Source organism: Micromonospora sp. NPDC049801 (assembly GCF_040656575.1).
Taxonomy (GTDB): Bacteria; Actinomycetota; Actinomycetes; order Mycobacteriales; family Micromonosporaceae; genus Micromonospora.
This window is the reverse complement of sequence record NZ_JBFAMS010000003.1, coordinates 1-57319: the sequence shown is the minus strand read 5'-3', so window position 1 is coordinate 57319 and position 57319 is coordinate 1. Positions and strand designations below refer to the sequence as shown.

At 72.5% G+C, this 57319-nt stretch carries 53 protein-coding genes, 1 tRNA gene, 1 rRNA gene and 2 pseudogenes; 18 read left to right on the top strand and 39 right to left on the bottom strand.

The features are described 5' to 3' along the window. Positions 1-100: 100 nt before the first annotated feature. Together AB0I89_RS06080 and AB0I89_RS06075 are read right to left on the bottom strand one after the other, a co-directional pair. Complete coding sequence (locus tag AB0I89_RS06080; protein WP_357120961.1) at positions 101-1183, bottom strand: hypothetical protein; 1083 nt, start codon at positions 1181-1183, stop codon at positions 101-103. A gap of 82 nt (positions 1184-1265) precedes the next feature. Then, on the bottom strand, positions 1266-2531 hold the full coding sequence (locus AB0I89_RS06075; protein WP_357120958.1) for a tetratricopeptide repeat protein: 1266 nt from the start codon (positions 2529-2531) through the stop codon (positions 1266-1268). Positions 2532-2869: 338 nt separating this feature from the next. Between AB0I89_RS06075 and AB0I89_RS06070 the strand changes: the two genes are divergently transcribed. From AB0I89_RS06070 to AB0I89_RS06060, 3 genes and pseudogenes are all read left to right on the top strand, one after another. Continuing rightward, positions 2870-3814, top strand: coding sequence for a hypothetical protein (locus AB0I89_RS06070; RefSeq protein WP_357120955.1), 945 nt, complete (start codon positions 2870-2872; stop codon positions 3812-3814). 58 nt (positions 3815-3872) lie between these two features. Continuing rightward, on the top strand, positions 3873-4235 hold the full coding sequence (locus AB0I89_RS06065; RefSeq protein WP_357120952.1) for a hypothetical protein: 363 nt from the start codon (positions 3873-3875) through the stop codon (positions 4233-4235). 16 nt (positions 4236-4251) lie between these two features. After that, a pseudogene (locus tag AB0I89_RS06060) lies at positions 4252-4568 on the top strand (transposase); the annotation flags it as partial. Positions 4569-4574: 6 nt separating this feature from the next. Here AB0I89_RS06060 and AB0I89_RS06055 read toward each other — a convergent pair. The 3 genes from AB0I89_RS06055 to AB0I89_RS06045 are packed head-to-tail and all read right to left on the bottom strand — an operon-like array spanning position 4575 to position 6771. Then, positions 4575-5072, bottom strand: a complete 498-nt coding sequence (locus AB0I89_RS06055; RefSeq protein WP_357120949.1) for a DUF3237 domain-containing protein — start codon at positions 5070-5072, stop codon at positions 4575-4577. Further along, positions 5069-5536, bottom strand: coding sequence for a MarR family transcriptional regulator (locus AB0I89_RS06050; protein ID WP_357120946.1), 468 nt, complete (start codon positions 5534-5536; stop codon positions 5069-5071). Before AB0I89_RS06050 ends, AB0I89_RS06055 begins: the two co-directional genes overlap by 4 nt. Beyond that, a complete protein-coding gene (locus AB0I89_RS06045) occupies positions 5533-6771 on the bottom strand; it encodes a flavin-dependent oxidoreductase (RefSeq protein ID WP_357120942.1) in 1239 nt (412 codons plus the stop codon). The genes AB0I89_RS06050 and AB0I89_RS06045 overlap by 4 nt, the downstream gene beginning before the upstream one ends. 238 nt (positions 6772-7009) lie before the next feature. Here AB0I89_RS06045 and AB0I89_RS06040 point away from each other — a divergent pair, with 238 nt between their 5' ends. The 7 genes from AB0I89_RS06040 (at position 7010) to AB0I89_RS06010 (ending at position 12009) form a co-directional block, all read left to right on the top strand. Beyond that, a complete protein-coding gene (locus AB0I89_RS06040; protein WP_357120939.1) occupies positions 7010-7984 on the top strand; it encodes an ABC transporter substrate-binding protein in 975 nt (324 codons plus the stop codon). A gap of 7 nt (positions 7985-7991) precedes the next feature. Continuing rightward, positions 7992-8762, top strand: a complete 771-nt coding sequence (locus AB0I89_RS06035) for an ABC transporter permease (RefSeq protein ID WP_357120936.1) — start codon at positions 7992-7994, stop codon at positions 8760-8762. Further along, positions 8759-9574 carry an ABC transporter permease gene (locus AB0I89_RS06030; RefSeq protein ID WP_357120933.1) on the top strand — a complete coding sequence of 272 codons (816 nt, stop codon included), beginning with the start codon at positions 8759-8761 and terminating at the stop codon, positions 9572-9574. The genes AB0I89_RS06035 and AB0I89_RS06030 overlap by 4 nt, the downstream gene beginning before the upstream one ends. After that, on the top strand, positions 9567-10367 hold the full coding sequence (locus AB0I89_RS06025; protein WP_357120930.1) for an ABC transporter ATP-binding protein: 801 nt from the start codon (positions 9567-9569) through the stop codon (positions 10365-10367). The genes AB0I89_RS06030 and AB0I89_RS06025 overlap by 8 nt, the downstream gene beginning before the upstream one ends. 177 nt (positions 10368-10544) lie before the next feature. Continuing rightward, positions 10545-11270, top strand: coding sequence for a sulfite exporter TauE/SafE family protein (locus AB0I89_RS06020; protein WP_357120927.1), 726 nt, complete (start codon positions 10545-10547; stop codon positions 11268-11270). 10 nt (positions 11271-11280) lie between these two features. Further along, complete coding sequence (locus tag AB0I89_RS06015; protein WP_357120924.1) at positions 11281-11844, top strand: hypothetical protein; 564 nt, start codon at positions 11281-11283, stop codon at positions 11842-11844. 24 nt (positions 11845-11868) lie between these two features. Further along, positions 11869-12009, top strand: a complete 141-nt coding sequence (locus AB0I89_RS06010; RefSeq protein ID WP_357120921.1) for a hypothetical protein — start codon at positions 11869-11871, stop codon at positions 12007-12009. Positions 12010-12017: 8 nt separating this feature from the next. On the opposite strand, the gene AB0I89_RS06005 is transcribed toward AB0I89_RS06010, so the two are convergent. Further along, on the bottom strand, positions 12018-12398 hold the full coding sequence (locus AB0I89_RS06005) for a hypothetical protein (RefSeq protein ID WP_357120918.1): 381 nt from the start codon (positions 12396-12398) through the stop codon (positions 12018-12020). A 206-nt stretch (positions 12399-12604) separates the two neighbouring features. Then, positions 12605-13057 (bottom strand): hypothetical protein, encoded by a 453-nt coding sequence (locus AB0I89_RS06000; protein ID WP_357120915.1) that lies wholly within the window; start codon positions 13055-13057, stop codon positions 12605-12607. Positions 13058-13443: 386 nt separating this feature from the next. Here AB0I89_RS06000 and cutA point away from each other — a divergent pair, with 386 nt between their 5' ends. Beyond that, positions 13444-13686 carry a divalent cation tolerance protein CutA gene (gene cutA / locus AB0I89_RS05995; RefSeq protein ID WP_357122148.1) on the top strand — a complete coding sequence of 81 codons (243 nt, stop codon included), beginning with the start codon at positions 13444-13446 and terminating at the stop codon, positions 13684-13686. On the opposite strand, the gene AB0I89_RS05990 is transcribed toward cutA, so the two are convergent. The 3 genes from AB0I89_RS05990 to AB0I89_RS05980 all read right to left on the bottom strand — a co-directional run bounded on the left by AB0I89_RS05990 (position 13664) and on the right by AB0I89_RS05980 (position 18187). Further along, positions 13664-14293, bottom strand: coding sequence for a hypothetical protein (locus tag AB0I89_RS05990; protein ID WP_357120912.1), 630 nt, complete (start codon positions 14291-14293; stop codon positions 13664-13666). The two genes, cutA and AB0I89_RS05990, sit on opposite strands and share 23 nt — an antisense overlap. Positions 14294-14827: 534 nt before the next feature. After that, a complete protein-coding gene (locus AB0I89_RS05985; RefSeq protein ID WP_357120909.1) occupies positions 14828-15193 on the bottom strand; it encodes a hypothetical protein in 366 nt (121 codons plus the stop codon). 378 nt (positions 15194-15571) lie between these two features. Next, positions 15572-18187 carry a CHAT domain-containing protein gene (locus tag AB0I89_RS05980; protein ID WP_357120906.1) on the bottom strand — a complete coding sequence of 872 codons (2616 nt, stop codon included), beginning with the start codon at positions 18185-18187 and terminating at the stop codon, positions 15572-15574. A gap of 179 nt (positions 18188-18366) precedes the next feature. Between AB0I89_RS05980 and AB0I89_RS05975 the strand changes: the two genes are divergently transcribed. The 3 genes from AB0I89_RS05975 (at position 18367) to AB0I89_RS05965 (ending at position 20882) form a co-directional block, all read left to right on the top strand. Continuing rightward, complete coding sequence (locus AB0I89_RS05975; RefSeq protein ID WP_357120903.1) at positions 18367-19677, top strand: S8/S53 family peptidase; 1311 nt, start codon at positions 18367-18369, stop codon at positions 19675-19677. Between the two features lie 103 nt (positions 19678-19780). After that, positions 19781-20446 carry a sigma-70 family RNA polymerase sigma factor gene (locus tag AB0I89_RS05970; RefSeq protein ID WP_357120900.1) on the top strand — a complete coding sequence of 222 codons (666 nt, stop codon included), beginning with the start codon at positions 19781-19783 and terminating at the stop codon, positions 20444-20446. Continuing rightward, positions 20421-20882 carry a hypothetical protein gene (locus AB0I89_RS05965; protein WP_357120897.1) on the top strand — a complete coding sequence of 154 codons (462 nt, stop codon included), beginning with the start codon at positions 20421-20423 and terminating at the stop codon, positions 20880-20882. Before AB0I89_RS05970 ends, AB0I89_RS05965 begins: the two co-directional genes overlap by 26 nt. Positions 20883-20998: 116 nt before the next feature. On the opposite strand, the gene AB0I89_RS05960 is transcribed toward AB0I89_RS05965, so the two are convergent. From AB0I89_RS05960 to ald, 12 genes and pseudogenes are all read right to left on the bottom strand, one after another. Next, complete coding sequence (locus AB0I89_RS05960) at positions 20999-22027, bottom strand: hypothetical protein (protein ID WP_357120894.1); 1029 nt, start codon at positions 22025-22027, stop codon at positions 20999-21001. 223 nt (positions 22028-22250) lie between these two features. Next, positions 22251-22481: pseudogene (locus AB0I89_RS05955) on the bottom strand (site-specific DNA-methyltransferase); the annotation flags it as partial. Between the two features lie 327 nt (positions 22482-22808). Beyond that, positions 22809-23048: a hypothetical protein gene (locus AB0I89_RS05950; protein ID WP_357120891.1), complete on the bottom strand. Its 240-nt coding sequence runs from the start codon at positions 23046-23048 to the stop codon at positions 22809-22811. 225 nt (positions 23049-23273) lie between these two features. After that, positions 23274-23347: transfer RNA gene (locus AB0I89_RS05945), tRNA-Pro, on the bottom strand. A gap of 172 nt (positions 23348-23519) precedes the next feature. Next, complete coding sequence (gene der / locus AB0I89_RS05940) at positions 23520-24923, bottom strand: ribosome biogenesis GTPase Der (RefSeq protein ID WP_357120887.1); 1404 nt, start codon at positions 24921-24923, stop codon at positions 23520-23522. Continuing rightward, positions 24920-25600: a (d)CMP kinase gene (gene cmk, locus AB0I89_RS05935; RefSeq protein ID WP_357122145.1), complete on the bottom strand. Its 681-nt coding sequence runs from the start codon at positions 25598-25600 to the stop codon at positions 24920-24922. Before cmk ends, der begins: the two co-directional genes overlap by 4 nt. 195 nt (positions 25601-25795) lie before the next feature. After that, positions 25796-26566, bottom strand: coding sequence for a pseudouridine synthase (locus AB0I89_RS05930; protein ID WP_357120884.1), 771 nt, complete (start codon positions 26564-26566; stop codon positions 25796-25798). Then, positions 26553-27353, bottom strand: coding sequence for an SMC-Scp complex subunit ScpB (gene scpB / locus AB0I89_RS05925; protein ID WP_357120881.1), 801 nt, complete (start codon positions 27351-27353; stop codon positions 26553-26555). The genes AB0I89_RS05930 and scpB overlap by 14 nt, the downstream gene beginning before the upstream one ends. Continuing rightward, a complete protein-coding gene (locus AB0I89_RS05920) occupies positions 27346-28275 on the bottom strand; it encodes a ScpA family protein (RefSeq protein WP_357122142.1) in 930 nt (309 codons plus the stop codon). Before AB0I89_RS05920 ends, scpB begins: the two co-directional genes overlap by 8 nt. 56 nt (positions 28276-28331) lie before the next feature. Continuing rightward, on the bottom strand, positions 28332-29255 hold the full coding sequence (locus AB0I89_RS05915) for a ParA family protein (RefSeq protein ID WP_357120878.1): 924 nt from the start codon (positions 29253-29255) through the stop codon (positions 28332-28334). Between the two features lie 182 nt (positions 29256-29437). After that, a complete protein-coding gene (locus AB0I89_RS05910) occupies positions 29438-30433 on the bottom strand; it encodes a site-specific tyrosine recombinase XerD (protein WP_357122139.1) in 996 nt (331 codons plus the stop codon). After that, positions 30430-31545, bottom strand: a complete 1116-nt coding sequence (gene ald, locus AB0I89_RS05905; protein ID WP_357120875.1) for an alanine dehydrogenase — start codon at positions 31543-31545, stop codon at positions 30430-30432. Before ald ends, AB0I89_RS05910 begins: the two co-directional genes overlap by 4 nt. 225 nt (positions 31546-31770) lie before the next feature. On the opposite strand from ald, the gene AB0I89_RS05900 reads away from it, so the two are divergent. Next, a complete protein-coding gene (locus tag AB0I89_RS05900) occupies positions 31771-32094 on the top strand; it encodes a TM2 domain-containing protein (protein WP_357122136.1) in 324 nt (107 codons plus the stop codon). Positions 32095-32185: 91 nt separating this feature from the next. Here AB0I89_RS05900 and AB0I89_RS05895 read toward each other — a convergent pair whose 3' ends face one another. The 9 genes from AB0I89_RS05895 to recN all read right to left on the bottom strand — a co-directional run bounded on the left by AB0I89_RS05895 (position 32186) and on the right by recN (position 44900). Beyond that, a complete protein-coding gene (locus AB0I89_RS05895) occupies positions 32186-32785 on the bottom strand; it encodes an NUDIX hydrolase (RefSeq protein WP_357120872.1) in 600 nt (199 codons plus the stop codon). Beyond that, positions 32782-34527 carry a CTP synthase gene (locus AB0I89_RS05890; RefSeq protein WP_357120869.1) on the bottom strand — a complete coding sequence of 582 codons (1746 nt, stop codon included), beginning with the start codon at positions 34525-34527 and terminating at the stop codon, positions 32782-32784. The genes AB0I89_RS05895 and AB0I89_RS05890 overlap by 4 nt, the downstream gene beginning before the upstream one ends. 163 nt (positions 34528-34690) lie before the next feature. After that, complete coding sequence (locus AB0I89_RS05885; RefSeq protein WP_357120866.1) at positions 34691-37093, bottom strand: hypothetical protein; 2403 nt, start codon at positions 37091-37093, stop codon at positions 34691-34693. Beyond that, a complete protein-coding gene (locus AB0I89_RS05880) occupies positions 37093-38241 on the bottom strand; it encodes a glycosyltransferase family 4 protein (RefSeq protein WP_357120863.1) in 1149 nt (382 codons plus the stop codon). Before AB0I89_RS05880 ends, AB0I89_RS05885 begins: the two co-directional genes overlap by 1 nt. Positions 38242-38272: 31 nt before the next feature. After that, positions 38273-39964 (bottom strand): lipid II flippase MurJ, encoded by a 1692-nt coding sequence (locus AB0I89_RS05875; protein WP_357120860.1) that lies wholly within the window; start codon positions 39962-39964, stop codon positions 38273-38275. A 1-nt stretch (position 39965) separates the two neighbouring features. After that, the gene (locus tag AB0I89_RS05870) at positions 39966-40832 is read right to left on the bottom strand and encodes a hypothetical protein (RefSeq protein ID WP_357120857.1); all 867 of its coding nucleotides are present in this window, start codon (positions 40830-40832) and stop codon (positions 39966-39968) included. 43 nt (positions 40833-40875) lie between these two features. Continuing rightward, entirely contained in the window at positions 40876-41817 is a 942-nt protein-coding gene (locus tag AB0I89_RS05865; RefSeq protein ID WP_355050198.1) for a copper transporter, read from the bottom strand. Positions 41818-41844: 27 nt separating this feature from the next. Beyond that, entirely contained in the window at positions 41845-43023 is a 1179-nt protein-coding gene (steA, locus tag AB0I89_RS05860; RefSeq protein ID WP_355050199.1) for a putative cytokinetic ring protein SteA, read from the bottom strand. A gap of 119 nt (positions 43024-43142) precedes the next feature. Then, complete coding sequence (recN, locus tag AB0I89_RS05855; protein ID WP_357120853.1) at positions 43143-44900, bottom strand: DNA repair protein RecN; 1758 nt, start codon at positions 44898-44900, stop codon at positions 43143-43145. A gap of 102 nt (positions 44901-45002) precedes the next feature. On the opposite strand from recN, the gene AB0I89_RS05850 reads away from it, so the two are divergent. Beyond that, positions 45003-46022: a helix-turn-helix domain-containing protein gene (locus AB0I89_RS05850; RefSeq protein ID WP_357120850.1), complete on the top strand. Its 1020-nt coding sequence runs from the start codon at positions 45003-45005 to the stop codon at positions 46020-46022. 54 nt (positions 46023-46076) lie between these two features. Here AB0I89_RS05850 and AB0I89_RS05845 read toward each other — a convergent pair whose 3' ends face one another. The 5 genes from AB0I89_RS05845 to AB0I89_RS05825 form a co-directional block, all read right to left on the bottom strand. Then, positions 46077-49796 (bottom strand): S8 family serine peptidase, encoded by a 3720-nt coding sequence (locus tag AB0I89_RS05845; RefSeq protein WP_357120847.1) that lies wholly within the window; start codon positions 49794-49796, stop codon positions 46077-46079. Between the two features lie 158 nt (positions 49797-49954). After that, positions 49955-50839: an NAD kinase gene (locus AB0I89_RS05840; RefSeq protein ID WP_357120844.1), complete on the bottom strand. Its 885-nt coding sequence runs from the start codon at positions 50837-50839 to the stop codon at positions 49955-49957. An 88-nt stretch (positions 50840-50927) separates the two neighbouring features. Then, a complete protein-coding gene (locus AB0I89_RS05835) occupies positions 50928-51782 on the bottom strand; it encodes a TlyA family RNA methyltransferase (RefSeq protein WP_357120841.1) in 855 nt (284 codons plus the stop codon). A 37-nt stretch (positions 51783-51819) separates the two neighbouring features. Further along, positions 51820-52101 (bottom strand): hypothetical protein, encoded by a 282-nt coding sequence (locus tag AB0I89_RS05830; RefSeq protein WP_357120838.1) that lies wholly within the window; start codon positions 52099-52101, stop codon positions 51820-51822. Beyond that, complete coding sequence (locus AB0I89_RS05825) at positions 52098-52745, bottom strand: hypothetical protein (RefSeq protein WP_357120835.1); 648 nt, start codon at positions 52743-52745, stop codon at positions 52098-52100. The genes AB0I89_RS05830 and AB0I89_RS05825 overlap by 4 nt, the downstream gene beginning before the upstream one ends. A gap of 111 nt (positions 52746-52856) precedes the next feature. On the opposite strand from AB0I89_RS05825, the gene AB0I89_RS05820 reads away from it, so the two are divergent. Then, positions 52857-53195, top strand: coding sequence for an SCP2 sterol-binding domain-containing protein (locus AB0I89_RS05820; RefSeq protein ID WP_355050207.1), 339 nt, complete (start codon positions 52857-52859; stop codon positions 53193-53195). 101 nt (positions 53196-53296) lie between these two features. Here the strand turns inward: AB0I89_RS05820 and AB0I89_RS05815 are convergent, their stop codons facing one another. Both AB0I89_RS05815 and AB0I89_RS05810 read right to left on the bottom strand, forming a co-directional pair. Further along, on the bottom strand, positions 53297-54322 hold the full coding sequence (locus AB0I89_RS05815) for an HAD-IIA family hydrolase (protein ID WP_357120831.1): 1026 nt from the start codon (positions 54320-54322) through the stop codon (positions 53297-53299). After that, on the bottom strand, positions 54319-55317 hold the full coding sequence (locus AB0I89_RS05810) for a hypothetical protein (protein WP_357120828.1): 999 nt from the start codon (positions 55315-55317) through the stop codon (positions 54319-54321). Before AB0I89_RS05810 ends, AB0I89_RS05815 begins: the two co-directional genes overlap by 4 nt. 147 nt (positions 55318-55464) lie before the next feature. Here AB0I89_RS05810 and AB0I89_RS05805 point away from each other — a divergent pair, with 147 nt between their 5' ends. Next, positions 55465-57144, top strand: a complete 1680-nt coding sequence (locus AB0I89_RS05805) for a hypothetical protein (protein WP_357120825.1) — start codon at positions 55465-55467, stop codon at positions 57142-57144. Positions 57145-57234: 90 nt separating this feature from the next. Here the strand turns inward: AB0I89_RS05805 and rrf are convergent. After that, positions 57235-57319, bottom strand: a 5S ribosomal RNA gene (gene rrf / locus AB0I89_RS05800); the annotation flags it as partial.

The following is a 57319-nucleotide window of genomic DNA, read 5'->3' as shown; positions in this document are numbered from 1 at the left end:
CCGGGGCGATATGCCGGAAGGCTCGGCCGTACGTGCCGACTCCGGGCAGGTCGATCCGTCTCGACGATCGACCTGCCCGGAGTCGGCACAACCGGGAGATTCAGGCGTTGACCTGGGCCCGCTGGGCACGGTCGTAGAGCGGCTTGGTGATCGCCGAGGTGAACTGGGGGCCGATCAGATGGCGGGTGCATCCCTCGTCATCGAACTCGCACGCCTGGTGTGCGGCGTCGAAGTAGTCGGCCCAGGTGTTGACGCCCACGACGGCCCCCAGGCCGGACAGGGGATCGAATCTCGCCAGGCGAGGACCGCCACTGGAGCCGCCGCCCATCACGCAGGCAGCACCCCACTGGCCCTTCGGAGTGGGCCAGTCGGCGGTACCGGGATGCTCCCACGCCGGACCCGTGCAGTAGGCGAGCCGCCGACCGGTGTACTCCGCAAGACCCTTCCTGGCCGGGTCCGAGGCGGAGCGTGGGTAGCCGAACTGGTAAACGACCTGCCCGCCGGGCAGGTCGAAGCCGACGCTCTGCGCGACCCCGACCACGTCCTGCACGCGCCGGCCACGCTCGTCCTTGTTGAGGACCACGAAGGCCTGGTCGTACGAGTCGAATCTCGGGTCCTGGCCATCGTTCTGCGTCCAGGCCGAGTCGACGACCCCGACGCGCCCGACGAACCTGCCGTACGGTGCCCGGCCCTCCCGATAGCCGGGTACGAACATCACATGCGTCGCCCACTCGCCGTTCTCGCCGAGGAGGTCGGTGCTGTGGACGCAGTGCCCCGCCGTCACGACGGCGCTCCGGTTGGCGCTGTCGACAACGGTCGCCGTGCAACTGGAGTCTTCGCCCTGGCTGGTGAAGAAGAGCCGGCCCACCGTCGGCACCACGGCGTTGGACCGGGTCCAGGGAGCACCGTCAGGTCCACTCGTCGAAGGACTGCCCGACAGCGGCTCGTTCAGCGCCGCGAGCCGCTCCGACGTCCAGTAGCCGAGGACCGCCTGTCGCTCGGCGACGGTCATCGCCTGCTCGTGGGTCGCCACGCTCGTCGCCTTGGCAACCGTCGATGAGACAGGCGCGGCGGCGGCCGCGCTCGGTACGGAGATGGCGGTGCCGAGGACAAGCATGGCCGACGTGAGCATGATCGGGGCGCGTCGGCCCGCGCCCAGCCGGCGGCGTTCTGGTGTCGTCATGCGCGACAACCTACGGATCGAGTGTCAGGAACCCGTCAGGAAGCGTTGAGGATGTCCTGCGATGAGATCCGGACGGCGCTCCTCACCTCGTCGAGGCGCGGGGTTCGGCTTGAGGGCCGAGTCTGGTGCGGATGGCGGCGGCGTCGGGGTGCTGGAGTTCGTCGAGGATGGCCAGGGCGTGTTGCCAGGCTTCGTGGGCGGCAGCGGTGTCGCCGATGGTGTGGTGGGTGTCGCCGAGGCGGGTGAGGGTCTGGGCCTCGTGGAGACGGTTGCCGAGGTCGTGGAACAGGGTGCGGGCGTTGTGGTAGCAGGTGATGGCCTCGGTGTGTTGCCCCAGTTGGTGGTGGGCGTGGCCGAGGGTGTCCCAGGTGTTGGCCTGTCCGGTCTGGTTGTCCAGCTTCTGGTTCAGGGTGAGGGCTTGGCGGGCGGCGGTGAGGGCCTGCTCATTCTCGCCGAGCAGGGTGTGGCACCAACCGATTCCGTTGAGTGCCCTGCCCTCTCCGACCAGGTCCCCGGCTGCCTGGAACAGGGCGAGGGCGAGGCTGGCGTGATGGAGGGCTTGGCGGGCATCTCCCTGCCGATCCCACATCCGCCCCAGGCTGAGGTGGGTGTGCCCCTGCCCGGCACGGTCGCCGGTCTGGACGCCCATCTCGAGCGCGTGTCGTAGCTGGGAGTGAGCGTCGTCGAAACGTCGCAGAGCGATATAGGTGTCGGCGAGCAGGCTGTGAGTGTTCAGCCGTGCGACCGGATCGCCGAGTCGGCGGGCGGCGGCGACCGCGGTGCGTCCGGCGGCAGCCAGGTCGTGCCAGTGGCCCCGGCGGAGGAGGAAGGTGCGCAGGGTCCACGTGAGTTGCCAGGCGTGGGCGTCGAAGCCGGTGGCCGCGGCGTGTTCGATGGCGGCGAGCAGCACCAGGCGTTCGACGCTGAACCAGTGCATCGCCTGCCGGTCGTCGGTGAGCAGATGCGGGGAGACCTGCGGATCCGCCGGGATGAGGTCGATCGGGTGCCGGGTCGAATACAGCAGCCGGTCACCGGCGTGCGCGGTATGCAGATAGTGGTCCAGGAGTCGGGCGGTGGCACTGCGGCGATGCTGGTCGGTGTCGAGGGTGTGGGTCTGTTCGGTGGCGTAGGCGCGTAGCAGGTCGTGGAAGGTGTATCGGCCGGGGGCGTGTTCGGTGAGCAGGCTCGCCCGGATCAGCTCGGCCAGCAGCCGGCGGGTCTGCGCGGTGGTGTGCCCGGCGAGGTTGGCCGCCGCGGTGGCGTCGGTGTCGGGGCCGGGGTGCAGGCCGAGCAGGCGGAAGAGTCGGGCGGCGTCCGGGGTGAGGGTGGCGTAGGACCAGGAGAACACCGCCCGGACCTGGTGGGTGGGGTCTCCGGTGTCGAGGGTGTCACGTCCTTCACAGGACCACAAGAACAACGTGTACCGAAACCACCCAACCATGATTCGTATGTCCGATTTCCAGCTCCGTCCAGTTTGCAACTCCATCCAGTCTGGACCGCACCGGACAACCCGGCCCTCACCATCGATTGCAGACCGGCCCTCCGGGTCGCGGTGTCGGACCCGGTCGGTGGCGAGCAGCGGTCCGACGGCGGGATCGGCGACACGGCCATCGCTCGCGCGGTAGGGCCGACGCTCGTGCGGTAGGGCCGGCGCCACGGATTCCGACGGACAAGAGAGGGGACGTCATGCGACGAATCAGTGTCGGCGTGGCGGGGACGGCGGTGATCCTGCTGTGTCTGGTCGCGGGGTGCGGTACCCAGCAGAAGCCAGCGGCCGCACCGCGTTCCCTGCCCGCCATACCGCCGCCCAGGCCGGGGACCGCACTGCCCCTGGACGAGTACCTGCCATCGCCCGACGAGCAGGCTCGGTCGGACCGCGCCCAAGCGGCGCTGGAGCGCACCTGTCTGATCCAGTTCGGGCTGCGTTGGGAAGGACCAGACGAGTCCGAGTTGGACTTCGGCCAACGGTCGATCGCGTCGGAGCGTGCCGCGCGGTTCGGGGTGGTCGACGAGGACCAGGCCGCGCAGCGCGGATACCAGGCACCGCCCTGGAGCACCCACGACCCCGAGGTACGCGCGGCCCTGACCGAGCACCACCACGACACGCCAAGCGAGCTGAACGAGGTGCTCTACGGCCTCGCGTCCCAGTACGGCGGTAAGCGTGTCCCCACGGGCGGGTGCCGAGCCGAGGCGGCCGCCCGGCTGATGACGGGAGCGCCCAGGGCAGACCGGAACCTTCCGATCCAGCTGGAGCAGCAAGCAGCGGCGGCGAGCACCCGGGATCCCCGGCTTGCTGCGGCCGTAGCTGCCTGGGCGTCCTGTATGGAGCTCGCCGGCCACCGCTACGCCTCGCCCAGGACTGCCGCCAACGACCCCCGGTGGACAGGCACCGGCACCCCCACCGAGGCGGAGCGCGCCGTGGCGCTGGCAGACGTCCGATGCCAGAACAAGACCGGCTACCTGCCCACTCTCATCGACGTGACGGCTGAGCACCAGCGCGAGCTGATCAGCCGGCACGCCACCGAACTCGGCCGACTGAAGCGCTCGGAGGACACCCGGGCACGGAACGTCGCCGAAGCGCTCTCCGCGGAGCCGATGGACCCTTCACCAGGCGGAAGGCCAGCGGGATAGCTCCGCGTGAGAGCAACAGAAAAGACAGCACCATCCGCGAGGGAAGAGAGGACCTGACATGCGACGTATCCTCAAGACCGGGCTTGGAGCCCTGGCCATCAGCGCAGTCTTCACGGGGCTGTGGGCCGCGCCGGCGAGCGCGCATCCGGTCAATCAGGGGAGCGACGAGGCGACGCACTCCTACGACGGAACCTTCTTGGAGTACTGCGACTACGAGTCCGACGGCCACTCGGTGTGGGTCAACTACTACACCGACGCGTCGACCAGCATGCGCTCGACGGCATCGGTCAATGGCTTCAACCAGTGCGGCCAGTACTACTTCGACAGCGTGCTGACCAACCTCAGGGTCGTCGAGGACAACCCCGCCAGCAGCACCAACTACTACGGCCGTTGGCACGACTACCCGGTCGCGGGTAACTAGCCCCAACACGAGGACGATCACGGTGAGAACGGCGGGTGCCACGGGGCCCCGCCGTTCTCTCACGGTTCGGAGGCGGGCTGCGGCAGCGCCGCTGGCGGGCAAGAATGGCTGGACCCTGGCCGAAGCAGCCGGCGACACCACCCCGGATCGGATGCAGCGGCTGCTCAACCGGTCCGCGTGGGAAATGGACGCGGTCCGCGATGACCTGTTCGCCTACGTGGCCGAGCACCTCGGCGACGACGACGGGGTGCTCATCGTCGACGAGACCGGCTTCCTGAAGAAGGGGATCAAGTCCGCCGGGTGCAGCGTCAGTACTCGGGCACGGCCGGGCGGGAACAGCTACGTGACGCGGTAGGCGGTGTAGCGCACCCGGTCGGCCTCGCGGATCGCCGATGCCACGAAGACGGACTGCTCCAGGACGGCCAGCGCGGGCACGGACGTCTCCAGTCGTACGCCCAGGCGGAAGTAGTACTCGGACACCTCGACGGCGTCGCCGCGCAGCAACGCCTCGAGGACCTCCGCGCGGCCGCTGCGGACGCCGAACGTCCGCAGGTAGACGTGACCGCCGTCGGCGGTACGCGCCGAGTAGCGCGTGTCGATCTCGATCGCGCCGTCGGGGCGAACGACCTGCCAGTCGGCGCCGCCGGGCAGGATGTCGGCCTCGAAGAGACCGGTGACCCGGCCGCCGACAACAGGCACCACGCGACGGTGACCGGCACGGGTCATCCCGTGGTCCTCCAGCGCGCCGAGGCGCACCTCCACCTCGAACGCGGACTCGAGCCCGGGAACCGGCGGGGCGGTCACGGGGTCCCGACCGGCGGATCGGCGCGTACTCATGGAGTGTCCTTGACGTGCGCGAGGGCGTCGCGGAGGCGTTCCAGCGCGGGCACCGCCGCGGCGAGGGCCGCGCGGTCCGCCGCCGGCAGGGTCGCCGCGGCGCGGGCGACCAGGTCTCCGCTCGCGAGGTCGAAGCGGTCGAACAGGTCGCGGGCCTTCGCGGTGGCGAGGACGTCGACGTGGCGGTGGTTGCCGGGACGGGGGCGACGCTCGACGAGACCGTTGCCCTCCATCGCGGTGAGCAGGTTGCTGACCGTGGATCGGCTCAGGCGCAGTCGCTCGGCCAGTTCACCGGGGCCGGCCACGGTGCCTCGGGGCAGGGCCCGCACGATCTCGATCTGCGCGTCCGGGATCTCCGGCAGGTGCTCGGCGGCCCGGGCCGCGGCCAGCAGCGTGCGGCGCAGCGGTGAGATCACCGACGCCAGTCGCGCCGCGTCCAGTTCGGTCGGCTCCGGGCCGGTCACGACAGGACGCCCGGGACGGCCGTCGGCGTCAGGGAGGCTCGTTCGTTGAGGTCGGCGGGGAGGAAACCGGCCGCCTTCTTGTAGCCGGTGGCGATGGCGGTGAGATCCTCCGGCGGGATGACGTCGTGGATGTGCGTGAACCCGTCCGGCGCGCGCTCGTGGGCGAGCACCATCACCTGTTCCGGGCCCTGCCGCCGGTTGCTCAGCACCAGCGCGGTGGTCGCGGGTCGCCGGTCCGCCTCGTAGGCGTCGAGCGCCGCCCGGACCGTCGGCGCGGTGGCGAGGTGGAAGGCGAGGGTACGTGCGTCCAGGATCGCCTGCGACGCCCCATTGGAACCGTTCGGATACATCGGGTGGGCCGCGTCGCCGAGCAGCGTGGTGTTGCCGTGGGTCCACGTGTCGATCGGATCGCGGTCCACCATGGGGTATTCGAGGATCTCGTCGGCGGCGGCCAGCAGTTCCGGCACGTTGAGCCACGCGAAACGCCAGTCCGCGAAGAGCGAGACGACCGGCGCGGGGTCGACCGTCCGGTTCCAGTCCGCGTTGGGCCCGGCGAAACCGGGCCCGCGCCGCTCGGCGACGACGTTGATAAGGCCGGCGCCGATCGGGTACGCCACGAACTTCTGCTCCGCGTCCCCGGCCATGATCATGGTTCGCCCGTCCAGGAATCCGGGTGCCCGTGCCGTCCCCCGCCACAGGGTCAGCCCGTTCCACAGTGGCGCCCCCTCGCCGGGCCGATGGTGGCGGCGCAGCGCGGAGTGGATGCCGTCCGCTCCGACGATCAGGTCACCAGCGACGCCCACCTTTCCCGCCGCCGTCTCGAAGTGCGCGACGCCGTCGCGGACGCCGACGAGCCGGTGCCCGGTGCGCACCGCGTCGGCGCCCAGCCGTTCCCGTACCACGGCGAGCAGTTCCATCTGGAACCGGCCGCGGTGCACGGAAAGCTGCGGCCAGCGATATCCGGCGTCCAGTCCGCGTGGCTCGCTCCAGATCTGCTGACCGTAGCGGTTGTAGTAGGCAAGCGTGCCGGGTGCGGCGCCCAGCCTTTCCATGCGTTCCCCGAGACCCAATTCGGTCAGCTCGCGGACGGCGTGCGGGAGCAGATTGATTCCGACGCCGAGTGGGCGCAGCGCGGCGGCGCGCTCGTAGACGGTGATCTCACGGAAGCCGGCCCGGTGCAGGCTGAGCGCGGCGGCGAGGCCCCCGATGCCAGCGCCCACGATCACGATTGCCACGTCGTCGCCCTCTCCGCCCCACGCCACCAACCGCACAGTTTGGTGACAAAATCGTCGGCCGTCAAGACGTGTTCACATCGCCATCGGACCACTCGCACCGCTGTGCGATTCGGCCTTTAAGAATTCTTGACAATCAATCGCTGCTGCATGACGCTGATCGACGCGGTCGGATGCTTCCGGCACTCCGTCGACCCCACTTGTCAGGCTGCACAAGCGCTGCGCACGGAAGGGCCCGTCCATGAAGAAGGTCACCGCCCTCGCTGTTCTCGCCGGCGTCGTGATCGCCCTGACCGGCTGCACGGATTCCGATGCCACCGATCCGTCCCCCGGGGCGAGCGGCGACCTGCGGAAGGTCCGCGTGGCGGCGCTGCCGATCAGCGAGACCGCCGCGCTGTGGGGCGGCATCAAGGCGGGCGTCTTCCGGGAGCAGGGCCTCGACGTGGAGGTGGTGCCGGCACAGGGCGGCGCCCAGGCCATCCCGGCCCTGATCAACGGCGACATCGACTTCGCCATCGGCCAGCCGTTCGGCCCGTTCCGCGCCGATCTGCAGAACCTCGGCGTGGTGATCATCGGGAACTACGCGTCGTCCTACGCCGACGGCGACGACATCAACGCCGTGGTGGCGTCCGCGAAGTCCGGTATCACCCGGCCGGCCCAGCTCGCCGGACGCAAGGTGTCGGTGAACAGCCTGGGCGCCGCCGGCGATGTCACGATCATGGCAGCGGTCGAGAAGGACGGCGGCGATCCCACCAAGGTCAAGTTCGTCGAGGTGGCTTTCCCGGACGCACCGGCCCAGCTCGCCGCCGGCACCATCGACGCCGCCTGGGTGACCGAGCCGTTCATCACCCAGATGCGCAAGCGCGGTGACGTCCTCGTGGTCGCTCCGTACCAGGCCACCGTTCCCGGGCTCACCACCCTGACCACGATCACGTCGAACAAACTGAAGGACTCCGACGCCGAGCTGATCGCGGACTTCTCGGCGGCGATGAAAAAGACGCTCACCTGGGCCAAGGATCCGGCGAACGAGAAGGACCTCCGCCAGGCCATCAAGGACAACCTCGAACTGCCGGAGCCGGTGGCGGACTCGGTACGGCTCCCGGCATTCGGGTGGGAGCTCGACCGGGCCGGCCTGGAGCAACTGGCGACGCTGGCCCAGAAGTACCGCGTCCTCGACCGGCGACCCGACTTCGACCGCCTCATTCAGCAGCAGTAGCCGACCGATGCGCAAGATCCTGCTGGGCGCCGTGGGTCTGCTGGGGTTCCTCGTCGTCTGGCAACTGATCCCGACACTGGGACTGGCCGACCCGCACGACCTGCCGTACGCGACGGACGTGTTCGGGTGGCTGTTCCAGGAGGTCCGCGACCTGGCGTTCTGGCGGCGGCTCCGGCTCACCATGACGTCCTGGGCGATCGGCCTGACGGTGGCGACGCTCGCCGCCGTCGCGCTGGGGACCGTGGTCGGGATGGTGCCGTTCCTGCGTCGCGCCACGCACACGACAGTCGAGTTCCTGCGGCCGGTGCCGTCGGTCGCGCTGATCCCCCTCGCCGTGCTGATGTTCGGCCTGCAGATGCGCGCCGCACTCGTCATCATCGTCTACGCGGCGTTCTGGCAGGTGTTCGTGCAGGTGATCTACGGCGTCGCCGACGTCGACACGGTCGCCCGGGACACCGCGCGGAGCTTCGGCCTCACCCGCTACGAGCGGCTGCGGTATCTCGTCCTTCCGACCGCTCTGCCGTACCTGATGACCGGCCTGCGCCTCGCCGCGACGGTCGCGCTCATCCTGGCCGTCACCGCGGAGATGGTGATCGGTAACCCCGGCCTCGGACGCATGATCGAGCTGTCGCGCTCCGCCGGGGACGCCGTCGGCCTCTACGGCCTCGTCGTGGTCACCGGGCTTCTCGGCGTGGTGGTGAACGTCGTGTTCCGCTTCGCCGAACGCCGCTCGTTGGCCTGGCACCAGTCGGTGCTCGCGGACGAGGCAACCCGATGACCGCCCTCGGGGCGGGCAGGGCCGCCCGGCGCGGCCTCGGCGTCCGGGTCGCCGAGGACGTCCTGTACGCGGTCGGGCTTCCCGTCCTGGCCGTGGGGCTCTGGGCCGTCTGGTCCACCCGGTCGGCCAACCGGTTCCTCGTCGGCCCCCGCCCGCTCCTCGACGCGTTCCGGCAGACCTGGATCGGCCCGGCGTTCGTCGACGACGTGCTGCCCAGCGTGTACCGGCTGCTGGCCGGCCTGCTCGCGTCGATCGTGCTCGGCGTCGCCGGGGGTGTCCTCATCGGCCGGTTCCGCCCGCTACGCGAGATCCTCGAACCGCTGCTGGAGTTCTTCCGCGCGATTCCGCCACCGGTGCTGATTCCGGTCGCGATGCTACTGCTCGGTATCACCGACACCATGAAGGTCGTCGTCATCTCCTCCGGCGCGATCTGGCCGATCCTGCTGAACACGATCGAGGGCGTCCGGGCGACCGACAGCGTGCTGCTGGAGACCGCCGACTCGTACCGGATCTCCCGGTGGGAACGGGTGTGGCTGCTGATCCTCCCGGCGGCGAGTCCGCGCATCATGACCGGCGTACGGCAGGCGCTCTCGGTGGCCCTGATCCTCATGGTCATCTCGGAGATGTTCGCGTCCTCGGCCGGCCTCGGCTACCGGATCGCCTACTTCCAGCGGAACTACCTCATCGCCGAGATGTGGAGCGGCATCCTCCTGCTCGGCCTCATCGGCGTCCTCCTCGCCGTGGCCTTCGGCGTCGTCGAACGCCGCGTCCTGCGCTGGTACCACGGAATGAGGGAGGTCACCCGTGCCTGACGCGAGTCCGCTGCTGCGGGTCGAGCACCTGCGCAAGGTCTACGCCTCCGGCCGGGGCGAGGTCGAGGCGATCGGGGATCTCAGTTTCACCATGATGCCCGGCGAACTGCTGTGCGTCGTCGGCCCGTCGGGCTGCGGAAAGACCACCCTCCTGAAATGCCTCGCCGGACTGCTCCGGCCCACCAGCGGCCTCGTCACGATGGAGGGATCTCCGGTGACGGGCCCGAGCCCGGCGATGGCAGTGGTGTTCCAGGAGTACGGCCGCAGCCTCTATCCCTGGCTCACGGTCCGGGGCAATGTGGAGCTTCCCCTTCGACACCAGAAGCTCTCCCGCGCCGAACGCGACCGGAGGGTCGCCGACGCCCTTGACGCGGTCGGACTGCCGCAGTCGGCACGCAGCCATCCGTGGCAGCTCTCCGGCGGGATGCAGCAACGGGTGGCCATCGCGCGCGCCATCGCGTACCGGCCCGAAGTGCTGATCATGGATGAGCCGTTCGCGGCGGTGGACGCACAGACCCGCGCGGACCTGGAGGACCTCGTACGCGACCTGCACCTGAACCGCCGCATCTCCACTGTCTTCGTGACGCACGACATCGACGAGTCCGTGTATCTGGGCCAGCGCGTGCTCGTCCTGTCCCACTCGCCGACCCGGGTGCAGGAAGACCTCGTGATCGACCTCCCGCCAGAGCGCGATCAGCTCACCACCCGGGCGCTGCCCCGCTTCACCGAGCTGCGGACCCACGTCTACGCGCAGATCCAGCGGGCGAAGCGTGCGCCGGCCTCGGCACCGTGACGCGCCCCGCCGACCCCGGCAACGCCTATTCCCGCCGGCCGGCGACCGGGCCGCCCGGGCCAGTGCGGGTTTTGGCGCGGTACAGGCGGGCACCGGGCCGATCCCTCGCGATGGCCAGACTCCACGCCCAGATGCAGGAGCCATAGCCGACGACGATGAGGATGGCAGGCTCAGCTGGTGCACGAGCTGTTGGTCCTGACCACCGCGTCCGCCGCCGCGTTCATCCTGGCCGTGCTGTCCGCGGTGGCCGGTTTCGGCGGTGGGGTGCTGCTGTTACCGGTGTTCACCGCCCTGTTCGGGCTGCGCGTGGCCGTGCCGATGCTGACCCTCACCCAACTGTCCAGCAACGCCTCCCGGGTCTGGCTCAACCGCCACCACCTGCGCTGGCCCTTGATCGGCTGGTTCGCCGTCGGCACCGTCCCCTTGTCCATCGCCGGCGGGCTGCTGCTGGCCCACGCCCCCCTCGGCCCCCTCAAGCGCCTGCTCGGCGTGTTCCTCATCGGCGTGGTCATCTGGCGGGGCCTCACCCCACACCCCCGCAAACCCCGCGACCGGACATTCGCCGCCGTGGGCGCGGCCTCCGGCCTGGGATCCGCCCTCCTCGGCTCAGTCGGCCCGCTGACCGCCCCGTTCTTTCTCGCCTACGGCCTCACCCGCGCCACTTACATCGGCACCGAAGCCGCCAGCGCACTCACCATGCACCTCTCCAAAATCGCCGCCTATGGCGCCAGCGACCTGCTCACCCGCACCGTGCTGCTCTACGGTGCCGCCCTCATCCCCGCCACCCTCGCCGGCGCCTGGGTCGGCAAGAAGGTCGTCGGCCGCATCAGCGATCGGCTGTTCGTCCTATTGGTAGAAATCGGGCTACTCGCCGCCGGCGCACTGTTCCTCGCCGGCCTGTGACTCCCGGCCGGTGCAGCTGGTCCGGGTTGTGCCACCGTCGGGCAACCTGACCGTGGCCCAGCAGCAGGTGTGGCTCGGTCCCACCCTCGCCGGCACCCCGGTCACAATCTGGGTCGACACCGACCGGCTGCACGTCCTGACCGCCGACGGCGCCCGCATCAAGTCCAGCCCATCAAGGCTGTCCCAACGCGATCTCGCCCGGCTCCTGGCCGAGGGCGGTGCACCGGCCGGACCGCCTCCGTTGCCGCAGCCCGAACCACGGACCACCGCCGTCGAGGTCGACCGGATCGTCAACGCCTGCGGCGGCATCAGCATCGCCGGCCGGCAGATCAGCGTCGGCATGCCACTCGCCGGTCAACGGGTCCGGATCCGCCTCGACGGCATACTCCTGCACGTCATCGACGAGGCCGGGCAGCTGCGCCGCACCTTGCGCTGTCCACTACCGCCCACCGCGCTCGGCCGCATCCGCGACGCCCGCCCAGCGTCCGCAGTCCCGCCGCCAGCGGCCATCCCTGAGGTGGAACGGGTCGTGTCCAGCAACGGCAGCATCCAGGTCGCGGGGCAACGCATCTAGGTCGGCAAGGTCCACGCCCGCAAGTTGGTATCCGTCGCCCTCGACGGGCACACCATCACCGTCTACGACGCCAACACTCCGGTCGCGGCCGTCCCCCGCCGCAGCACCACCAACCTGAACCGCACCAAGGCGCACCACCACATCACCCGACTGGCTGAGACATGAGCCTGAGGTTAGGCGGAGAACCACCCCACGGCCGAGGCGCGGCGGTAATCCGGCCGGCTCGCCCACGCCTGGCTCCACGCTCGCTCCTGCGTCGAGTCGAGACGTCCGTGCCGGGCGGCGTCAGCGTTTTCGCCCAGCAAGCGGTGCAGCGCCGACGCCGCCTCGACGTCCATTGCGCTGATCTCGTGCAGGACATACCGCCGGGGACGACGGTCGAGTGGATAGACCCCCGCGAACCAGAACTCCCGCCCATCCCACCGGGCCAGCCCGTCGATCGCTCCGTCGTAGAAGTCGTCGCACCACAGAATCTCGACGCCGGACAGCTCGACCAAACCGGCCAACACCGACTCCTCGTGCATCAGTAGGTCTCCGTCAGGTTCCTCAGGCACACGCAAAACCTAGCCTTTCTGCCTCCCGGCGCTGACCAGCCTTACCGTCGACAGCAGGCACCAGACCTATTCGATCAAGGCCCTGCGTGAAGGGTCCTGCGACGCCGCTTCGTCAACCATCGTGGGAGACCAGGCAAAACGCAGCAGCGCGTCCTCCGTCGGCTGATGTGCGGCACGCGTCCGCCAGGTGATCTGCGGCATTCACTCTACTCAACGGGGTTTTGGCGATTTCTTAAACCAGAATGCAGCAGCCCGGCCGCAATCACCACAAAGGAAACGCCGGGGATTATAAAGATTGTTGCACCAACAGGCGTGCGATGAATTCTATCCAAGCCGAGCGTCAAGAATAGGATGCCTGGAGCGAGCGCGGACATGCCCGCAGCAAAGAAGACTCTAGGAACCTTCCTGGCAAAACCCGACGTCCGGGAAGCAAAGAACATTGCCACAAAGGACGTCGCCGTGAGCACCGCCGCGAGTATCGATGCCGATAGAGTTAGGGCGGCTGGCGTTCGGCGAAAGAGACCCACAGCCGCGCCAGCAAGGTAAATCGCAGGCGCTGCAATAATGCCGCCTAGGACATTGACCAAAACATCACGGCCGAACTTGGCAAGCTCTTTTCGGCGCTTGTTCGCTACGGTGCCAATCGAATCGTCATCCACGACGGCATCGTAGCCAAATCTTCTCGGCTGGATAGCCCGTGCCAACCCGTGCACGGGTGCTGGCGATGTGCATCCTCCGGCGATCGTCTGGCATGCCATCGACGTCCTGAGGCTGAGGGATGGTGAGGTGCGCTCGTTCAACGCAGGCAGAATGGCTTACGTGACGAACCCTGATCCAGACGCGGAGTGGTGGACGACGTCGGAGGTCGCTGAGTACCTCGGCGTCCAAGTCGGCACCGTGAGTTCCTACCGGAACCGCGCCAGATGCCGGAGCCTGACAAGACCCTCGGCCGGACCCATCTGTGGCGTCCGCGAACGATTACGTCCTGGCATGAGGGTCGGCCCCGGCTCGGAAGTCGCGCCGCTGACGTTGGCAGCGGGCAGCCCTGGACAGTCCCTTCACCGGCGAAGAGTGGCAGCTCCTCCTGAAGACGCACGCCCAGCGCTTCGAGGATCTACGAGCCTTCCTCCAAGACCATCACCCTTGGCAGAAACTCGTGATCGCGGCCGTGCCGATCGTGATGAGTTCGGACGAATATGCCGCTTGGGTCAGCCGGACCCTCCTGCTGGACGCTGGCGCCGTAGGGGCTACGCCCCGGCGCGCGCTCAAACACCTCTCGCACTCCTAGGGAGGATGCGTTTCAGTGCAGGCCTCTTGCGCTGTTTCCACTCGCGCGGTGCCGTGCGCCCGGGCACACCGAGCTCAGCCCGCACCGCGTCGTTGAAGATCACACTGGCCTTGCTCAAGGCATCGCTGTGAGCAGAAACGACCTCTCTCAAAAAAGCCAGCGCCTCTTCGGGTTCGTCCTCCAGTGATGCAACAAAGGCTTCGCGGTCCTCCGCGTCAAGTGACTCGACATGTGCACTAAACTCTTTGAGGACATCACCAAGACAACAAAATGCGGCCGCCCATGCGCCCACGGCGGCATCATGCACGAGCGTGGTCGAGATCAGCCTTGTCCTGTTGGTCATGTCATACATGGGCCTGCCATGCTCGAAACCTAGATCCACCTGTTTAGGCCCGTACTTCAGGAAGTCGGAAAGCTCATTCCGGAACGTCTCGAATGCGTCTGTGAACTCTAAGTAGAGCTTGAGGCGTTCGGCGTGCCAGCGATGCAGATCCTCGCGTTTCGCCTTCCACCGTTCGTTGGCCGTGACCACAACCTGGCCGACGAGGACACCGGCAAGAGCCATAGCACCGGATAACGCCGGCACCGCCCACCAAGACGACGTCATTAGCCCCAAACCCCGGCGGTTAAGTCCTGCAACACTGCTCCGACGGACCCCGATGTTGGCACACCGAGGCAAGTTCCGCCTGCTAGCCAGCCCGTCGGCCTTCGGCCGCACCTTGGTGGAGTGGGTGGGGCCTGCCCGGACGGACGGTGTCGGGATGGCGCCAACCATCCTGGAGTGCCTGAGGACCCCGCCGGAGGCTCGCCCTGGTCGTCGCCTTCAACATCGGAGCCCCGGATCTGCCACTCACCATGGCGGCCCGGGGCTTCTTCGTATGTCGCGTCGCCAGCGGGGCTGCAACCGTTCGGGGTGCGCCTCGTGCGATTGCGCTAAGAGGCGCGGGGTCCCCGATCGGCGACCGGTCGGTCGGCCCCTGGTCGGCGGCGCGGGCGGCCTGCGAAGCGGGCCGCCTTGATCACGACGGAGATCTACAGCCAGGTTTCGTCGGCGACAACCCGTGAAGCCCTGCGAGCCCACGGCACATCATCAATCGCTCCAGACGGAACTCGCGGCCAGCGCGGCCGGGTTGAGCGCGCACTATCCAGGGTAGGGCCAGCGGCGTTCAGGCAGCAGTTGCGTCGAACCGTCGGCCTCGATCACCCAGGTACGCGGCTCACACAGCGGGTCATCCAGACTGGCGATCTCTCGACCGGCTGGATCTCGGGCCACCAGCCGCATCGAACGCGCGCAACTGCTTCGCAGCGGAATCAATGCCGAGCTCGTGGCAGACACGCTATGGGTGATGGGGACGCCACCCGTCTCCTCAACCGTCAGCTTGCTCGCCAGATGGTTCTCCACTACGAACGTTTCCGCACTACTGTCGGTATCCATCATCGGAACGCCGAACTGTCGTACCCAGCCAACGGCACCGGCGCAAACCACCACCACGACGGTGATGAGCACGGCCAGAGCCCGCCACAAGCGACGTTGCCGGCCAGATTTCGGGGGCGTTGGTGGTGTTGTCATCGTCTCTCCCGCCGGGCGCCCGGAACGGTCGCCAGTTGCGATCCCTCCTCCGAGGGGGACCAGGTCAGCCTCGGCGACGCCCCAATGTCCCGGCCGTCGACGGCGAGTATCGCGGTGAACGGCGCACCCTGCGCTCTCCCGCCTGGCGCGCGGTCTGCCATTAAGTGTTGCGTTGAACGAGTTCCGGCACAGTACAGGTCGGGGTCCGGGTGCTCGGCGCCATCGTGCCCGGCGCCGGCCCGCTGCGTCTGCCCGCACCGCGCACCGCCGCGCTGCGGCTGGTCATGGCCGGCTGAGCGACCGCTCCCGCTCCGGTCAGCCAGCCCCGAAGCAGACGAACGCCGCCGCGGTGGCCCGGGCCGGACCGTCGCCCGCCGCACCGAACGCCCACTGCGCGTCGGCGAGGGCTCGCGCCGGGCCGGCACCCGCCCGCATCCGCGCGTGCAGGTCCAGCATCAGTGCCGTGGTGGGCTCGGCCGGCACGGGCAACACGGTCGCGATCAGGCACCGGGTGCCGAGCGCCAGGAGCACCGCGGTGAACCCCATGACCTCGTCGCCGGGGCGTAGCCCGGTCAGGCCGGAGTCACAGGCGGAGAGCACCACGCAGCCGGGCGGCCGGGCGACCGCCTCCCACTCGTAAGCGAACAGCGGCCCGTCGGCCAGTTCCAGGGTGGAGAACTGTGGGTTGTCCGCGCGGAACGTGCCGTGGGCGGCGATGTGCACCAGCCCCGCCCCGTCCAGCGCGGCGGTCAACGCCGCGGCGGTGGCGTCGGGCCCGGTGAGCCGCCGCGCCCCGGGCAGGACCTGGGCGAGCCGGCATACCTCGGTGTGCCCGGCCGGCAGGCGCGGGCCGGCGGCCAGGACCGGCGGCCCGGCCGGCAGCTCCCGCCGATCCGCCCCGAGCCAGGCGGTGGCCGAGGGGGCGACGGTCACCGGACGCCCCGCGCAGGTGGGCAGCGCCGACCAGGGCACCGCGTGCAGCGCCCCGACCGGGACGATCACCAGGGCCCGGTCGGCCAGCCACCGCCGCAGCGGGGCGAACAGCAGCCGGTCCAGGGCCGCCGCCGCGTCGCCGGCCCCCGCCCGCGCGGCGGCCGCGTCGCCGGTGGTGACCAGCCGGCGCAGGGCGAACCGGTGCCGGCGGGCCAGGTCCGCCGCGGCAGCGAGCGGGCCCAGGTCGTGCAGGCTGGCCCGGCCGTCGCGGACCAGCACCGCCCGGATCCGGTCGCCATGGGCCACCAGCTCGACCAGCACCCGGGAGCCGAGCCGCGCGGCCAGCGCGCCCACCCCGGGCGGGGCCAGCACGGGGCCCCCACCGGGCACCCGCCGGGCCAGGTCCCGGATGCGCTGCTCCAGCCGGGCCTGCCGGCCGCGCAGGGCGGTTGCCGGGCGACCGGCCAGCACCTCGTCTTCGAGCAGGCCGCTGACCAGTCGGAGCTCAGCGAGCGCCGCCACCAGGTCGGGGTCGGCCGGAGGCCGGGCCGGCCGGGCCCGCAGCGCATTGGCCCGCCACCGCTCCGCCCACGCCAGGACCCGCCCCGGCGCGCCCGCCCGGACCGCGATGTCGAGGCCCTCGGCCGCCAATTCCTGACCGTACGCTCCACTGTGGGCACGCAGCTCCGTGGCGCCGAGCGACATGCGGTGCCGGTCGAGCACGACCAGCCCGCGGCGCAGCGCCCGGGCGGCCCCGGGTTCGTCCCCGTCGAGCCGGCGCGACAGGGCCAGGGCGTACCAGCCCTGTGCTCGCCGGTCGGCGGTGCCGCGACGGCGGGCCCGGGCGGCCACCGCCAGCAGGTTCCGGGCCCGGCCTGGCCGTCCCAGCGCGGCGGCCACCAGGCCGGCCTCGATCCGGGTGGTCAGCGCCGGACCCGGCCACCCGGTGGCGTCGAGCTGATCGGCGGTACGCACCATGGCGGTGAACAGGGGTGCCGAGCGGGTGCCCCGGCGGTACTCGGCGCGCAGCTCGACGTGCCGGGCGAAGACGGCCCAGGTGCGCCGGCCCTGGCGACGGAACCGGGCCCGGGCCGCGGCGGCAGCCTCGGTCGCGGTATCCAGGTCCGCGGCGAGCAGCGCCGCGCGGGCCCGGGCCAGCAGCGCCTCGGCGAGGTCGGAGGCCATGCCCCGGCGCCGCAGTTCCCGGACGGCCGCCGTCGCGACCACCACCGCCTCGTCGACCAGCGGCACCGACAGCAGCAGCTCAACGCGGTCCAGCAGCAGCGCCGGCCGGGGTACGGCGAGCCGCCGGTACTCCTCGTCGACCGTGGCGAAGCAGCGCAGCGCGCCGGCGATGTCGCCGCGCTGGCCGGCCGCGATGCCGCAGTTCCAACGGGCGTCGGCCGCCGCGAGGTCCAGGCCCAGCCGTTGGAAGGCGGCTGCCGCGCGGGACAGGTCGTCGTCGGTGCCGCCGGCGGCGCCCCGGTGGGCGTTGAGCAGCCCCCGGTTGTTGCGCGCCCGCGCCTCCAGCAACAGATCACCCTCGCGCAGGGCGATGTCGACGGCCAGGCCGTAGTCGCGTACCGCCTCGTCGTAGCGACCTCGGTAGTGCAGCACTACGCCCCGCTGCATCCGGGCCCGCCCCGCGTCGGCACCGACGAGCTGCGGCAGCGCGGCGGTCACCGCGCGCAGCGCCGCAGCGGTGTGGCCGGCGTTGGCCAACACGTAGCCCAGGCTCATCCGGGCCAACGCCCGGTTCCGGGGCGTGCCGGCGGCCCGGACCGCGCGGCGCAGGTGGCGCAGGGCGCCGGACAGGTCGTTGAGCTCTCGCAGGGCCAGACCGACGGCCCGCTCAGCGGTGGAGCGCTCGTCGGCCCCGGCCGTGGGCGCGGCGGCCAGCACCCGCTGGGCGATCGCGATCGCCTCGCGCGGGTAGCGCTGGACGGCGTCAAGCGCCGCCTGAGCCGTGCCGGCACCGGAACCGGTGCTGTCGGGCATGCCCCACAGAGTCCCCGAACTGATGCCCAGCCGTCAATGTCTCTGCGGGCCTGTCGGGAATCTGCACCCACCATTAACGCCATTGACACGCACCTATGCTTTGGAAGAATCGACGACACCCGGGAAACGTGGCCACACCGGCCAGTGGCGGGCGCTTCTGCCGACCGCATGGAGGACCCGTGTCGCCTGACCATCCCGCCGCGCCGCGCCCGGCCGGCCAACTGTCCCGACGGCGACTGCTGGCCGCGTCCGCGCTGGCCGCCGCAGCGTCGTTCGCCGTCGGGTCCCGTGCGGCCCCGGCCCGCGCCGGCAGCGGGGACGACGACGCCTACCAGCGCGCCTTCGACGAGGCGCTGGCTGCCGACAAGAACGTCCGCCGGCACACCACACCGGGCCGGGAGTTCCTCTACCGGCCACGGCAGCTGCTCGCCGCCGACGCCGACGCCCAGCGGGTCACCGCCTGGCTGCGTGCCCGCGGACACGTGGTGGCCGTGGGCGACGGCTTCGCCGGGGTCACCCGGCTGCTCTTCGACCGGGAGACCGACGTTCCCGCGCTCGTGACCAAGCTGCGCGACCCCCAACAGTGGCCGGGGCGGCCGGTGCCGAATGTGCAGCCGCACCACGTGCTGCTGGGCTGCGGCAACATCATGGGCAACCCGGGCAGCCCGCCCACGACGGTCGCCGCGCTGCCGCCGCCGGACCCGGCCCGGCTGGGTGAGGGCGCCAGGGTGACCGTCGGGATCTGCGACACCGGCATTTGGCGGCAGGCCGGCGGCTACCACCCACAGTGGCTCGGCGGGGCGTACCTGCCGGAGGTCGACGACGAGGACCCGCTCTACGTGCACACCGACGTACTCGCCCCGCAGGGCGGGCACGGCACCTTCATCGCCGGCGTGGTTCGGCAGGCCGCGCCGGGAGTCCGGGTCGACCCGGAGCAGGCGTTGACCGCCACCGGCATTGGCGACGAGGCGTCGGTGGTGGCCGCGATGGCCCGGCTCGCGCCGGCGGTGTCCGTGGTCAACCTGTCGCTGGGCGGATTCACCCAGGACGACAGGCCGTCGCTGCCCCTGGCCAACGCCGTGGCCGCGCTACCCGCGACGAACGCCGTGGTCGCAGCGGCGGGCAATGCCGGCACCAGCCGGCCGATCTGGCCCGCCGCGCTGGGCCAGGTCGTTGCGGTGGCGGCGGTCAGCCAGGGCTCCGGTGGCGTGGTGCCGGCCACCTACAGCGGGTACGGGCCGTGGGTCGACGTCTGCGCGGTCGGCGAGCGCCACAGCACGTACGTCGAGGGGCAGATGCCGCTGCCGGGCCGCCCGACCCGGGTGTTCCATGGCTTCGCCACCTGGGCCGGTACCTCGTTCGCCACGGCGCACGTCTCCGGTCGGCTCGCCGCCCTGATGACCGCCGGCGGCCTGAGCGCCGACGCGGCCCGGCTGGCGCTGCTCGCGGCGCCGCGCTGGCACCCCGACTACGGCGTGCTCGTCGAATGAGCGACCGGGCCGCGAGCCGATCAGCAGCACCGTGCGGTGGCCCCGGCCGGTGCCGGGTGCAGCGTTGCCGCGGCGGGAACGAGCGGCCGCGAGCGACGGAGCAGTGCCGCACCAGCCGGCGGACGGCGTCGCCGTGACCGACCCGAGCGCAACCGACCTGGTGACCGCCGCGGCGGGCGGGGACGAGTCGGCGTGGGTGGAGCTGGTCCACCGGTACACCCCGCTCGTCTACTCGGTGATCCGGTCGTACGACCTGAGCCGCGCCGACGCCGCCGACGTCAACCAGACCGTCTGGCTGCGTCTCGTCGAGCAGCTGAGCCGGATACGCGACCCGCAGGCGCTCGCCTCCTGGCTGGCGACCACGGCCCGGCGCGAGTGCTACCGGATGTCCCGCCTCGGCCGTCGCACCCAGCTCTTCGACCCGTACGATGACGCGCTGGACGCGTACCATGGCTTCTCCCGCACGGCGGACGTGGCGGCCCCCGACGAGGAGCTGCTGCGCGCGGAGCGGCGGCAGGCACTGCGGGAGGGCTTCGCGCAGCTGCCACCGCGCTGCCAGAAGCTCCTGGCCCTGTTGACCGCCGACCCGCCGGCCAGCTACCGGGAGATCGCCGAACGGCTGAGCGTGCCGGTCGGCAGCATCGGGCCGACCCAGGCCAGATGCCTGCGTCGGCTACGGGACTGCCCGGCGCTCGCCCCGTTTCTCGGAACGGCCGCAACCCGGACGAACGGAGGTGAACGCGATGGAGCCGTTGCCGCCGGCCGATGACGCGGCCCTGACCGCCGAGCTGGGTGCGGCGCTGCGGGAGGTCGGGTCGGTCCCGGAGGAGTTCCTGACCGCCGCGCGGGCGGCGTTCGCCTGGCGAAACGTCGACGCGGAGGTGGCGCTCGCCGAGCTGACGTTCGACTCGGCGTGCGACGCGGCGCCCGCGCTGACCCGGTCGGCCGAGTCGACGCGGACGCTGTCGTTCCGCAGTGCGGTGGTGACGCTGGAGATCGAGGTGACCGACGCCGGCATCGTCGGTCAACTCGCCCCGCCCCGAGGGGGGCGGGTGTCCGCGCAGACCGCCTCGGGCACGTACGCGGAGGCACCGGTCGACGCGGTGGGCTTCTTCTCGCTGGGCGCTCCCCCGCCCGGCCCGGTCCGGCTGCGCGCCCACACCGACGGCTACTCGGTGGCCACCACCTGGGTTTCGCTGCGCTGACCCACCGTCCACCTGGGACGGCGGCGCGCACCCGGGACGCCCAGAGCGTCCTGGCGAGCGCGCGGCGACGGGGGTCGCGGGCTGCCCAGGCCCACGACCCCCGCTGGTGGCCGGGGCTACTGCTTCCCGACGCTCATCAGGTACTCCACACCACCGAGGTCGGTCCGCTCCGCACCGCTCGTGTCCGGACCGAACTGGGTCACATCGAGCGCGAACTCCTTGTCCGAGGCGACCGCGGCCGCGAAGGTGAGGGAGAACTCGACCCGCTCACCCGGTTCCAGCAGCAGGTTGCCGAGGCGGGCCTTCGCCGGTTCGACGACCTCCAGCTGGTTCCTGCCGACCTCGCGTATGCCGGTGCCGACCTTGCCGCCGGCCTGCCACCGCTCGAACAGGGTCGGCCCGAGGTCGACGACGACCCGGCCGCCCACGGCCTGAATCGGCTCCCCCGGCTGCGTGAAGACCAGGTCGTTCTTGGTCGCCACCCGGAGCGAGTTGCCGATGGCGAACGGCCGCACGACCGGCGTCCCGCCCGCGACGAGCCGCACCGAGTCGACGTTGCGCCAGGCGATGTTGTTGTTGTTGCGGGTGTTGGTGCTGATGTCCGGACCCTCGAAGGTCATCGGATCGGTGGACGACACCCACCTGGCCAGCAGGCAGAAGTGGCCCGGTCCGGGCACCCCGGTCCACGGGATCGTCACGGTCGTGGTGCCGGCGAAGACGGTCACGTTCATCGCGCCGATCTGGGTCCAGTGCGTCGGCCAGACGGCACCGCCACCCGGCGTCGTCCGGTAAATCCGCAGCACGCCGCTGCCGGTGCCGGAACCGTACGGGCCGGGGTTACGCAGCTTGATGAAGATGTAGTTGGTGACGCCGACGATCGGGTTCTGGCTGACGGCACACTCGACGGCGGTCGGGCAGACCTTGATGTCGGGGCTGGCCCACAGCGGGTTGAGCGAGTGGGGTTGGACGCCGACGTCGGCGGTGACGTCCCGGATGTAGACGTCGGTGCGGGCCGCCGCGGCCTTGTCCTGCCGCGCGTCGACCGGCGCGGCGGCGGCCGTGGTGACCGCCAGCAGCGCGGCCAGCGCCGTGCCGGTAAGCACGGCCAGCGCCGAGCGGCGGACGTATCTTCCTACGTTGCCCATGACAGGCTTCTCCCATCGTCGAGGGACCGCCGACCCGCGTTGTCTCCTACCGGGCCGACGCGATGACGTTGTTCAGGAGCGCGGCGCGGCGCGGTTGATACGCCCGGCGGGACCCGTCACCGTCAGATGGAGCGAGGAACGACCAATTAGACGAGTATCGATATTTTCCCCGGCCGGCCCGATGCTGTCGGAGGGTGTCGGTACGCTTCGCCGGCACGTCGATGTGGATCGCCTCGACCACAGTGGTGCCGATAGCGCACATCGGGTCGAGCACCAAGTCCGCTGGTTGCGTGTAGGCGGTGACGGCGTGCGCGGCGATCGCCGGGAGCATCCGCGCCGGGCGCCGCACGGACTCGCGGACGTACCGGCCGCGGCGCTGGACCGGGCCGGTGGACTGGGCGGTCGCCCACACCGACAGGCCTTGGGGGCCGGGAGCAGCCCGACGACGTCCGATCGTGGGGGCAGTCGTCGTGCTCTGCTCGTCGGGGTTGCCGACACTGTCTGCGCGGTGCTTAGCCACGGCGACCACCGCCCTCGCGCCCGCCCTGCTGGGCTTGGCTCAACACCATGGGCTGGTGCTGCGGCGTGTGCTCACTAAAGTGGTGTCGGCTCCGCGCCGCGCCGTGGTGCGCTGACACCCTCAACCGGTGTTTGTGAGACCCCCAGGCAACCAACACGGATCGGTGACTTGCTGTTTCAACTGCGCTGAGCTGTCGGATGGGTCCCACGGTGTCCATGCTCGTCCGTCGGCGTCTAACCCGATCGTCACCCGGTTAGTCACTCACGCCTCGCGCCTGCGGCTCTGCTCCCTCACCTCTGCCGCGCAACTGAGCAACGACCTAGCCAGCGACTCGGCCCGGTCCGCCGACAACCACAGCGAGCCGTGCGGCACGTCGTCATCGGGACCGGCCAACCCTTCGGTCAGAGTCTCCGCTGGCACTTCGACGTCTAACCGAACGAAATGATGCCCCCTGCTGTAGTCGACGAAGGCATCCAGGTACCGGTCATCATCGAAGGTCACCGCCGCATGCTGCCACGACAGCGATCCCCACTTCACCTTCTACCGCTTCGTCCCGAAGGAACCATTAGCCGTTGGTGATCTGCGCCAACAGCAGACGGGAGCAGTCGAGCAGTACGTAGGAGTCCACAGACGTCCGTGCCTTGCTCGCGCTCGTCGTCACTCAGTTGGTCACCCAGGTACGACAAAGGGGCCGTCTCGATCTTCCGAGATGGCCCCTTACCTGCGTCGGGACGGCCGGATTCGAACCGACGACCCCTTGACCCCCAGTCAAGTGCGCTACCAAGCTGCGCCACGTCCCGCCCCCGCAGAGTTCCCCCTGCGACAGCCGGTACAGCTTAGCGCAGCACTCCTGCCCCGTCCGCACAGGCCCCACCCGCGTTGTCGGAGCGGAGAACCACCCCACAACCCCTAAAGCGTCCTAGGAGGGTGGGTCAGGCGAGAACGCCTGACCCACCCTCGAAGAGAAGCGAGTTACCCGTGCGCCTTGCCCCGGCCACCGGGGCCGAGCTTCTTGCGGGGGCGTACGGAGATCTCGATGGGGCTGCCCTCGTACCCGAACTCCTCGCGGAGTTTGCGCTCGACGAACCGCTGGTATCCGGCGTCGAGCGGGCCCGTGGTGAAGAGCACGAACCGCGGCGGCGCCACCCCGGCCTGCGTGGCGAACAGGATGCGGGGCGCCCGTCCACCGCGCACCGGGTGCGGGGTGGCCTGCACGAGCGCGGTGAGCCACTGGTTGAGGTGCGCGGTCGGTACGCGCAGTTCCCAGCTCGCCAGGGCCTTGTTGAGGGCCGGGGCCAGCTTGTCGACTGCGCGGCCGGTCATGGCCGACAGGTTCAGCCGGATCGCCCAGGGGATGCGGCGCAGCTCGCGGTCGATCTCCTTGTCCAGGTAGTACCGGCGGTCGGCGTCGACCAGGTCCCACTTGTTGAACGCGATGACCAGCGCTCGGCCGGCCTCGGTCACCATCGTGAGGATCCGCTGGTCCTGCTCGCTGATCGGCTCGCTGGCGTCCAGGAGCACGACGGCCACCTCGGCGGCCTCGATCGCGCCGGCGGTGCGCAGGCTGGCGTAGTACTCGGTTCCGCTGGCCTTGCCGACCCGCTTGCGCAGACCGGCGGTGTCCACGAGCTGCCAGGTCTGGCCGCCGATCTCGACCAGGCTGTCGACCGGGTCCACTGTGGTGCCGGCGACCGAGTCGACAACCGCCCGATCTTCGCCGGAGAACCGGTTGAGCAGACTGGACTTGCCCACGTTCGGCCGGCCGACCAGCGCCACCCGGCGCGGCCCGCGCGGCCGGTTCTCGACGATCGCGGGGGCTTCCGGCAGCGCGGCGAGGATGGCGTCCAGCAGGTCACCGGAGCCGCGCCCGTGCAGCGCGGACACCGGGAACGGCTCGCCGAGGCCGAGCGACCACAGCGACACGGCCTCCATCTCGATGGAGTTGTTGTCGGCCTTGTTGGCCACCAGGATGACCGGCTTGGCGCTGCGGCGCAGCATCTTCACCGCGGCCTCGTCCACGTCGGTGGAGCCGACCATCGCGTCGACCACGAAGAGGACCACGTCGGCGGTGACCACCGCCGTCTCGGCCTGCGCGGCGATGGCCGCCGCGCGGTCCTTCGCGTCCGGCTCCCAACCGCCGGTGTCCACCACGGTGAACGACCGGCCGTTCCACTGCGCGTCGTACGGCACGCGGTCCCGGGTCACGCCGGGAATGTCCTCGACGACCGCCTGCCGGCGGCCGATGATCCGGTTGACGAGCGTCGACTTGCCCACGTTGGGACGGCCGACGACCGCGACCACCGGCTGCGGGCCGGTCGGCTCCTCGACGACGAGGTCCGGCTCGCGCAGCTCGACCCAGGAACCACCCTCGCTCATGCCACTCCCCGCTCGGTGAGCAGGTCACGCAGCCGGGCCACGACCTCGTCGATGCCCAGCTCGGTGGTGTCCAGCACGACGGCGTCCGAGGCCTGGGCCAACGGGTTGACCTTGCGGGTCGAGTCGAGTTTGTCGCGGCGGGCCAGGTCGGCGGCGGTGGCCGCCACGTCGGAGGCGTCCTCGGCGCTGCGCCGGGCCGCGCGGGCCGCCTCGGAGGCGGTCAGGAAGACCTTCAGGTCGGCGTCCGGCGCCACGACCGAACCGATGTCCCGGCCCTCGACCACCATTCGGCCCGCGTTGACGATCATCTCGCGCTGCCGGGCGACCAGCAGCTCACGGACGGCTGGCACGGCGGCGACGGCGGAGACCGCCTGAGTCACCTCGGGCCCGCGGATCTCCGCGTCCACGCTCACGCCGTCGACGGTCACGCCGTACCCCTGGGGGTCGGTGCCGATGCGCAGGTCGGCCTCGCCGGCGACCTTGGCCACCGACGCGGCGTCCGTGAGATCCACGCCGGAGCGCAGCACGGCCCACGTGATCGCCCGGTACATCGCCCCGGTGTCCAGGTAGCGCGCACCGATGCCGGCGGCGAGCCGCCGCGACACGGTGGACTTACCCGAACCGGACGGCCCGTCCACAGCGACCACACATCGCTCGGCCCGTACGTTTTCCTCCACCGTGTCCTCCTCAGCCCGTACCTCGCGGATCGCCCGGTGCTGGCGCCGCAAGCGGTTGTCCATCGTCATCCATCATGCCCGGGGCCCGTGGCGCACCCACGCGCGCCGCCGCCCGAGGCGACCCACGCCACCCTCCGGCGGCCGCTTCCCGGCCGCTGCGGAGCCTACCGGCAGCCGTACCCCGAAGCCCGGGGGTCAGTCACCCACCGCGCGGAACAGGGCGGCGACCTCCGCGTTGGTCAGGCGCCGCAGACGCCCGGTGCGCAGGTCGCCCAACCGGATCGGACCGATGGAGGTACGCACCAGACGGGTGACCGGGTGCCCGACCTCGTCCATCAACCGCCGGACGATGTGCTTGCGCCCTTCGTGCAGGCTCAGCTCCACCTGGGCGCTCTTGCCCAGGGTGCCCACCACCTTGAACGAGTCGACCTTCACCGGCCCGTCCTCCAGTTCGACGCCCGCGAGGAGCCGCTTGCTCAGGTTGCGCGGGATCGGCCCGACCACCTCGGCCAGGTAGGTCTTCAGCACCTCGTACGAGGGGTGCATGAGCTTGTGCGCGAGGTTGCCGTCGTTGGTGAGCAGCAGCAGGCCCTCGCTGTCCGCGTCGAGCCGCCCGACGTGGTAGACCCGCTGGTCCAACCGCCGGCCGATGAACTCGGCCAGTTCGGTGCGCCCCTTGTCGTCCGACATGGTGGTCACCACACCGCGCGGCTTGTTCATCGCCACGTAGACCAGGCGGACGTCGACCTGAAGGCGCTCGCCGTCCACGTGGATCACGGACGTGGCGGGGTCGACCTTGTCGCCGAGCTTGGCGACCCGCCCGTCCACGGTGACCCGGCGCCGGAAGATCAGGTCCTCGCAGGCACGCCGGGAACCCACGCCGGCGGCGGCGAGCACCTTCTGCAGGCGTTCCGCGCCCTCGTAGACGGGGGCGTCGGACTTCGGGGAACGGTTATCGGGTCGCATCGGCAAGCTCTTCTACGTCGTCGGGCAGGAAGGGTGCGAGAGGTGGCAATTCGTCGACGGTGTTCAGCCCGAGCTTCTCCAGGAACAGCGTGGTGGTCCGGTACAGGAACGCCCCGCTGTCCGATTCGGTGCCGCACTCCTCGACGAGGCCGCGAGTGACCAGCGTACGGATGACGCCGTCGCAGTTGACACCCCGGATGGCCGAGATCCGCGACCGGGTCACCGGCTGCTTGTACGCGACCACGGCCAGGGTCTCCAGAGCCGCCTGGGTCAGCCGCACGGACTGCCCGTCCAGGACGAACCGCTCGACGTACGTAGCGTATTCCGGCCGGGTGTACAACCGCCAACCGCCGGCGGCCCGGCGCAGCTCGAACCCGTTCCCGGCGGCGGTGTAACCGGCGGCGATCTCGTCGAGCACCGGCCCGATCCGCTCGGCCGGCTGCTCCAGCACCTGGGCCAGAACCAGCTCGCTGACCGGTTCGTCCACCACCAGGAGGATCGCCTCCAACGCGCCGCGCAGCTCGGCGTCGGGCAGCTCGGGCGCGGGCTCCGGCACGACCGCCGGCCGCCGTCGCCCGACGGGCTCCCGCCGGGGTACGCCCCGAGCCGCGCCCGCCGCAGCGGGCTCCGCAGCCTCAGCGGGCGCGTCGGCCTCTACCTGCACCGCCTCGGCGGGCACGACCGGCTCAGCGGCCTCGACCGGCTCGGGTGGGCGGGGGCGTTCCCACGGGGGAACCCAGGCGGCGGCCTGGTCGGCCAGGGAGTCCCGGCGCTCCTCGTCACTCATCCCGCGCACCCTCCGTCGCTTCCGTTTCGGCCGGTCCGCCGGCCTCCTCCCCCGCCGCCACCGGCTCCGGCCCGGGAGGCGGGTCGGCGTCGGCGGGCGTGCCGGCGTACTCGTCGACGTGCAGTTCGGTCTCGCCGTCGGTGGGCCCGGTCCAGCGCACGGTCAGCTCCTCCAGGGCCTGCTCCTGCACGAAGGCCACCAGACCCTCCCGGTACAGCTCCAGCAGCGCCAGGAACCTCGCCACCACCTCCAGGGTGGCCTCGCAGTCGGCGCAGAGCAGCGAGAACGTCGCCGTGCCGGCCCGGCGCAGCCGGGCGGTGAGGATCGCCGCGTGTTCCCGCACACTGACCCGCACCATGTGCACGTGGGCGATGGACACCTCCGGCGTCACCTTCGGGGTCATCGCCTTCACGGCCAGTTTCAGCAGCCGCTGCGGGCCGATGCCGAGCACCAGGTCGGGCAGCGCCTCGGCGTAGCGGGGCTCCAGACTCACCGCCCGGGGATAGCGCCGGCCGCCGACCGCTTCCAGCTCGGCGATGTGTGCCGCCGCCTCCTTGTACGCCTTGTACTGCAGCAGCCGGGCGAAGAGCAGGTCCCGGGCCTCCAGCAGGGCGAGGTCCTCCTCGTCCTCGACGTCGGCGGCGGGCAGCAGCCGGGCGGCCTTCAGGTCGAGCAGGGTCGCGGCGATGAGCAGGAACTCGCTGGCCTCGTCCAGGTCCCAGTCGTCGCCCATGGCGCGGATGTAGGCGATGAACTCGTCGGTGACCGTGTGCAGGGCCACCTCGGTGACGTCGAGCTTGTGTTTGCCGATGAGTTGCAGCAGCAGGTCGAAGGGGCCGGTGAAGTTGGCCAGTCGCACCGTGAACCCGGCGGGCTGCGCACCGTCGACCACGGCCGGATCGGCGGTGTCGGGCGGGTGCAGGGGTGGCGCGGTCACCGCACGACCGTAGTCCACGAGACGGACACCGGGACTTCCGGCTACCGCTCCGACTGGGCGGCGATCACCTCGCGGGCCAGCTGACGGTAGTTACGCGCCCCGGAGGAGGCCGGGTCCATCGTCGTGATGGGGGCACCGGCCACGGTGGACTCCGGGAACTTCACCGTCTTGGTGATGACCGTCTGGTAGACCTTGTCGCCGAACGCCTCGACCACCCGCTGGAGCACCTGACGGCAGTGGGTGGTGCGGCTGTCGTACATGGTGGCGAGAATGCCTTCGAGCTCCAGGTCGAAGTTGAGCCGTTCGCGCACCTTGTCGATGGTGTCCAGCAGCAGGGCCACACCGCGCAGGCTGAAGAACTCGCACTCGAGCGGGATGAGCACGCCGTGCGCGACGGTCAGCGCGTTGATCGCCAGCAGGCCGAGGGACGGCTGGCAGTCGATCAGGATGTAGTCGTACTCCTTGCGGACCGAGCGCAGGACCCGGGCCAGGGCCATCTCGCGGGCGACCTCGTTGACGAGCTGGATCTCGGCGGCGGAGAGGTCGATGTTGGCCGGTAGCAGGTGCAGGCCCGCGACGTCGGTCTTGATGAGGACGTCCTCGGCGGTCACGTCGTCCTGCATGAGCAGGTTGTAGACGGACAGGTCGAGGTTGTGCGGGTTGACACCCAGGCCCACCGAGAGCGCGCCCTGCGGGTCGAAGTCGACGAGCAGCACCTTGCGGCCGTACTCCGCGAGGGCCGCGCCCAGGTTGATGGTGGTGGTCGTCTTGCCGACGCCACCCTTCTGGTTGGCCATCGCGATGATGCGCGCCGGACCGTGCCGATCAGTGGGCATCGGCTCGGGGATGGGCTTGCGCATCGTGTAGGCGGCCGGGTCGGCCGGACCCAGATCGTTGCCGAGCGCGGCCTGCTGCTCGCGGAGCTCCGACGTCCACGTCTCGGCACGGTCACCGTTGCCAGCCATGTGCTCGTTGCCCCCTCCCGACGACCCACCCGGCGTCGGAGCCGTCCGACGTCCTTCGCGGCGCCGCTGCGCACCCCGGTCGTGTCGCCCCAGGAGGTCCGCGCCGATGCCGACTGTACGCCACCGACCAGCAGGGCGTTCGGCACCGGCCCGGCGTGTCGGGACCGACCCCGACCGGGGCGTCAGTCCCGGGCGCGCGGGTGGGCGGTGGCGTACACCTCGCGCAGCCGTTCGACGGTGACGAGGGTGTAGACCTGGGTGGTGGTCACCGAGGCGTGACCGAGCAGTTCCTGGACGACCCGCACGTCGGCGCCACCGTCGAGCAGGTGGGTCGCGTACGAGTGGCGCAGCGTGTGCGGGGACACCGCCGACGGTCCCTCGACCGGCAGGCCGGCGCGGGCGGCGGCGTGCCGCAGGATCATCCAGGCGCCCTGGCGGGACAGCGCGCCGCCCCGGGCGTTGAGGAACACCGCCGGGGTGCCCCGGCCGGCGGCGGCCAGCGTCGGGCGGGCCCGGACCAGGTAGGCGCGGACCGCGTCGACGGCGTACCCGCCGATCGGGACGAGTCGCATCCGGCCGCCCTTGCCGCGCAGCAGCACGGCGCCCTCGTCGACGTCCAGGTCGTCGATCGCCGCGCCGACCGCCTCGGAGATCCGCGCGCCGGTGCCGTACAGGAACTCCAGCAGCGCCCGGTCGCGCAGCGCGAGCGACGCGCCGTCACCGGTCGCGGTGACCGGCCCGGTGGTCTCCAGCAGGCGGGAAACGTCGTCGACTCCCAGCGCGCGGGGCAGCCGGCGCGGCGGGGTGGGCGGGCGGACGTCGCGGCTCGGGTCGGCGCCGGCCAGCCCCTCCCGCACGGCGAACCGGTGCAGGCCACGGACCGCGCTGGCCGCGCGGGCGGCCGACGACACGGCCAGGGGCGGGTGGTCGTCGTCGCCCGCGCGTAGTCGGGCCAGGTGCGACTCGACGACGCCGGGGGCGACCGACGCGAGGTCGGCGACGCCGACCTCGGCCAGGGTCGTGAGATAACGGTCCAGATCCCGGCGGTACGAGGCGAGGGTGTTCGCGGACAGGCCGCGCTCGACGGTGAGGTGGTCGAGGTACCCGCGGACGGCACGGCGCAGGGCCGGCGCGGGTTCGACGCCCGCACCGACCCGTTCGACAGTGGAGTCGGTCAGCCCAGCACCTCGGCCAGCGGGAGCACCGGCATGCCGTGCGCCTCGGCGACCGGGCCGTAGGTGACCTGGCCGTCGTGGGTGTTCAGGCCCAGCGCCAGCGCCGGGTCGGTGCGCAGGGCGTCGCGCCAGCCCTGGTTGGCCAGTTCGAGGGCGTACGGCAGGGTGACGTTGGTCAACGCGTAGGTGCTGGTGTTCGGCACCGCGCCGGGCATGTTCGCCACGCAGTAGAAGATCGACTCGTGCACCTTGTAGACCGGGTCGGCGTGCGTGGTGGGCCGCGAGTCCTCGAAGCAGCCACCCTGGTCGATGGCGATGTCGACGAGCACGCTGCCCGGCTTCATCCGGGAGACCAGCTCGTTGGAGATGAGCGTCGGGGCCTTCGCGCCGGGCACCAGCACCGCGCCGATGACCAGGTCGGCGTCGAGGACGGCCCGCTCGATCTCGTACGCGTTGGAGGCGACGGTCTGCAGGTGCCCCCGGTAGATGGCGTCGGCCTGGCGCAGGCGGGCCACGTTCTTGTCCAGCAGCAGCACCTCGGACTGCAGGCCCAGGGCGATGGCGGCGGCGTTCATGCCGGAGACGCCGGCGCCGATGACGACGGTCTTCGCCGCGTACACGCCGGAGACGCCGCCGGGCAGCACACCCCGACCACCGCCGGTCCGCATCATGTAGAACGCGCCCACCTGCGGGGCGAGCCGGCCCGCCACCTCGGACATCGGCGCGAGCAGCGGCAGCGACTTGTCGGGCAGCTCGACGGTCTCGTACGCGATGCCGGTGACCTTCCGGTCGACCAGCGCGTCCGTGCACTCCTTCGAGGCGGCCAGGTGCAGGTAGGTGAAGAGGACCTGCCCCTCGCGCATCCGGTGGTACTCCTCGGCGATCGGCTCCTTGACCTTGAGCACCAGCTCTGCGGTGTCCCACACCTCGTCGGCGGTGGCCAGGATCTTCGCGCCGGCGGCGGCGAACTCCTCGTCGGTGATGCTGGAGCCGACGCCCGCGCCGGACTCGACGAAGACCTGGTGGCCGCTGCGGGTGAACTCGTTGACGCCCGCCGGCGTGATCGCCACGCGGTACTCGTGGTTCTTGACCTCGCGTGGGATTCCGACCTTCACGATGCAGACACCTCTCTTCGGGGCTGAGTTCCCCCGACCGCTCGGCGCCACGACGGCCCCATTGCCGCCACGGTCCACCGGTCCCGCCGGCGGCAGTCTAGGCGCGTCCAACCCCGCGACGAGCCAGCACAGTGGCATCCGGTGCCCGGACGACCTGACGGAGTGTCAGGGCAGAGACCGGGCCGGCGGTGGACGTCACCTCAGCCGTCAGGACAGTGTTCGCCCATTATCGTCCCATCTGCCGGGCGGCGGTACGGACAGCGGGCGAGTGGATCACTATCGTGTCCGCCCATGACCACTCCTGAATACCAGCCCGGGTACGCCCCGGGTTACTCCGACAAGAGCAAGGTCGTCGCGGGCATCCTCGGCATCCTGCTCGGCACCTTCGGTGCCGGTCGGTTCTACACCGGACACACCAAGATCGCCGTGCTCCAGCTCGTCGTGAGCCTGGTGACCTGTGGTGCCGGCGGCCTCTGGGGCCTCATCGACGGCATCCTGATCCTCGTCAACGGCGGCACGGACGCGCAGGGTCGCCCGCTGCGGGACTGACCTTCCGCTTGGACACCCAGAGGGGCCCCGCGGTTGACCGCGGGGCCCCTCTGGCGCGTACTCGATGATCGGCTGGACCGAACTGCGGCGCTCAGCGCGGCAGCGGCGCCTCCGCCCGGCGCAGCGCCGCGAAGCCGGTGTGCCGGCCACGCGCCGCCGCGAGCAGCCCGGCCACCGCGGACGCGTTGGTGATCTCGCCGGCCAGGACCATGCCGACCGCCTCGTCGAGGTCGACGCGGACGACCTGGAGGTCGGCCTCCTCGTCGTGGCGCTCGTGCCGCTCGTCGGCCGGCACGTCGGCGAGGTCCCGGGCCAGGAAGACCCGGACGATCTCGTTGGTGAACCCGGGCGAGCTGTGCAGGTCGACCAGCACGTCGATCCGCCCGGCGGTCAGGTCGGCCTCCTCGGCCAGCTCCCGCAGCGCGGCGGCCGGCAACTCCTCGCCGGAGACGTCCATCAGCCCGGCCGGCAGCTCCCAGAGGGGCCGGCCCACCGGGTGCCGATACTGGCGGATCAGCACCACCTGACCGGCGTCGTCCAGGGCCACCACGGCCACCGCCCCGACGTGCCGGACCAGGTCGCGCAGCGCGGTCCCGCCGCCGGGCATGGTCACCTCCTCGGTGACCACGTCGAAGATCCGCCCGCGGTACCGCTCCTCGCGGGAACGGACCTCGTAGCGATGCTCGCTCACGCCGACGCCTTCGTGGCGGCGCCGTTGCGGGCCGCCTTGCGGGCCGACGGGGCCTCCGCGGCGGGATCGAGGTCGACCGGCAACTGGTCGGCCTGCGAGTACGCCACCGCGGCCTTGACGAACGACGCGAACAGCGGGTGCGGGCGGGTCGGGCGGCTCTTGAGCTCCGGGTGCGCCTGCGTGGCCACGAAGAACGGGTGCAGCTCGCGGTCCAGCTCGATGAACTCGACCAGTCGGCCGTCCGGCGAGGTGCCGGAGATGTGCAGGCCCGCCTTGGTCAACGCGTCCCGGTAGGCGTTGTTGACCTCGTAGCGGTGCCGGTGCCGCTCGCTGATGTCGGTGCTGCCGTACGCCTCGGCGACGATCGAGCCCTCGGTCAACGTCGCCGGGTACGCCCCGAGCCGCATGGTGCCGCCCAGGTCGCCCTTGCCGGCGACGATGTCCTCCTGGTCGGCCATGGTGGCGATGACCGGGTGCGCGGCCTGCTCGTCGAACTCCAACGAGTTGGCGCCGTCCAGGCCGGCCAGGTGCCGGGCCACGTCGATGGTCATGCACTGCAGTCCGAGGCAGAGGCCGAGCAGGGGGATGCCGTTCTCCCGCGCGTACCGGGCCGTACCGATCTTGCCCTCGATGCCCCGGACGCCGAACCCGCCCGGGATGAGGATGCCGTCCACGCCGGCCAGGGCCGCCGCCGCGCCGGCCGGGGTGACGCACTCGTCGCTGGGCACCCACTTGAGCTGCACCCGGGACCGGTTACCGAAACCGGCCGCCCGGATCGCCTCGCTCACCGACAGGTACGCGTCGGGCAGGTCCACGTACTTGCCGACCACCGCGACGGTCACCGTGTGCCGCGGGCGGTGCACCCGCTCCAGCAGGTCGTCCCAGCTCGCCCAGTCCACGTCCCGGAACGAGAGCCCGAGCCGGCGCACCACGTACGCGTCGAGCCCCTCGCGGTGCAGCACCTTCGGGATGTCGTAGATGCTCGGGGCGTCCGGGGCGGCGACGACCGCCTCGGCGTCGACGTCGCAGTAGAGCGACAGCTTCTCCTTGAGCTTCACCGGGATCTCCCGGTCGCAGCGCAGCACGATGGCGTCCGGCTGGATACCGATGTTGCGCAGCTGGGCCACGGAGTGCTGGGTCGGCTTGGTCTTCAGCTCGCCCGACGGCGCCAGGTACGGCACCAGCGAGACGTGCAGGTAGAAACAGTTGTCCCGGCCCAGGTCGTGGCGGACCTGACGGATCGCCTCCAGGAACGGCAGCGACTCGATGTCGCCCACCGTGCCACCGACCTCGGTGATGACCACGTCGGGCAGGACGCCGTCCTCGTCCGGGTCGGCCATCGCCAGGATCCGCGACTTGATCTCGTTGGTGATGTGCGGGATGACCTGGACGGTGTCGCCCAGGTACTCGCCGCGCCGCTCCTTGGCGATCACGTCGGAGTAGATCTGCCCGGTGGTGACGTTCGCCTTGCCGGACAGCGCCCGGTCGAGGAAACGCTCGTAGTGCCCGACGTCGAGGTCGGTCTCGGCGCCGTCCTCGGTGACGAAGACCTCGCCGTGCTGGAACGGGTTCATCGTCCCCGGGTCAACGTTCAGGTAGGGGTCGAGCTTCTGCATCACGACGCGGAGCCCGCGCGCGGTCAACAGGTTGCCGAGGCTGGAGGCGGTGAGGCCCTTACCCAGCGAGGAGGCGACGCCCCCGGTGACGAAAATGTGCCTGGTCGTCCGTGCTGATGGGGCCAAGGCCTGCTCCCGTGTCGTCTGTCGCGGTCATGCAGACCGCCGTGCTCGATCAGCAAAGTGATCACGCGATCCACGGGATTCCACGGTAACACCTTCACGACGGGTACTCGCAGGCCGCACCCCGGGTGGGACCGGAACGGGCCACCCGGGCGGCGTCCGGCGGTCAGGAGGTGGCAACCTCGCTCGATGGCGCTGGCGTGTCCGTCGGACGCCGCTGCGCCGGAGGGGTGGCCGCAGCGCCCGCCGTCGGACCGTCCGACCGGCCGGGGCCGTCGGCCGCCGGCGAGCCCAGGTCCGGCCCCAGGACGACGGTACGGGGTGGCGCGGCGGGCGAACCGCCGACCGGCCGGGGGTGACCCGCTCCGAGCGGACCACCGCCGCCGGTCGGACCGTTCCCCCCACCGGCTGGCCCGTCGCCCCCGGAACCCGGATCGTCGTCGGCATCGTTCTCCCGCTCGCGGCCGGTGGCGGGGCGGGTCCGGTCGGCGGCGTGCCCGAGGACCCGCAGCGACGCCAGCGCCGCCAGCGGCACCACCAGGGCGGCCGCCGCGCCGGCCACGTCCAGTGCGGCACCGTCGAGCACACCGCCCAGCACCGCCGCGACCGCCGTGCCGGCGAACGCCGCCCGCACCGCCGGGTAGATGCCGAACAGCCGCATCAGTCCACCCCACGGCTGCAGCAGGGCGAACCACACCAGCAGCCCGCCGGCGAGCGCCAGCACCGTCAACGGGCTGTTCACCAACGTCTCGAAGTTCGCCGTGCTGGACCGGTGCACGGTGAAACCGCCGGTGCCGTCGCCGACCGCGGACAGGAACCGGCCGAGGCTCCCCCGCTCGGCCGGCAGCCGGCGCAGGTCCACGACGGCGAAGCCGATACCGACCGCCAGGGCGGCCATGGTGGCCCACGCCAGTCGACTGATGGTCAGCCAGCCACCAGCGCTGATCGCCGCCGCCACGCTCAGGCCGGCGGTCAGCGCGATCGCGCCGACCGGGTCGGCGCCGAGGTAGGGGCTGCCGGCCACCACCACGGCGAGGCCACCCACGGCGACCATCACGGCGGGCCGCCAGCGCCGGTGCACCCGCTGGGCGAGCCACCCGCCGGTCACCAGCGCGCCGGCGAGGAACACCCCCAGCGCGACCGTGCTCAGCCCGGCGTACCGACCACCCTGCAACGCCGAGTAGCCGACCACGCCGTTGAGCTGGAGGCGGGCCCCGGTCAGCACGTCCACGCCGACGACCAGGGTCGTCAGGCCGGCCACCGCGCCGACCGGGCCGAGGGTCCTCGCGTACCCGGGGGCGAAGCGGACCGCGGCCGTGCCCCCCGCGACCAGCAGCGCGGTGACCCCGGCGAAGATCCACCCGGGGTGCCCGCCACGCCACCAGGGGACGGCGTCGGCCAGCAACGCGGCCGGGACGGTCAACGCCGCCGCGACCAGCAGCAGCTCGACCACCGCCAGGACCCGGGCCGGGATCGGGGTCGGGCCGGTCGGGCCCGCGTGTGGCCGCGCGCGGCGCAGCAACGGCAGCACGGCCAGGGCCAGCAGCACCTGCGCCCCGGCGAGCAGGGCGAAGAACCCGCCGGAGACGGTCCGCTGGGCGGCCGCCTCCCGGTCGGCGTCCGCCGGGGCGTTGATCGCCTCCGTCAGGTCCGCCGGCCGACCACCGGTGCTGACCGCCGGCCGGCCGAGGAACAGCCGCTCCGGCATCGGCCGGCCCAGCGCGGCCAACGCCGTCGGCGCGAGGTCGACGAGCTGGAGGTAACCGTCACGGCCGGTGCTGGCCGAGGTCAGCCAGCCCCGCTCCCAACCCGGCCCGTCGGCGATCGCCACGTGCAGCCGCGACGGCCGCTCGGTGTCGGAGATGCCGGCGACCAGCACCAGCGACCGCGGCGGGCGGGCGGCCAGGACCCGGGCCAGTAGGGCGTCGGCGACCCGTGCCTCCTCGGCGCGCGCCGCCGGATCGCTCCCCTCGATCGTGCCGAGGTCGACGATGCTCAGGACACACGAGCCGAGCAGCCGACGCGGGTCGGCCGGCAGCCCCGCGGCGTACCTGTCGACCCGGCCGAACGGCCGCGCGGCGGCCACGGCGGCGCCCGGCCCCACGGCGACCGAGCAGCGCACCGACTCCGACAGCGACCCGGGCATCGTGCCCCACGGCAGCCGCTGCTGGTTGTACTGGACCACGCTCTCCTGGTCGGGCAGGTTCGCGCCGATCCCGTCCGGCTGCTCCACGGCCACCGAGGCCGGCGGGCAGCCGCCGTCCGGGCGGGCGCCGTTCCAGCCGGCGAAACTGCCCGCGCCGAGCGTCAACCAGCCGTCCACCGGGCAGGTGGGCCGGTGCGCGGACCGCACCGACAGCGAGCCGATCGAACCTTCCTGGGCCATCCGCCACAGTGTCGGCGTGCGCTGCTGGTCGACGTCCTCCCAGCGCAGCCCCGCGACACCGGCGAGCACCACGAAGTCGGCGGTGCGCTGCGGCGTGCCCTGCGGCGGCCGGACGGCCAGCGCGGCGACGCCCAACGCCACCACGAGCACGGTCAACAGGGCCGGGGCCAGTCGACGCACCATCAGCGGTGTCCCGTCAGGGGCGCGTCGGAGCCGGGCGCCGCCGGGTGGGCGGCCAGTTCGGCGTAGACCGCCGCCAGCACGGCGACCGTGTCCGCCTCGGTGGGCCACGTCGCCGCCCGTTCGGCGCCGCGCCGACCCAGTTCGGTCCGGGCCGTCGGGTCGTCCAGCAGCGCGCGCACCGCCGCGTCGACCGCGTCCACGTCGACCGAGGGGACCAGCGCGGCGGCGTCACCGACCAGCTCCGGCAGGCCGCCCACCGCCGTCGTCACCAACGGCACGCCGGCCCGCATCGCCTCCTGGGCGAACAACTGCCGCGCCTCCCAGTCGCTGGTGACCACCGCGAGGTCGGCGCCGGCGAGCAGGTCGGCCACATCGGTACGGTGCCCCAGCAGGGTCACCGGAGCGCGGGCCGCCGAGATCCGCGCGGCCAACGACAGGTACGCCGGGCCGCTTCCGGCGATCACCACGACCGGCGGTGGGGTACGCGTCCGCCAGCGGGCCGCCGCGTCGACCAGCACGTCGTAGCGCTTCTGCGGGTGCAGCCGCCCCACCGAGAGGATGAGCGGCTGCTCCGGTCCCACGCCGAACTCGGCGCGGACGGCGGCGCGACGCCGACGCGGCGCGGCCAGCGTCGGGGCGGCGACCGGGGCGAGCCGCGCGTCGGCGGCGCCCAGCGCGGTGGCCCGCCCGACCAGGTCGGACGACGCCCCCAGCGCCACCCGGGCCCCCCGGGCGACCACCCGCTCGACGAGCCGGGACACCCCGCCGCGCAATCCGCCCGCGAGGACGGCGTTGTGCCAGGTCACCACGAGCGGGGCGGTCGGCCGGGCCAGTACGGCGACGAGACCGGCGCGCAGACCGTGCGCGTGCAGCACGTCGACCCGGGCCGTGGCGAGCACCCGCCGCAGGGCGAGCACCGCCCGCGCGTCGGCCGGGGTCGGGCTGGCCGGGATCTCCACCGGTTCGAAACGCGCGCCGACGCCGGTGAAGTCGAACTGCTCCTGCGTCGCCGCCGGCCCGCAGACCAGCACCGTCGCGCCGGACGCGACGAGCCCCCGTGCCACCGAACGGACGTGCTGGCCGACCCCACCGGTGCTGGACGCCAGCACCAGCGCCACGGTGCCCGACCAGCCGTTGGTCTCCGTCATGCCGGCCACCGCCGGTTGGTGTTGACAACGCTCACCGAACCGCCGTCTCCTTCCCGTCGCCCCGCTCCGGGGGCACCGCGCCCGGCGTGGGCGTGCCGGCCCGGCCCCGCTGGCCCCGCCGGAGGCGGCGAGCCACCCCGGTCAGTAGCGGCCGTACGTCCCGCCGGTCGACGAACCAGACCACGACGAGGAACACGACACCGACCAGAACCCCGGACAGCATGCCCTGACCGAGCGCCACGGCCGTCGTCGGGGTGCCGCCGTCCAGCCTGTCGAGCCAACGGCTCAGGCCCAGCCCGGCGAACGCGGCGAGGAGGCCGGCGAGGAGGCCGGCCGCCCCGGCGCGCGCCGCGCCGGCCAGCGCCGGTGTGCCGGCGGCCCGCGCCACCGCGACGACCAGCAGCGCGCCCAGCACCACCATGCCCACCGAGTTCGCGGACGTCACGGCGAGCACCCGGTCGGTCAACGGCAGGATCCGGCCGAGCGCCAGCACCGCGACCGGCACCACGAGGAAGCCGACGGCGGTCGCCACCGTCGCCGCCCGGGTCTGCCCCCGCGCGTAGAGCGCCCGGGTGAGGATCGCGAACAGGCCGTAGCCGACCAGGCCCGGGGCGTAACCGATGATCGCGGCGGCGGCGGTGGGCGCGGTGGACGCGGGGAAGAAGAAGTGCCCGATCGGCCCCGCGGTTCCGACCAACGCGGCCGCGCCGAGGCAACTGAACAGCAGCACCCCGCGCACGGCCGGAGCGAGGGTCGCCCGGTAGGCGTCCTCGTCGCCGGCCGACCGCGCCGCCGCGAGGGTCGGGTAGGCCGCCACGGCCAGGGGCACCGCCAGCACCGCCCACGGCAGCAGGTAGACCGTCTGCGCCAGGTTGTAGACGCCGGGGTTGCTGCGCGCGCCCGCCGTCACCTGGTTCAGGCTGACGATCAGGGCGATCTGCTGCGTCGTGACGGTGACCGCGCCCGCCACCGCCAGCGCGCCGACCCGGGCCCGTGCGTCGGCGGGGAACCCGAACCCGGGCCGTACCCCCAGCCGCAACCGACGGATCGGGATGAGCAGCGACAGCGACAGCACCACCACGCCGAGGGTCGTGCCGGCGGAGAGCAGCACCTCGCCGCCGGGACTCACCCCGGCGACCGTGGCATAGCGGCCCTGGGTGGCCGTGAACCCCAGGTAGACCACGATCACGGTGAGGCTGGACAGCAGCGGGGCGAGCACCGGCCAGGCGAAGCGGCGGTGCGCCTGGAGCACCCCGGTGAGCACGATGCCGACCCCGTACAGCGGTAGCTGCGGCGCGAAGACCCGCAGCATCCGTACGCCGCTGTGCTGCTGGGCGTCGGTGAGGTGGTGCCCCAGCGACCCGACTACCGGGCCGGCGAACAGCGCCACGAGCAGCGCGAGCGGCACCAGCAGCGCCACCGTCCAGGTCAGCAGCGCGCCGGTGGTCCGGGCGACCGTCGTCCGGTCGCCGGCCCCGACGGCGCCGGCCAGCAGCGGTACGACGAGGCTCGCCAGCGCGCCACCGGCGACGATCTCGAAGATGAAGTTCGGCACCGCGTTGGCCACCACGTAGGTGCCGCCGAGGTCGGTGTTCCCGAGGCTCCAGGTGAACAGGGCGGTGCGGCCGAAGCCGGCGAGCCGGCTGAGCACGGTGAGCACGGCGATGAGCGCGGCTGCCCCGGCCAGCCGGCCGGCGCCGGCGAGGGGGGCCGGTCTGGTCACGTCAGTCGGTGCGCCGGCCCAGGGCGTCGAGCTCCCGCAGGCCCGGGGTCCGCTGGATCACCGCCGTGAAGCTGACCTTCTCGCTGGCGGCGGTGAGCCCGGCCAGCACGGCGAGCAGGCCGGCCCGACCGAGCGGACCGGTGCGGGCGGCGAGCGCCACACCGAGCAGCGCGCCGAGCGCGTTCGCGCCGCTGTCGCCGACCATGACGTTCTCGGACAGGTCGTCGCCGAGCAGTCCGGCGGCGGCGCCGGCCGCGCCGGCGGCGATCCCGCCGTGCGGGCCGCCGGTCAGCGGCGCGCCCAGCAGCAGCCCGGACTTGATGGCCCGGCCGGGTCGCAGGTCGAGCAGGTTGAGCAGGTTGGCGGTGCCGGCGATCACGCCAGCGCCGAGCAGCACGTCGACTCCCCGGCCGAACGCGCCGTGGCGCTGCCGGCGCGGGTGCGCGGCGACGCGGGGGTCGGCGGCGAGCAGTGCGGCGGCGCCCAGCCCGGCCGCCCCCACCCCGACCACCTTGACGAGCCCGGCGGTGACCCGCCCCGCACGCAACGCGGCGAGGTGCCCGGCGAAGCCCTTGGCCGCCTTCTGCTCCGGTCGTGCCCCGACCACGTCGTCGTAGAGCCCGACACCACCGGCGCCGAGGCCGGCGACCAGGGCGGCGCCACCGGAGGCGGCACTCGTCGCGCCGAACGCGCCCGCGGCGGTCGCGCCGGCCGCGAGCGCCGGACCGGCGGCGAGGGTCACCGTACGGCCGCGGAAGTTGGTGCGCTCCAGCGCCGGCCCCACCGGGGCGGTCCGCACCTCGCGCAGCGCGTACCGGGCGGCGGCCGCTCCGGCGGCGGCGACCAGCAGCCGTCCCAGCGTGCTCATGCCGGCACCTCGTCGATTACGGACACGGCGGTACGTCGTTCGCTCACTGGGGCAGTCTAGGCAGCAGGGACGCGGCGTTGTCGCCGACGCCGTACTGGCCGGCCTTCTTCTCGGTGAGCTGCTGCACCAGCGCCAGACTGGTGACCAGTTGCCCCTGGACGGTGTTGGCGTTGTCGACGGTCGAGATGGTCTGCGACAGCACCGGGTCGCCACGGACCACGGACACCACGTTGCCGCCGGCGGAGCCGTTGCCGCCCACCACGATCGCCCCGGTCCGGTCGAACTGCTCGGCGATCTTGACGACCGACTCGTCCCGCTTCTCGGAGTCCTTGTCGACATACGGCTGGCCGCTCACCACGACGACCGCCTCCGCCGGGCCGGTCACCTTGTTGTTGTCGGTGGTCAGGTAGCCGGCGTTGTTGTACGCGGCGAGCACCGCCCGCCGGTCGGCGTCGCTGACCGGCGCGGTGCCCTGGGCGCGGTCCAGCAGGACGCTGGCCAGCAGCGCGCTGGAGGTCTCCACGCCGTGCCCGTTGCCGGGCAGGCCGGTGGTCTGCGCGGTGGGCCGGGCGGCGGTGACGGCCAACTCCAGCAGGTTGGAGTTGTTGTCCGGGTTGATGAACTTGTCCTGCAGGTCGACCCGACCGGTGATGGTGGCGCCGGCCTGCTGCAGCTTCTTGAGCACACCCTCGGTGTGGTCACGCCCGTTCGGCAGGCTGAGCACCACCACCCGGCGTCCGGTGAGGGTGCCCGGCAGGACCACCTGGGACATCTCCTCGGCGAACTCCTCTTCCAGACCGAGCTGCTTCTCCATGTTGGCGACCTGCTGACGCCACTGCTGGTTGTCCTTGCGCAACCCGGTGACCTGCTGCTTGAGCGAGTCGGCGACCGGGCCGTTGAGGGCGGCGGTGCCGACCACCAGGCCGATCGCCAGAGCCAGGAAGACCGCGGTGAGGGACACCACGTGGTAGCGGAAGTTGATCACGCTTGCAGCCTCTTGATCGCTCGGGAACTAGAAGAGCCGGTACAGCTGGAACACGAAATTGTCCCACCACTCGGCGACCACACCCAGGTACGCCTTCCCGACGGTGGAGACCGCCACCGCGGAGGCCATCGCCGCGATCGCCGAGAGCACCAGCAGCAGCAACGACGAGCCGGAGATGCTCTGCCGGTAGAGCCGGCTCACACCCTTGGCGTCGACCAGCTTGCCGCCGACCTTCAGCCGGGTCAGGAACGTCGAGGCCATCCCGCCGCGCCCCTTGTCGAGGAACTCGACGAGGGTGGCGTGGGTGCCGACCGCGACCAGCAGGGAGGCGCCCTTCTCGTCGGCCAGCAGCATCGCCAGGTCCTCGCTGGTCGCCGCCGCCGGGAACGTGATGGCGGGGACGCCGAGCCCGTTGACCCGGGGCAGACCGGGCGCCCGACCGTCCGGGTAGGCGTGCACGATCACCTCGGCGCCGCAGCGCAGCACGTCGTCGGTGACCGAATCCATGTCCCCGATGATCATGTCAGGGGTGTACCCGGCCTCGACCAGCGCGTCCGCGCCGCCGTCCACGCCGATCAACACCGGCTTGAACTCCCGGATGTACGGGCGCAGCACGTCCAGGTCGGCCTTGTAGTCGTAGCCGCGCACCACGATCAGGCAGTGTCGGCCCTGGATCTGGGTCTGGATGTCCGGTACGCCCACGCCGTCGAGCAGCAGGTCGCGTTCCTGGCGCAGGTAGTCCATCGTGTTGGCGGCGAACGCCTCCAACTGCACCGACAGCCCCTCCCGGGCGTCGGACATCGCCTTGGCGACCGACTCGGCGTCCTGCAGGGTGCCGTGCGCCACCGGCTCCTCGCCCGCGAACACGGTGTTGCCCTCGACGCGTACCTGGTCACCCTCGCGGATGCGCTCGAAGACGCCCTCGCCGAGGTCGTCCAGCAGCGGGATCCCGGCGGCGATCAACACCTCCGGCCCGAGGTTGGGATAGCGGCCGGAGACCGACGGCTTGGCGTTGAGGACCGCGGCGACACCGACAGCGACCAACGAGTCGGCCGCCACCCGGTCCAGGTCGACGTGGTCGATGACCGCGATGTCACCGGGGCGAAGCCGGCCGACCAGGCGTTTCGTCCGGCGATCAAGGCGCGCGGTGCCGAGGACTCTGCCCGGTTCGGCATTCCGGTTCCGGCGCAACGTGGGTAGACGCATCGTGACCATCCTGGCATGTGAGGCAGGCTTTTCTGTCGCGACATGCCTGAGCAGGGCCGCCTACCCAGGGAAGCACACGCCGACGCGAGCCGGTGTGCTTGCGCCCACAATACGCGGCGTCACAACCGCCTTTCCTTCGCCGCGACGGCCAGAAGCTCCTCGGCGTGGGCGATACCCAGATCCGAATCGGGCAAACCGGCCAGCATGCGGGCCAGTTCCCGGGCGCGTTCGGTGTCCTCCACGACCCGTACACCGCTGGTCGTCACCGCGCCGCCGGTGTCCTTCGCGACCACGAGATGCCGGTCGGCGAACGCGGCCACCTGCGGCAGGTGTGTGACGACCAACACCTGGTGACTGCGGGCCAGCCGGGCCAGCCGCCGGCCGATCTCCACCGCGGCCTGACCGCCGACACCCGCGTCGACCTCGTCGAAGACGAGCGTGGGCGGCCCGCCGGAGCCGGCGAAGACCACCTCGATGGCGAGCATCACCCGGGACAGCTCACCGCCGGAGGCGCCGCGCTGCAACGGCAACGACGGCGCGCCCGGGTGGGCCAACAGCCGCAACTCCACCTCGTCGCCGCCGTCGGCCGCGACACCCACCTCGACGCCGTTGACCGTCAACGACGGCTCGGCCCGGCCCGCCGGTCGGGGCAGCACCGCCACCTCGATCCGCGCGTGCGGCATCGCCAGACCGGCCAACTCGACGGTGACCTGGTCGGCGAAGCGGACCGCCGCCTCCTGCCGGGACACCGACACCCGGGCAGCCAGGTCGGCCACCTCCGCGGCCAGCCGCTGCCCCTCCCGGTCCAGCTCGTCGAGCAGGTCGTCGGAGGTGTCCAGGTCGGACAGTCGGGTGCGGGCCCGCTCGGCCCACGCGACGACCCCGTCGACGTCGTCGGCGTACTTGCGGGTCAACGCGCGCAACGCGGCCCGCCGCTCGTAGACGTGCTGCAACCGGGCCGGGTCGGCATCCAGCGTCGCCAGGTACGCCGACAGCTCCGCCGACACGTCGGTGACCAGGGTGGCCGCCTCCTCCAGGCGGGCCGCCAGCTCGCCCAGCGCGGGATCGGTGCCGGCCTGCGCCTCCAGAGTGCGCCGGGCCGTGCCGAGCAGCGCCGCCGCGTCGGGCGTCTCGTCGGCCGCGTCCGCGCCGCCCGCCACGCACTGCTGGGCCAGCTGCGCGGCCGTCCGCAGACCCTCGGCGTGCTCCAGCCGCTGCGCCTCGGTCTTGAGCTCGTCGTCCTCGCCGGGCTGCGGGTCGACGCGGGTGATCTCGTCGAGGCCGAGCCGCAACAGGTCGGCCTCCTGGCTGCGCTCGCGGGCGTTGCGCCGCCGGTCGGCCAGGTCATCGACGATCCGCCGCCAACCGGTGTACGCCTCGCGCAGCGCGTCGAGCAGCTTCTCGTGCGCCGGCCCGGCGAACCGGTCCAGCGCGGCCCGCTGCTCGGCCGGACGCAGCAGGCGCAGCTGGTCGGACTGACCGTGCACGGCCACCGCCTGCTCGCCGACCTCGCCGAGCATCGACACGGGCATGCTCCGGCCACCCAGGTGGGCCCGCGAGCGGCCCTCCACGGTCACCGTACGACTCAGCAGCAGCGAGCCGTCCTCGTCGGGCTCGCCACCGGCGTCGCCGATCCGGGCGTGCACCGTGTCGGCGACGCGACCGGTGAGGCGTAGCCGCCCCTCGACCACGGCCCGGCCCGGCTGGGCACGCACCCGCCCGGCGTCGGCCCGGCCGCCGAAGAGCAGGCCGAGGCCGGTGACCACCATCGTCTTGCCGGCACCGGTCTCGCCGGTGATGACGTTCATGCCGCCGGTCAACGGCAGTGTGGTGTCCTCGATGACGCCGAGTCCGGTGATGCGCAGCTCTTCCAGCACAGCACCCGACAGTAGACGCGTGGGCCGACAGTTGACCAGCCGACGGGCCCCACGACCGGGCCGCGCTGCGGCCGTGACCTCGCCGACGTACAGTCTTGCCCCGTGTTGGACGTGATCGGCCTGACCCCCGCCGAGGAGGAGCTGTACCGCTGCCTGCTCCAGCTCACCACGGCTCGCGTCGACGAGCTGGCCGGCCGGCTGGGACGGCCCCGGGCGCAGGTCGTCGAGCAGATCGAGGCGTTACGGGCCAAGGGTCTCGTGCAGCCCACCGAGAACGACCCGGACGGCCCGCTGCGCCCGACCGCGCCGGACGTCGCCCTCGGCGCCACGTTGCTGCGCCGCCAGGAGGACCTGGAGGCCGCCCGCCGCCGGGTCACCCAACTGGCCGAGGAGTACCGCGCCGGCCTGCGCCGCCATCACGTCGACCACCTGGTCGAGGTGATCCGTGGCGGACGGACGCTCCGCGACCGACTGCGTGACCTGCAGAACTCGGCCCGCGAGGAGGTGCTGTGGTTCTGCCGCGCCAACCCCCTCGCGATGGCCGGCCCGGAGAACGTCGAGGAGTTCGACGCCCTCGCCCGTGGGGTGAGCTACCGCGCCATCTACGAGCGGGACCTGCTGCTGGAACCGGGCGCGCTGGCCGACCTGGCCAAGGGGGTCGCCGCCGGTGAGCAGGCCCGGGTGCTGGACCGCCTGCCGGTCCGACTGGCCATCGTGGACGGGCGCACCGCCATCTGCCCGCTGGTGCCCGACCGGTACGGCGGCGAGCCGAGCGCCGCGGTGATCGGTCGCAGTCAACTGCTCGACGCGCTGCTCGCCCTCTTCGAGAGTCACTGGCGGGTCGCCACCCGGCTGCGGCTCGACGATCCGTTGTCCGGCGCGACGTCCGAGCACCGCCGCGACACCGGCGACGACCGTCCGGCCGACGGCTACCGGCCCGACGCCGACGAGGCGCGACTGCTGTCGCTGTTCGTGGCCGGCGTACCGGACAAGTCCATCGCCTCCCAACTCGGGGTGAGTCGCCGGACGGTGCAGCGCCGCCTCGCCGACCTGATGGACGCCGCCGGTGTCGACACCCGTCCCGGGCTGGCGTTCCAGGTCGCCCGGCGCGGCTGGCTCTGACGACGCGGCCGGGCCCACCATCGACACGACGGTGGGCCCGGCCGGGTTCGGCGATCAGCGCAGCCCGTACGCCCGCAGCACCGTCTGGTCGACGGTGTTACCGGCCCGGTCGGCGGCGTGCACCCGCAGCGACACCGTTCCGCGTCCGGCCGGCACCGTCGCCGTGTAGCGGACGCCCGACCCGTGGGTCGGTACGGACCGCCAGGTGACGCCCTCGTCGAAGGAGACCTGCACGGTCACACTGGCGCCCTTCGCGGCGGACACCCCGGCGGGCTGGCGCAGGCTCAGCCCCACCTGGTGCGGGCGGTTGCCGGGCACGGTGCCGGACAGGTCGGCCGGCACCCGGTAGTCCACCTGCAGCAGCGACAGCGGCGTCGCCGCCGCACCCGCCGGGCGGGCCGAGGTGAACTGCCACGCCGTGTCCGTCCGGGTGCCGTAACGCCACCCGTCCGAGGCCCGCCGCGTCGTCATGTCGAGGCGGTAACGGGCCGCCGCGGCCGTGGTCGGCACCGGCGTCCAGCCGTCGGACAGGTCGGCGATCTGCCGCCCGTCCCGGCTGAGGCGGGCCTCGACGCTGTCCGACTCCTCGCTGTTGCCCGCCACGCTGTAGTGCCCGTCGGCGTCGACGAACTCGGGCACCCGCACGTCGAGGACGTCGCCCTTGCGCGTCGGCACCGGCGCGCCGGTCGCCGGCACGGCCGGACGGACCACCGGAGCGTGCCAGGACTCGGTCTCGCGGTCGTCGGCGGCGTACCGCCGGGGCTCCTGGGTGAGCCCGCCGGTCAACTGCCCCCACTGCATGAACATCTGCTTGTGCAGCACCCGGTGCTGCCACCAGTTGTCGCCGGCGCTGACGAACTCCTGCCGGGTGGTCCCGTTGTGGACCAGGCGCTGGTCGTCGTTCCAGGCGTACTCCTGCCACGGACGCCAACCGAACCGCTCCTCGGTGGCCCAGCCCGCGCCGGTGTCGCCGTACCGCGCGGTCACCTCGGCGGTGTTTCCCGCAGTGACCGTGTGCACGATGCGCTCCGGCACCCGCCCCTTCGACACCTGCCACACGTCGTACAGGTAGGGGCTGTCCACGGTCAGCGTGAGGTCCAGCGTCGCGCGACCCCGACGCGCCGCCGCGATGAGTCGCTGCCCGTCGTCGTACGCCACGACCATCGCCGGGACACCGAGCCGCTCCCCCTCGGGACGCCAGACCGTCCACGCGCTCTGATCCTCGGGGCGGACGATCAGGACCGCCGCCGCGCCGGCCGCCGCCGCCGCGGCCACCTGCTCCTCCTCGCTGCGGTTCTCATCGGTGGTGAGCAACGCCGCCGCGCCCCGCGCCCGGGTCAGCTCGGCGGGCGTGCCGGTGCCCGCCCAGACCAGCGGCAGCTTCCGTCGCCCGGTCGGCGCCGGGGACGAGCCCAGCAGGTTGATGTCCGACGGCGCGGACACACCGGTGACCGTGGCGTCCACCATGGGCGCGACGAGCTGCCAGCGGGAGGCGAACTCGAACTCACCCTGGCGCACCGGGCGGGTCGGCGTGACATTGACCTGCTGGACGGTGCTGTACGCCATAACGCCGTGGTCGATCTGCCGGCCGTTGCCCAACACCCGGTGCACGTAGAAGCTGAGGGTGGCCCGCTGCTCGCTGGGCTTCGGCGTCTCGACGCGTACCGGCGTACCCGTGCGGGCGTCGAGCACGACCGTCAGGTCCCGGTCGACGTTCAGCTCGGGTTCGATGGCCTGGGTCAACTGCTCGTCCAGGGGAACGCCGTGCTCCACCAGCGCGGTCAGCAGATAGCTGCCCTCCTCGACCCGCAGGGTGCCCTCGCCCGGCCACCAGCCCCAGTAGTCCGATTCGGGCTGCTCACCGAAGAGGGTCAGGGCGGGCGAGAGGGTCAGCTGACCCTGCCGGCCCAGCACCTTGATCGTGACGTCGTGCTGCGGTCCGCTGACGGTGAGGCCCACCGGCGTGCGCACGGCGACGCCGTCCGCGCCGGTCGCCACGAGAGCGCCCCCGTGCGGGCCCCGGGCCAGCTTCGCCGGGTCCGCCCGCAGCGGCACGGCCACGCTGCCGCCCGCCGGCACGGTCACCTCGCCCGCGCCGACGGCGACGCCGTCGGTCTCGGCCGCGCCGCTGTCCAGGTTGCGCAGCTCCAGGGCCAGGCGCAGGGTCCGCGCGACGGAGGTGCCATTGGTGTACGTCACACTGCGCTCGGCCACCGGTCCGCCGGTGGTGACCCGGCCGAAGTCGGCGGTGGCCGACGCGTACACCCGTTGGGTGAGCGCCCGCGCCACGTCGACCCGACCACCGCCCTGCTCGAAGACGGTCAGCTCCGGATTCGCCTTCGTGGTGCTGACCAGTGCGTCCTTGAGCGCGCCGGCCTTCCAGTCCGGGTGGTCCTGGGCGAGGATCGCCGCCGCGCCCGCCACGTGCGGGGTGGCCATGGACGTCCCGGACGCCGCCGTGTAGGCGTCGTCGACCGGCGTACCCATGGTGGTGCCGGCGGCCCGCGCGGCGACGATGCCCACGCCCGGCGCGGTGATCTCGGGCTTGATGCCGTTGTCGCCCACGCGCGGTCCCCGGCTGGAGAAGTCCGCCAGATTGTCGTCGCGGTCGACCGCGCCGACGGTGAGCGCCGCCGCGGCCGCGCCCGGCGCGTTGACGCTCCGCGCCTCGCCCGAGTTGCCGGCCGCGATCACGAACAGCGCGCCCGTCTCGGCGGTCAGGTCGTTCACCGCCTGGCTCATCGGGTCGGTGCCGTCGGTCGGACCGCCGCCGAGGCTCATGCTGACGACCTTCGCGCCGGAGTGGGCGGCCCACTCCATGCCGGCGATGATGGCCGAGTCGTAGCCGGCGCCGCCGTCGTCGAGCACCTTGCCGACCAGCAGCCGCGCGCCCGGGGCGACGCCCTTGCGCAGCCCCGCCGACGCCGCTCCGCTGCCCGCGATGGTGGCGGCGACGTGGGTGCCGTGGCCGTGGCCGTCACGGGCGCTGCCGCTGCCGGAGAAGTCCCGCTCCTCGGCGATCCGGCCGGCCAGGTCGGGGTGGGTGGCGTCGACACCGGTGTCGAGCACGGCCACCGTCACGCCGCTGCCGTCGCGGCCGGCCGCCCAGGCCGCCGGAGCGCCGATCTGCGGGACGCTGTGCTCCAACGTCGGGCGCACCCGACCGTCCAACCAGACGTGGGCGACGCCGCCGCCCAGCCGGGGCGCGGCGGTCGTGGTCCGGGTCGTCGGCGTGCCGGCGAGCGTGGTCCACAGGCCACCCAGGTCAGCCTTGTCGACCCGCAGCGCGGCCCCGTTGATGCTCGGCAGGGGCCGGGCGTCGGTGACGCCGCCGAGCGGCCGGACCCGGCCGGCGGACGGCTCCTGGTAGCGCACGATCAGCGGCAGCGCGCCCTGCGCGGCGTCGCCGTAGCCGTCGGCGGCCAACTCCTGCACGTCGAACAGGTTGGCGTCGAGGACACCGCTGGAGATGAAGGGAGCGACGTCGCTGGGCAGGACCCGCAGCCCGCCGTCGACCTCGAGGGTCTGGAAGATGATCCGCTCCCGCCCGGGTCCCGGGCGTACCGTGGCGGCGACCCGACCCGGCGCGGCCGGCGACAGTTCGACCTGGTCGCCGGTGATGAGGGTGATGCGGACGGGCGCGACGGCCGGGGCGGACGCGCCCAGGCTCGGGCCGGTGGGCCGGACGGGCGGCTCGGCGGAAGCCGGCGCGGCGAGGCCGACCACCAACGCGCCGACCGCGCCGGCGCTGAGCCAGCGGGGGGACCAGTGCATGCGATGCGCTCCTTCACTCCTTCGGGCCCGACATCCGTGGATGAGGACCGATGGGAGTCTGCGACGCAGCGCACAACCAGGTCACTAGCCTCTCGCCGCCGCAGCGGCGACATGTCGTCAGGTGGACAACCGCCGGACACCGACGGTGTGTGCCACCGTCACCGGCGGCTGCCCCGCCACCCGTGCACCGGCAGGCCGAACTTGGCGACCAGCCGGTCGGTGAACGGACGGGCACGCAGCCGCACGATGCGCACCGGCAGGGCTCCTCGACGCACCGTCACCCGGGCACCGGGCGGCAGGTCGTAGACCCGCCGGCCGTCGCAGGCGAGCACGGCGAGGGTCGTGAACGGGTCGACGGTGATGACGAACGTCGAGGTGGGGGCGGTGACCAGGGGCCGGCTGAACAACGCGTGCGCGCTGATCGGCACCAGCAGCAGGGCCTCCACCTCCGGCCAGACCACCGGACCGCCGCCGGAGAACGCGTACGCGGTGGAGCCGGTGGGGGTGGCGCAGACCACGCCGTCGCAGCCGTAGCGGGACAACGGGCGGCCGTCCACGTCGACGAGGAGTTCGAGCATCTGCGCCCGTTCGCCCTTCTCGACGCTGATCTCGTTGAGCGCCCACGACTCGATGGTCGGGCCACCGTCGAACTCGGCCGTGACGTCGAGCGTGAGCCGCTCGTGCACGGTGTAGTTGCGCTCGACGACGTCCCGGACCGCGTGGTCCAGATCGTTGATCTCCGCCTCGGCGAGGAAGCCCACCTTGCCGAGGTTGATGCCGAGCAGTGGCGCCTTCGCCGGGCGGGCCAACTCCGCCGCGCGCAGGAAGGTGCCGTCCCCGCCCAGCGCGAAGACGATCTCGGCGCCCTCGGCGGCCTCCGGACCGGTGACCGGAACCGTTCCGGGCAGGTCGAGGTCCTCGGCCTCCTCGGCGACCACCCGCACCTCGAAGCCCGCGGCGATGAGGTCGGCGGCGACCGACCGGGCGTGCTCGGTGCTGCGCCGACGACCGGTGTGGGTCACCAGCAGCGCCGTGCGGCTCATCGGACCGGCCGCCCGTCCGCGACCGCACGGCCCGACAGCCATGCCCCGGCACGCCCACGTGCCGTCGTGTGCCGCTCGCTGTACGCCTTCACCCCGCGACCTCCTCCGCCGCCACGCCCGGCACGTCGCCGGCCGTCGTCGTGCCGTCCGGCCCGGCGTCCACCACGGCCCGTACCCGCTGCGGGTCGGCCGCCGGCGCGCCCCGGCGCAACCATACGAAGAACTCGACGTTGCCGCTGGGCCCCGGCAGCGGGCTGGCCGCCACGTCCGCCAGGCCGAGGCCGAGCTGGGCCGCCGCCGCGGCCACGTCGAGCACCGCCTCGGCGCGCAACGCCGGGTCGCGGACCACGCCACCGGCCCCGACCCGTTCCTTGCCCACCTCGAACTGCGGCTTCACCATCAGGGCCAGGTCGCCGTCGTCGCGGGTGCAGCCGGCCAACGCGGGCAGCACCAGCCGCAACGAGATGAACGACAGGTCGGCCACCGTCAGGTCGACCGGCCCACCGATCGCGTCGGCGACGAGGGTACGGACGTTTGTGCGTTCCAGCACCCGGACGCGCTCGTCGGTCCGCAGGGACCAGGCGAGCTGCCCGTAGCCGACGTCCACGGCCACCACCTCGGCGGCGTCGGCGCGCAGCAGCACGTCGGTGAAGCCCCCGGTCGAGGCACCCGCGTCCAGGCAGCGCCGTCCGGCGACGCGCAGCCCGCCGAACGCGGCCAACGCACCGGCGAGCTTGTGCCCGCCCCGGGAGACGTACTCCTCGGTCGGGTCCTCGCCGGTGACCAGCAGCGGGTCGGCGGGGTCGACCATCGCGGCGGCCTTGCGCGCGGTCACTCCGCGCAGGTGGACCCGGCCGGCCTCGACCAGCGCGGCGGCCTGCTCACGTGAGCGGGCCAGCCCGCGACGGACGAGTTCGGCGTCCAGCCGGTTGCGACGTGCCATGGGTGTTTCTCCGGTCTGTCGGGCGGAGTCGCCCTGGTCAGGTCTGATCGATCGTGGCGAGGGTCTCGCGTAGCGTCTCGTAGGCCGCCTCGTACTGGGCGATCTGGTCGGCCGGGGCGAGCGCCGCCGCGTTGTCCATGGCCCGCACGGCCGCCTCGACCGCCGGGTGGCTCGCGGCGTCGTCGGCACCGGTCGCCAGGTCGGGCGGCGGGCCGGGGCGGGCGCCGACTGGCGGACCCGGCCGGGCCGCGAACGGGCCGGCCGGCGGCGGGCCGGGCCGGAAGCCCCCGGGTGGGCCCGGACGAACGCCGTCGGTCACGACCCACCATCCGGGCGGCGCTTACGGACGGCCTTCTTCGCCGGCATGTCCGCCGGAGTCGGGGTGTCGTCCTGGTCGGCTGACTGATCGTCGCCGGTCCGGCTGATCGTCGCGGGAGGCTTGCGGGCAATGGCCTTCTTCGCGACGGCCTTCTTCGCGATCGCCTTCTTCGCGACGGGCGCGGCGGTCTGCTGGGCGACGGGCGCTCCGGCGGGGCCGTCCGACGGCACCAGGCCGTCGCCGGGCTGCGCCGCTCGGGTCGGATCGGGCTGCGACGTGGACTTCGGCGCGGGCTCGGCGGCGGACGGACCGCCGGCCGTCGTCGCCGCGGGGGACTCGGTGGCCCGCGCCTCGCGCAGTTGCCGCTCCAGATCCCGTACCCGTCGGGTCAGCTCGGCCACCTCGTCGGCCGTCGCCAGACCGACCGCGCCGAGGGCCCGGTCGACCTCGAAGCGGACCAGCTTGGTCAACGACTCCCGGTTGGCGGCGCTGGTGCTGACCAACTCCTCGCCGAGCGCCTGCAGCTGGGCGGCGGTCGCCCCGCCCGTGCCGACGACACGACGCACCGCGTCCTGCGCCTTCTTCCGGGGCGCCTCCGCCAGGCCCAGGGCCAGTTCGAGGTAGGCGCGCCACGCGTCCTGCATGCCTTGGTCCTTCCATCGGGCGGGGTCTGCAGGTGTCACGCTACCGGGCACCCCGGACTGTCCCGTGCGGTACGGTGCCGGGGACGGCGTGGCGATCGGCGAGGGGGACATGTGGCCAGCGTGGACGAGTGCCGGCAGGCGTTGCAGGAGCTGGCCGCCCGGCTGGATCGCAACGCCGAGACGGTCCGTGAGCGTATCGACCTGGAGCGCACTCTGGCCTGCCGCATCACCGACCTGGACACGGCCTTTCACGGGCGGATCAGCGGTGGCCGGCTCGTCGAGCTGGCCGACGGCGACGACCCGAAGGCCAAGATCGCGCTGAGCACGTCCAGCGACGACCTGCTCGCCCTCGTCCGGGGCGATCTGGACGTCACCAAGGCGGTCACCTCCCGCCGGGTGTCGATCAAGGCCAACCCGTTCGACCTGATGAAGCTGCGCAAGCTCCTCTAGAGGTTCGCGCTCCCCCGGCCCGGGGTGGCGGTGGCTGGCCTCAGCCGTCAGCGCCGTCAGCCGGTTCTACGCCGCACGGCCGCCTCACGCGGTGGTCGGCCTCACGCGTCGGTGGGCAGCCCGAAGCTCTTCAGGGCGGCAGCCGCGTCCGGGCCCGCCGGGCGGATCGCCGGCGTCGTCGGGGCCGCCCAGGCCGCCGCGCACAGGGCGGCCAGCGCGTCCAGCGCCCGGCCGTTACCCGCCAGCTCCAGCGTCCCGTCGCGGTCCGTGACGGACCAGCCGCCGGCGTCCGTCGGGCCCGGGACCCGCACCGCCGCCGCCGGGTCGAAGAGCCCCGCCAGGTCCCGCGCGACGTACGTGGGCCGCCGTCGTGGCTCGGCCGCGAGCAGCTCGGGTACGTCACTGACACCGGTGAGGACGAGCAGACTGTCCAGCCCCGCGCGACGGGCGCCCTCGATGTCGGTGTCCAGCCGGTCTCCGACGACAAGTGCCTTTCCGCCGTCGCCGCGCCGGGCGGCGGTGTCGAACAGGGCCGACTCCGGCTTACCGACCACCAGGTCCGGATCCCGCTCCAACGCGGTCCGCAGCACCGCGACCAGTGACCCGTTGCCCGGCAGCGGGCCTCGGGCGCTGGGCAGCGTACGGTCGGTGTTGGTGGCGACCCAGATCGCGCCGGCCCGGACCGCGAGCGACGCCTCGGCCAACTCGGCCCAGCCGACCTGCGGGCCGTAGCCCTGCACCACCGCGGCCGGCTTCTCGTCGGCGCGAGCGACCGGGGTCAGTCCGACCGCCCGTAGCTCGGCGCGCAGCGCCTCCGCGCCGACCACCAGCACCCGAGCGCCGGCCGGGAGCCGGTCGCGGAGCAGCTCGGCCGCCGCCGCCGCGGAGGTGAGGACCTCCTCCGGCCGCGCCGGCACGCCCATCCCGGTCAGCAGGTCGGCGACGTCGCTGGAGCGACGTGAGGCGTTGTTGGTGGCGTACGCCACCGCCCGCCCCTCGGCGTGAAGTTGGGCCACCGCCTCGACGGCGCCGGGAATCGGCCGGTCGATCAGGTAGATCACACCGTCCAGGTCGAAGACGACCAGGCTGTACCCGTCGATCAGCCGCTTCCCGGCGTCCGCGTTCACCGCTGCGTCGACTCCGGCTCGTCGCCCCGGATGGGGGCGGTCTCGTCGCCGCTCACGACCCGGCCACCGTCGTCGGCGGGCGTGGTCAGAGCCGGGGAGGCGTTGTCCTTCTCCGGAGCGAGCAGGTCGTCGTCACCGTCGACGTCCTCGTCGTCACCGTCGACGTCCTCGACATCCACCCGGTCGGCGTCCGTCGCCAAGCGACCGGTGACGCCGTCCTCCTCGTCGTCGTCGAAGTCCTCGTCCTCGTCCTCGAAGTCCTCGTCGTCGTCGGGGTCCTCGTCCTCGAAGTCCTCGTCGTCGTCGGGGTCGTCCTCGTCGTCGTCACCTGCGGTCAGGTCCGTGTCCGGCTGAGCCGGTACGGCGCCCGGCGTGCCCGGTCCGGCGGCGATCTCCTCGGTCTCGTCCTCCTCGTCGCCCTCGATGACGACGCCGTCGAGTTCGAGCAGCCGCTCCGCGGCGTCGGTCTCGCCCTCGGTGTCCACGTCGGCGGCACGGGAGAACCACTCGCGAGCCTCCTCACGCCGGCCCACCGCGAGCAGCGCGTCGGCATACGCGTACCGCAGTCGCGCCGTCCACGGCGCTGCCGTCTCGCTGGTCAGGTCGGGCACCTGGAGCATGGCGACCGCGGCGTCCTTCTGGCCGAGATCACCCCGCGCCCCGGCGGCGACGATCAGCAGCTCGATCGCGACGGCCTGGTCCAGCTTCTCCTGGTCGGCGCCCCGGTACAGGTCGATCGCCCGCTCCGGCCGGCCGAGCGCGCGCTCGCAGTCGGCGAGCACGGCGAGGTGACTCTGCAAACCGGTCATCCGGTGGTACGTCCGCAGCTCGGCGATCGCGGTCTGCCACTCCCCCGCGTGGTACGCGGCCAAGCCGACCGCCTCGCGGACAGCGGAGATCCGCGACGCCAGCCGCCGGGCGGCCAGCGCGTGGGCCAACGCCTCGGCCGGGTCCTCGTCGATCAGCTGACCGGTGGCGACCAGGTGTCGGGCCACGGTCTCGGCGACCGGCTTGTTCAGCGAGAGCAGCTCGGCACGGACGTCCTTGTCGAGGTCGGTCGCGACGATGTCGTCCGGTAGGACCGGGGCCGCGCCGCGCCCACCCTCGGACGCCTCCGGGCCGGCCCCACGCTCGTCGCGGCGGTGGTCGTCCTCGCGACGCGGCCGGTCGTCGGCCCGGAAGCCGCCGTCACGGTCGCCACCGCGGTATCCACCCTCACGGGGAGCACCACCCTGCCGGCGGTCGCCACCTCGGAAACCGCCATCACGGTCGCCACCCCGGAAACCACCCTCGCGCGACGCGCCCGGACGCGAGGCGCCACGCTCACCGCCCCGGAAGCCACCGGAGTCACGGTCCCCGCCCCGGAAGCCACCCTCGCGGGGCGGACCGGAACGACCACGGTCACCGCCACCCTGGTAGCCGCCCTCACGACGGTCCCCACCACGGAAACCGCCCTCGCGGTCACCGCTGCGGAAGCCACCTTCGCGCGGCCCGCCGGAGCGCGTCGCGTCGCGGAAACCACCCTCACGGCGCTCTCCACCACGGAAGCCGCCCTCGCGGTCGCCACCCCGGAAGCCACCTTCACGGCGGTCGCCACCACGGGAACCACCGTCGCGGTCGCCGCCGCGGAAGCCACCCTCGCGGGGCGGACCGGAACGACCACGGTCACCGCCGCCCTGGTAGCCACCCTCACGACGGTCCCCACCACGGAAACCGCCCTCGCGGTCACCACCGCGGAAGCCGCCTTCACGGCGCTCTCCACCACGGAAGCCGCCGTCGCGGTCGCCGCCGCGGAAGCCACCCTCACGGGACGGACCGGAACGACCACGGTCACCGCCGCCCTGGTAGCCACCCTCGCGGTCGCCACCCCGGAAGCCACCTTCACGACGGTCGCCACCACGGAAGCCGCCGTCGCGGTCGCCGCCGCGGAAGCCACCCTCGCGGGGCGGACCGGAACGACCACGGTCACCGCCGCCCTGGTAGCCGCCCTCACGACGGTCTCCACCACGGAAACCACCCTCGCGGCCGCCACCCTCGCGGCCGCCGCCCCGGAAGCCACCCTCACGGGGCGGACCGGAACGACCACGGTCACCGCCACCCTGGTAGCCACCTTCACGACGGTCCCCACCACGGAAACCACCGTCACGGTCACCGCCCCGGAAGCCACCCTCACGGGACGGACCGGAGCGACCACGGTCACCGCCACCCTGGTAGCCGCCCTCACGACGGTCGCCACCACGGAAACCACCCTCGCGGTCGCCGCCGCGGAAGCCACCTTCACGACGGTCACCGCCGCGGAAGCCACCCTCACGGGACGGACCGGAACGACCACGGTCACCGCCACCCTGGTAGCCGCCCTCACGACGGTCCCCACCACGGAAACCACCCTCGCGGCCGCCACCCTCGCGGTCACCACCGCGGAAGCCACCTTCACGGGACGGACCGGAACGACCACGGTCACCGCCGCCCTGGTAGCCACCCTCACGACGGTCGCCACCACGGAAACCACCCTCGCGGCCGCCACCCTCGCGGTCGCCGCCCCGGAAGCCACCCTCACGGGACGGACCGGAACGACCACGGTCACCGCCACCCTGGTAACCGCCCTCACGACGGTCCCCACCACGGAAACCACCCTCACGACGCTCGCCACTGCGGGCGCCGCCATCGCGGCCGCCGGTGTTGCCGCCACGGGCGCCGCCGGCGTTGTCACGGTCTCCCCGGTACGGGGGCCGGTCATCGCGGCGCGCTCCACGGTCGCGTCCACCGGGGCCGTCGGTGCGGTCCTCGTAACGACGGGGACGATCTCCGCCCTGCGGTCCTGAACTCACAGGTACATCCTTCCTGATTGCGCCACCAATGGCGCCACGCAGTCGAGGGCCGACCCTGATGGGGCGGCCCTCGACTGAAAGATTGTCCGGCGGTGTCCTACTCTCCCACACCCTCACGAGTGCAGTACCATCGGCGCTGGAGGGCTTAGCTTCCGGGTTCGGAATGTGA

Coding starts and splice junctions, on each gene's coding strand:
- AB0I89_RS06080 (WP_357120961.1), bottom strand. CDS start 1,183: ATGACGACACCAGAACGCCGCCGGCTGGGCGCGGGCCGACGCGCCCCG.
- AB0I89_RS06070 (WP_357120955.1), top strand. CDS start 2,870: ATGCGACGAATCAGTGTCGGCGTGGCGGGGACGGCGGTGATCCTGCTG.
- AB0I89_RS06065 (WP_357120952.1), top strand. CDS start 3,873: ATGCGACGTATCCTCAAGACCGGGCTTGGAGCCCTGGCCATCAGCGCA.
- AB0I89_RS06055 (WP_357120949.1), bottom strand. CDS start 5,072: ATGAGTACGCGCCGATCCGCCGGTCGGGACCCCGTGACCGCCCCGCCG.
- AB0I89_RS06040 (WP_357120939.1), top strand. CDS start 7,010: ATGAAGAAGGTCACCGCCCTCGCTGTTCTCGCCGGCGTCGTGATCGCC.
- AB0I89_RS06035 (WP_357120936.1), top strand. CDS start 7,992: ATGCGCAAGATCCTGCTGGGCGCCGTGGGTCTGCTGGGGTTCCTCGTC.
- AB0I89_RS06030 (WP_357120933.1), top strand. CDS start 8,759: ATGACCGCCCTCGGGGCGGGCAGGGCCGCCCGGCGCGGCCTCGGCGTC.
- AB0I89_RS05990 (WP_357120912.1), bottom strand. CDS start 14,293: ATGACGTCGTCTTGGTGGGCGGTGCCGGCGTTATCCGGTGCTATGGCT.
- AB0I89_RS05980 (WP_357120906.1), bottom strand. CDS start 18,187: ATGCCCGACAGCACCGGTTCCGGTGCCGGCACGGCTCAGGCGGCGCTT.
- AB0I89_RS05965 (WP_357120897.1), top strand. CDS start 20,421: ATGGAGCCGTTGCCGCCGGCCGATGACGCGGCCCTGACCGCCGAGCTG.
- AB0I89_RS05960 (WP_357120894.1), bottom strand. CDS start 22,027: ATGGGCAACGTAGGAAGATACGTCCGCCGCTCGGCGCTGGCCGTGCTT.
- der (WP_357120887.1), bottom strand. CDS start 24,923: ATGAGCGAGGGTGGTTCCTGGGTCGAGCTGCGCGAGCCGGACCTCGTC.
- AB0I89_RS05930 (WP_357120884.1), bottom strand. CDS start 26,566: ATGCGACCCGATAACCGTTCCCCGAAGTCCGACGCCCCCGTCTACGAG.
- scpB (WP_357120881.1), bottom strand. CDS start 27,353: ATGAGTGACGAGGAGCGCCGGGACTCCCTGGCCGACCAGGCCGCCGCC.
- AB0I89_RS05915 (WP_357120878.1), bottom strand. CDS start 29,255: ATGGCTGGCAACGGTGACCGTGCCGAGACGTGGACGTCGGAGCTCCGC.
- AB0I89_RS05885 (WP_357120866.1), bottom strand. CDS start 37,093: ATGGTGCGTCGACTGGCCCCGGCCCTGTTGACCGTGCTCGTGGTGGCG.
- AB0I89_RS05880 (WP_357120863.1), bottom strand. CDS start 38,241: ATGACGGAGACCAACGGCTGGTCGGGCACCGTGGCGCTGGTGCTGGCG.
- AB0I89_RS05870 (WP_357120857.1), bottom strand. CDS start 40,832: ATGAGCACGCTGGGACGGCTGCTGGTCGCCGCCGCCGGAGCGGCCGCC.
- steA (WP_355050199.1), bottom strand. CDS start 43,023: ATGCGTCTACCCACGTTGCGCCGGAACCGGAATGCCGAACCGGGCAGA.
- AB0I89_RS05845 (WP_357120847.1), bottom strand. CDS start 49,796: ATGCACTGGTCCCCCCGCTGGCTCAGCGCCGGCGCGGTCGGCGCGTTG.
- AB0I89_RS05840 (WP_357120844.1), bottom strand. CDS start 50,839: ATGAGCCGCACGGCGCTGCTGGTGACCCACACCGGTCGTCGGCGCAGC.
- AB0I89_RS05835 (WP_357120841.1), bottom strand. CDS start 51,782: ATGGCACGTCGCAACCGGCTGGACGCCGAACTCGTCCGTCGCGGGCTG.
- AB0I89_RS05825 (WP_357120835.1), bottom strand. CDS start 52,745: ATGCAGGACGCGTGGCGCGCCTACCTCGAACTGGCCCTGGGCCTGGCG.